Source organism: Pseudomonas sp. Irchel 3E20, assembly GCF_900187645.1.
Taxonomy (GTDB): Bacteria; Pseudomonadota; Gammaproteobacteria; order Pseudomonadales; family Pseudomonadaceae; genus Aquipseudomonas.
Genome location: NZ_FYEE01000002.1, coordinates 537,357 through 594,265 on the forward strand (window position 1 = coordinate 537,357; position 56,909 = coordinate 594,265).

A 56,909-nucleotide genomic window follows, 5' to 3' on the forward strand; every position below is an offset into this window, starting at 1 on the left:
TGGCCGGGTGCAATCGGTTGCGGTGAAGCTGGTGGTCGAGCGTGAGCGTGAGATCCGTGCGTTCATTCCCGAAGAATACTGGGAGGTCCACGCCGACCTCGGCACTGCCAAGGGCGCCAGCGTGCGCTTCGAAGTGGCCCGCGAGAACGGCGAAGCCTTCAAACCGCTGAACGAAGCCCAGGCCATGGCCGCGCTGGAGAAACTCAAGTCTTCGGCCTACACCATCGCCAAACGTGAAGACAAGCCGACCAGCAGCAAGCCGTCGGCACCGTTCATCACCTCCACGCTGCAGCAGGCCGCGAGTAATCGCCTGGGCTTTGGCGTGAAGAAGACCATGATGATGGCACAGCGCTTGTACGAGGCCGGCTACATCACTTATATGCGTACCGACTCGACCAACCTCTCGGCCGATGCCGTGGCGATGGCGCGTACTTACATCGAAGGAGAATTCGGCGGCAAATACCTGCCGGAAACCCCGAACGTCTACAGCAGCAAGGAAGGCGCCCAGGAGGCTCACGAAGCGATTCGCCCTTCGGACGTCAACACCGACCCGAGCAAGCTGTCGGGCATGGAACGTGACGCTGAACGCCTCTACGAGCTGATCTGGCGCCAGTTCGTCGCCTGCCAGATGCTGCCGGCCAAATATTTGTCCACCACTGTCAGCGTCGCCGCCAGCGGCTTCGAGCTGCGTGCCAAGGGCCGCATCCTCAAGTTTGACGGCTACACCCGCGTGATGCCGCAAATGGCCAAGCCAGGCGACGACGACGTGCTACCGGATATGGCTCAGGGCGATGTGCTCAAGCTCATCAAGCTCGACCCGAGCCAGCACTTCACCAAGCCACCGGCACGTTACTCGGAAGCGAGCCTGGTCAAGGAGATGGAAAAGCGCGGTATCGGCCGCCCGTCGACCTATGCGGCGATCATTTCCACCATCCAGGATCGCGGCTACGTGGCGCTGCACAATCGCCGTTTCTATTCGGAGAAGATGGGTGACATCGTTACCGAGCGCTTGTCCGAGAGTTTCTCCAACCTGATGGACTACGGCTTCACCGCCGGCATGGAAGAGAACCTCGACGACGTGGCTCAGGGCGAGCGGGACTGGAAAAGCGTGCTTGACGAGTTCTACGGCGACTTCAAGAAAAAACTCGAAGTCGCGGAAAGCCCGGAAAACGGCATGCGCGCCAACCAGCCGGTCATGACCGACATCCCATGCACCACTTGCGGGCGGCCGATGCAGATCCGCACCGCGTCCACCGGGGTGTTCCTGGGTTGCTCAGGCTACAGCCTGCCGCCGAAAGAGCGCTGCAAGGCCACGGTCAACCTGGTGCCGGGCGACGAAATCGCTGCCGACGACGAGGGCGAGTCTGAATCCCTGGTGCTGCGCGGCAAGCACCGCTGCCCGATCTGCAGCACCGCGATGGATGCGTACCTGCTGGATGAAAAGCGCAAGCTGCATATCTGCGGTAACAACCCCGATTGCAATGGCTATGAGATCGAAGAAGGCACCTATCGGATCAAGGGTTATGAAGGCCCCAGCCTGGAGTGCGACAAGTGCGGCAGCGAGATGCAGCTCAAGACTGGCCGTTTCGGCAAGTTCTTCGGTTGCACCAATGCCGCATGCAAGAACACCCGTAAACTGCTGAAAAGCGGCGAAGCGGCACCGCCGAAGATGGACCCGGTGAAAATGCCGGAGCTCAAGTGCGAGAAGGTTAACGACACCTACATCTTGCGTGACGGCGCGTCTGGCTTGTTCCTGGCGGCCAGCCAGTTCCCGAAAAACCGCGAAACCCGTGCACCGCTGGTGATGGAAATCGTGCCGCACAAGGACGAGATCGATCCGAAGTACCACTTCCTCTGCGCGGCCCCACAGAAGGACCCGGACGGTCGTCCGGCCGTCATTCGCTACAGCCGCAAGACTAAGGAGCAGTACGTGCAGACCGAAGTGGATGGCAAGCCGACAGGCTGGCGCGCGTTCTACGAAGGTGGAAAATGGAAGGTTGAAGACAAGCGCCAGGGCGCGTGACGAAGGCGGGCGGCTGACCTCTCTGTCGGTGCGCCTCTGCCTGATTCGTCCTGGTAGCAGAAAGCCGCATGCGAACCCTCGGGTTGGCCTGCGGTTTTTTTTGGCTTGCGGCGGCTGTGACTGATCCGTGACACTGTTAAGCCAGTACTACGCCCTATTTCGCTGTGGAGAGTGCCGTCATGGCCTTTGAGCTCTATACCCGTACCAATCAGAAAATATACTTCGCCGGGCTGTCGCTAGAGGCGCTGGCCCGGGCTGAAGAGGGGCGGGCGATGAACTCCCTGGCGCTGATCCAGGCAGGTCGCGAGTCCGCGTTGTTTCACCTATACGGGGCCTTACTGGGGTTGTGCCATGAAATTGCCGGTTTCTACCGTTTGCCTCAAGCCAATTCCCCGCGGGCGGAGTTGTTGCTGACCCGAGAGGTGCTAGAGGCGGTGGCTATTCCGGAAATGGCAGAAATGGTGGAGTTGGCCAACAACCCCGAAACCTGGCTGGCGAAGTTGTTGGCGGCTCATGCCGCGTTGTTCCAGCCGCCCCGGGCGCCGCATAAGCCCAAGGGCGACGTCACTCAGCCGTTGATCGTCGCGGTTAATCTCGATGAAGAGCTAGGGCCTGAAGAATTGAGCCGTGAAGAACTGGAGAGCTGGCGGCAACACCTTAAAAGCCTGGCTATTCGCTTTCGCGACGGGCTTAACGAGTGCTAAGCGAGTTAGAGCCAAGCCAGGGTTTTGCCTGACTGGGGAAACAGACCAGTCGCTCATGCATTAGTCGCAACACCAAGCGCATCCGGGCCTATGGCTGATACAATGCCGGCCTTTCGTGGAGAGCAAATTTTTATGCCAACGTCCTTTCTGGAAATTGTTGAGTTGCCTGACGGCCGTATAGAGCTGCGCCGGGCTGAGGACGAGGGTTCTCTGGTGACTTTGGATTTTTCTGAAGATGCCAAGGTGTTTCTGCAAGGCCAACATGTCGAAGTAGCCAAGGCGATGTTGAGTGTTGGCGTGCAGATGGCAGGCCGTCTCGCTGAAGGTGAGCTGGAGAAGGAAAGCGGGCCGCGGGTGCTGCACTGAGTCCGTTGGTCGGTTTCGCTTCTGTTGCGTCACCCCGGCTTCTCCATTCGTGAGAGGCCTCGTTATCAACCCAGGCGAATGTTCAGGCTTTGTGCATCCCCGGTGCGGGCGGCACTGATAAGTTGCTGGCGCATGCTCGATGGCAGCGGGTTGAGCCAACTGACGACGGTGTGGCTACGGCCCAGGCGCAGGGCCTCGCACGTCAATTGCTGGGCGCTTTGCATACCGCGCGGTTGCAGTAGCAGGATGCGTTCGCGGTTAAGGCCAGCATCGCGCAGCCAGGCCTGGGTCAGGCTGGCGGGTGGGGCGATCAGGGTCAGCCAGCGAGCGTCCTGATCCTGGCTCAGTTGCCTGAGGATCGGCGCCAGTAGGTTCAGGCAGTTCCCGGCTGCTCCACGCAGCGACAGCTCGCTAAAGACTTCGGGCTCGGCGCTCCAGGGCGATTCGACCACGTCTTTGAGGATGGGCGCTTGCGCCATGAAGGCTTCGAACAACGGCAGTTGAGCTTGCTGTGAGGTATAGGGGAACTGCATAAAGCCTCCTTTAGCGGCGAATGACGCCGACACTCAGACCTTCGATCACCAGTTCCTGATCTTTCAGGTTGACTTCGATAGGGGCGAACTCGGGGTTCTCAGCAATTAGCCAGACTTTGCTGCCTTCACGCTTGAACCGCTTGACCGTCACTTCGTCGCCCAGGCGGGCGACGACAATCTGGCCATTACGAGCTTCACGGGTGGTGTGTACCGCCAGCAGGTCGCCATCGAGGATGCCGACGTCCTTCATGCTCATGCCGTGTACCCGCAGCAGGTAGTCGGCGCGAGGGTGGAAGAAGGTTGGGTTGATGTTGCAGGACTCTTCGATGTGCTGCTGAGCCAGGATCGGCGCGCCAGCGGCAACACGACCGATGATCGGCAGGCTCGACTCGTCGGTTTCGGCTTCGAAACCAGGGATACGGATACCCCGTGAAGCGCCCGGGGTCATTTCGATAGCGCCCTTGCGTGCCAGGGCCTTGAGGTGTTCTTCGGCGGCATTGGGGGACTTGAATTCCAGTTTCTGCGCGATTTCCGCCCGGGTAGGGGGGAAACCGTTTTCTTTGAGGCAGTCTTTGATAAAGGCCAGGATCTCGGCTTGGCGTGGCGTCAGTTTTATCATGTCGATCGCTCTGTCTTTTTATACAGTGACTGGGATTATATACAGTGAAGGCGTCTTGGCAATCCTCCTTTTTCCGGCGCCCGCCGAACGGTTGAATAAGGGCGCACGCTAGGGTTGTCGTAGCGAGGTCCTACAGGGTTTTCCTTGTGTGATTAAATAGGTGACTGGTCGGCCGGAAAACGGACAGGCAGGCTTGACAAGACATAAGCTGAAACGTATGTTTCAAACAAGTGTTTGTCAGGTAGAGTAACCATGGCCCAGTCGGAAACCGTTGAACGCATTCTTGATGCTGCCGAGCAGTTGTTCGCGGAAAAAGGGTTCGCTGAAACTTCATTGCGCCTTATCACCAGCAAGGCCGGGGTCAACCTGGCGGCGGTGAATTATCATTTCGGCTCGAAAAAGGCGCTGATCCAGGCAGTGTTCTCGCGCTTCCTGGGGCCTTTTTGCATCAGCCTGGACCGGGAACTGGAACGCCGCCAGGCCAAGCCTGACAGCAAGCCAAGCCTGGAAGAACTGCTGGAAATCCTTGTCGAACAGGCTCTCGTGGTGCAACCGCGCAGCGGCAATGACCTGTCTATCTTCATGCGTTTGCTTGGCTTGGCCTTCAGCCAGAGCCAGGGCCACCTGCGGCGTTACCTGGAGGACATGTACGGCAAGGTGTTCCGCCGCTACATGATGCTCGTCAATGAGGCCGCGCCGCGGATCCCGCCGATCGAGTTATTCTGGCGCGTGCACTTCATGCTCGGTGCTGCGGCGTTCAGTATGTCCGGCATCAAGGCCTTGCGCGCCATTGCCGAGACCGATTTTGGCGTCAATACCTCGATTGAGCAGGTAATGCGCCTGATGGTGCCATTCCTCGCGGCTGGCATGCGCGCCGAAACCGGGGTCACTGACGACACCATGGCCAGCGCCCAGTTGCGGCCGCGGGTCAAGTCCACGCCGGCGCCTGCCAAGGTTTAGTGGCCGGTGGGTGGGCGCGGCGGCTGACATCCGCTAAGCTTGCCGCCCATGTCGACTCCCGTTCCAGACTCTCTCCTTACCCTGCACCGACCCGCGCCCGCCGAGCTTCGCTCCTGGCGGCGCAGTCGTGTGCCCGTAATAAAGGAATCGCTATGACCGGTGCCCTGCAAGGCTCCCTGATGGTGGATGTGGCCGGTACCTGGCTGACCTCCGAAGACCGTCACCTGTTGCGCCAGCCCGAGGTGGGCGGCCTGATTATTTTTGCGCGCAACATTGAGCACCCACGCCAGGTGCGCGAACTCAGTGCCTCGATTCGCGCCGTACGCCCGGACCTGCTGCTGGCAGTGGACCAGGAAGGCGGCCGCGTCCAGCGCCTGCGTCAGGGTTTTGTGCGCCTGCCGGCGATGCGGGCAATTGCCGACAATCCCAACGCCGAGGTGTTAGCCGAGCACTGTGGTTGGATCATGGCCACTGAAGTGCTGGCTGTTGGCCTGGATTTGAGCTTCGCCCCGGTGCTCGACCTCGATTACCAACGCAGCGCAGTGGTGGGGAGCCGTTCGTTCGAGGGCGACCCGCAGCGTACCGCGCTGCTGGCCGGGGCCTTCATTCGCGGCATGAACAGCGCCGGCATGGCGGCCACGGGCAAGCATTTTCCCGGCCACGGCTGGGCGGAGGCTGATTCCCACGTGGCGATTCCCGTCGATGAGCGCAGCCTCGAGGAGATCCGCGCCAATGACCTGGTGCCGTTCGCCCGTTTGAGCCAGCAACTGGCCGCCGTGATGCCGGCCCACGTGATCTACCCCCAGGTAGACAGCCAGCCTGCCGGGTTCTCGCGCCGCTGGTTGCAGGACATCCTGCGGGGCGAGTTGCAATTTGATGGGGTGATTTTCAGCGATGACCTGTCGATGGCCGGTGCCCATGTGGTGGGCGATGCGGCCAGTCGGATCGAGGCCGCCCTATCTGCCGGTTGCGACATGGGCCTGGTATGCAATGACCGGGCGGCGGCCGAGTTGGCCTTGTGCGCGGCCCAGCGCCTGAAGATCACGCCCAGCCCGCGTATCGCGCGGATGCGCGGCCAGGGTTTCGCCGGCACCGAGTACCGCCAGGACCCGCGCTGGCTCGCAGCCATTGGCGCCCTCAAAGACGCTCAATTGATTGATTAAAGGAAACTTGCAATGACGGTTTACGCGATTATCGGCGGCACCGGGCTGACTCAGCTCGAAGGTTTGAACATCCGCCAGTCGTTGCCGCTGGATACGCCCTACGGCGCGCCGTCGGCCGAGATCCAGGTGGGCGAATACGCTGGGCGCGAGGTGCTGTTCCTCGCACGTCACGGCCATCCGCATCGTGTTGCGCCCCATCAGGTCAACTACCGCGCCAACCTGTGGGCGTTGAAGCAAGCCGGGGCCGAGGCGATCCTGGCGGTCAATGCGGTCGGTGGGATTCACGCGGCCATGGGCACCGGGCATTTCTGTGTGCCGCACCAAGTGATCGACTACACCAGCGGCCGCGAGCACACCTACTTTGCCGATGACCTGGAATACGTGACCCACATCGATTTCAGCTACCCCTACAGCGAGCCGCTGCGCGAGCGTCTGATCGCGGCGCTGGCCGCTCAAGGTTGCGCCTACAGCAGCCATGGCGTGTATGCCTGCACCCAAGGGCCGCGCCTGGAAACCGTGGCCGAGATTGCGCGCCTGGAGCGTGACGGTTGCGACATCGTGGGCATGACTGGCATGCCGGAAGCGGCCCTGGCCCGTGAGCTGGGCCTGGACTATGCGTGCCTGGCCCTGGTGGTCAACCCGGCGGCGGGCAAGTCCACGGCGGTGATTACCATGGCGCAAATCGAGCAGGCGCTGCATGACGGCATGGGCCTGGCGAAGGCGACCCTGGCTCGGGTGTTGATGGCATAAGTGCAGTTCGGGAGTGTGGCGCGCCTATCGCGGGCAAGGCCCGCTCCCACAGGCTACAGTGCTCGATCTGTGGCGCGATAGACGCGCCACAAACTAATGCTTGGCTTTATCCGGCAGCGGCGCGAACAGCGCTTCAATGTCGTTGTTTTGCAGCTTCCAGTCCCCGGCCTGGCGCCCGTCGAGCACGCCTGCGGCGAGGTCGGACTTTTCTTTTTGCAGGTGCTGGATTTTTTCCTCCACCGTGCCCCGGGCAATCATCTTGTAGACGAACACCGGTTTTTCCTGGCCAATGCGGTAGGCGCGGTCGGTGGCCTGGTTTTCCGTGGCAGGGTTCCACCACGGGTCGTAGTGGATCACCGTATCGGCTTCGGTCAGGTTCAAGCCTACGCCGCCCGCCTTGAGGCTAATCAGGAAGATCTGCAACTGGCCGCTCTGGAAGGCCTTGACCGGCGTGCGGCGGTCGCGGGTCTGCCCGGTCAGCAGGGCATAGGCGACGCCGCGTTTTTTCAGTTCGGTTTCAATCAGGGTCAGCATTGAAGTGAACTGGGAGAACAGCAGAATCCGCCGCCCCTCCTCGAACAACTCTTCAAGCATTTGCATCAGGCTATCGAGCTTGCCCGAGGTGCTGCCCCGGGTGGGTGGGGCTTCGTTAACCAGGCGCAGGTCGCAGCAGACCTGGCGCAGCTTGAGCAGCGCTTCGAGGATGATGATTTGGCTGCGGGCCACGCCTTTGCGGGTGATCTCGTCGCGTACTTTTTTGTCCATGGCCAGGCGCATGGTTTCGTAGACGTCCCGCTGGGCTTCGTTGAGGTCGACCCAATGGATGATCTCGGTCTTGGGTGGCAGTTCAGTGGCCACCTGCTCTTTGGTGCGGCGCAGCAGGAACGGCTTGATGCGCCCGTTGAGGTGCTGCAAGCGCACTTCGCTGCCGCGTTTTTCGATGGGCACGCGGTAGTCGCGGTTGAAGGTCTTCACGTCCCCCAGCCAACCCGGCAGCAAGAAGTGGAACAGTGACCAGAGTTCGCCCAGGTGGTTTTCCAGGGGCGTACCGGACAGGCACAGGCGTTGCCGGGCGTCGAGGCTGCGGGCAGCTTCGGCGGCCTTGCTGGTGGGGTTCTTGATGTACTGCGCTTCGTCCAACACCAGCACATGCAGCGGCTGGGCGGCCAGCACTTCGATGTCCTTGGGCAGCAGGGCGTAGGTGGTGAGGATCAGGTCGTACTCGGCCAGTTGGGCGAAGTGCTTCTTGCGCCCGGCGCCATACAACGCCAGGACCTTGAGCTGGGGCGTGAAGTGCGCCGCTTCGTCGAGCCAATTGGGGATCAGGCTGGTGGGCATCACTACCATGCACGGCCGGTCGAGGCGCCCGGCGTGCTTTTCGCTGAGCACGTGGGCCAGGGTTTGCAGGGTTTTGCCCAGGCCCATGTCGTCGGCGAGGATGCCGCCCACCTCCAGTTGGCGCAGTGACTGCATCCAGCTCAGGCCTTCGAGTTGGTAGGGGCGCAAGGTGGCGTTGAGGCCATCGGGCGCGCGGCAACTGTAGTCTCTGATGTCGCGCAGGCGTTGGGCGAAGGTGCGGATGTGTTCGCCGCCTTCCCACAGCAGGGGCAACTCTTGCAGCGGGTTGAGCCGCAAGGCATCGGCTTTGCTCAGGCGCAGGCGGGTTTCGCCTGGTTCTTGCAGGTAGAACTCGCCGAGGGTGGCCAGCACCGGTTTCAGGCGCCCGAAGGGCAGGGCCACTTGCAGCGGGCCGCTGTCGGTAGGGGGCCGGTTGGGGATGTTCACCAGGATCAACTCGTCGTCGCGGCGTTTGGCCAGGCGTTCGGGGTTGAGCAACTCGGTGTGGGAGCGCATCAGGTTGAGCAGGATCGGCAGCAGGCTCAGGCGCTCGCCGTTGACGATGATGCCCAGTTCCAGGTCGAACCAATCACGCTGCGGCGCCTCCTCGACGCTGGCGTACCAGTCATCGACGGCGGTCAGGTCGAAGCCGAAGTCGTCCTCTATCTGCAGCTCCCAGCCTTGTTCGCGCAGGCTGGGCAGTTGGTTGAGGGTGAAGGTCAGCCAGGCGCTGTCGTTGACCATCTCGAACAATTCGCCAGCGCTTTCGGGCAGGGCTTTACTTTGCCGGGTGGCGATGCGAAACCCCAGCAGCCTGAGCTGTTCGCGGTAGTGCTTCTCGGCGTCGAGTTGGCGCTTGATGCGCAGGGTCTGCTGTTCCTGGCGGATCAGGATATCGGCGTTTTTCTGCCCGCTGACGTATTCGCCCTGATAGTTGAAGGACAGCGCGGCGCGGTGCTGGATATAGCGCTGCATTTTGCCGTTACGCGGTTCAAAGGCGCTGAATTCGACGCTGGCCAGCCACAGGCGCGGCACCGGTTGCACGTCGTCGAGCAGCACTTGCGGCGGGGCGGCGGGGCGGCGGTTTTCCAGGACCGTCTGGAGTTTTTCCAACAGTTGGGCGTCTTTGGCGGCGGCGGGGAAGGCCAGGGTTTCTTCGACTTGCAGCAGTACCGCGGCGCAGTGCTTGCAGTTGACCCGCACGGGGCAACTGCACGTAGCGTCCACCATCAGCAGGGTGTTTTTCGCGGATTCGCGCAGGTTGATGGTCTGGCGGTAGACGTTGCCGCCCGAGCCTTCGCAACTGGCAGTGATGGTGCTGTCGCCGACCTGGACGAAGCGCACGCGGTTTTCCAGCGCGTAGCGGCGCCCGCGCTCAAGGCTCTGTTCTTTGAAGCGACTGACCCAGGACGGTGCCAGGGGTTTGGTCAGGGTCGCGGGCATGGGCACTCAGTCAGTCCGGGATTTCAACGGGGGCTTGGCTGCGGGCGGGGGCGGATAGCGAGGTGATTTTTATCAGCAGGCCCAGGTGGCCGTTGTCGAGAAAATTCAGTTGGCCGTTCTTGGTGTGGCTTTGCTGGCTCAGGCTTTCGCTGGCGGTAATCAGGCCATTGCGGTCGATCTGGTTGACCCAGAACTTGGCGTTGACGTCGGTAAAGCGCCCTAGTTTCAACTCCAGGGTGCCCTGGATCGGGAACTGGCCGAACTGCCCGGCACCGTCGCTGATCGCCACTGTGCTCGGCGCCTCGCCCAGAGGCTGTTGCCAGGCCTTGTGCAGCAGCACGCTGTAGTCGGTGCTGGCCTTGAGGTTTTCGACTTCTTTGTTGAGGCTCGGCGTGCGCAGGCTGGCCGGGTCAACTGGGCGGGCGCCGGCGGCCCAATCCTCTGGCGCGGGGCGGCTGAGGATGGTGGGTTCGGCGTTCTGCCGCACCAGGATCATCTCGATCTGGTACAGCTCATCGGCCAACGCCAAGGGGGCGACCAGGGTCAGCAGCAAGGTCAGTGAGGCAAACAGGCGCATGGCACGTCCTTCAAGCAGTTTTCGGGGCTAGGCGCTCGAACAGCGCCTCCAATGTGTTGAAGCGCTCTTCGGGACGTTCCATTGGCACCATGAATTTGAACAGCGTAGCGCCTTCAAATTTGTAGCGGTTGGGCTGGCCCTGGATGAGTTTTATCAGCACCAGCGGATCGACCGGCGTCTGCGGTTCGAACTCGATACGCCCGCCCTGTGGCCCGGCGTCGACCTTCTTGATGCCCAGTTGTTCGGCTTGCAGCTTGAGCAGGGTCAGGCGCACCAGGTTCTTGGTCGGCTCAGGCAGCAGGCCGAAGCGGTCGATCATTTCCACTTGCAGGTCCTTGAGGCCCTCTTCGTCGGTGGCCGAGGCGATGCGCTTGTACAGGATCAGCCGCGCATGCACATCTGGCAGGTAGTCCTCGGGAATCAACGCGGGCAGGCGCAGGTTGATTTCCGGGCCGCCGCCCAAGGGTTGGTCGAGGTTCGGTTGCTCGCCCTTGCGGATGGCCTTGACCGCCCGTTCGAGCATTTCCATGTAGAGGGTGAAGCCCACGGCCTGGATCTGCCCGCTCTGACCGTCGCCCAATAGCTCGCCGGCGCCGCGGATTTCCAGGTCGTTGGTGGCCAGCACGAAACCGGCGCCCAGGTCCTGGGTATTGGCAATGGCCTCCAGGCGTTTTTGCGCATCCGCAGTGACTTGCTGGCGCGGTGGCGTGAGCAGGTAGGCGTAGGCCTGGTGGTGGCTGCGCCCCACGCGGCCGCGCAATTGGTGCAGTTGCGCCAGGCCGAACTTGTCGGCGCGCTCGATGATGATGGTGTTGGCGCTGGGCACGTCGATGCCGGTCTCGATGATGGTCGAGGCGATCAGCACGTTGAAGCGCTTGTGGTAGAAGTCGCTCATCACCTGTTCGAGCTCGCGTTCGCGCATCTGCCCGTGGCCGATGCCGATGCGTGCTTCGGGCACTAGTTCGGCGAGGTCTGCGGCGCATTTCTCGATGGTTTTTACATCGTTGTGCAGGTAATAGACCTGGCCGCCACGCAGCAGCTCACGTAGCAGGGCTTCTTTGACGGTGCTGTTGTTCTGCTCCATGACGAAGGTGCGCACCGACAGGCGCCGTGCCGGCGGGGTGGCGATGATCGATAGGTCGCGCATGCCCGAGACGGCCATGTTCAGCGTGCGTGGGATGGGCGTGGCGGTCAGGGTGAGGATGTCCACCTCGCTACGCAGGGCCTTGAGCTGTTCCTTCTGGCGCACGCCGAAGCGGTGTTCTTCGTCGATGATGACCAGGCCCAGGTTTTTGATCTTGACGTCGTCCTGCAGCAACTTGTGGGTGCCGATAACGATGTCGATCTTGCCTTCGGCCAGGTCGGCGACGGCGGCGTTGACTTCCTTGGTCGATTTGAAGCGGCTCATCACTTCGACGGTCACCGGCCAGTCGGCGAAGCGATCGCGAAAGCTGTTGTAGTGCTGCTGGGCGAGCAGGGTAGTGGGCACCAGGATCGCCACCTGGCGGCCGCCGTGCACGGCGATGAACGCGGCGCGCATGGCCACTTCGGTCTTGCCGAAGCCCACGTCGCCGCACACCAGGCGATCCATGGGCTTGGGCGCGAGCATGTCGGCGCGCACGGCTTCGATGGTGGTTTGCTGGTCCGGGGTTTCCTCGAAGGGAAAACCGGCGCTGAACGTTGCGTAGTCGGCCTTGGGGTCGGCGAATGCGTAGCCTTCGCGGGCGGCGCGGCGGGCGTAGATGTCCAGCAGTTCGGCGGCCACGTCGCGCACCTGCTCGGCGGCTTTGCGCTTGGCTTTCTGCCAGGTCTCCGACCCCAGGCGATGCAGGGGTGCGAGGGCGTCGTCGCTGCCGGTGTAGCGGGCGATCAGGTGCAGGCTGGCCACCGGCACGTAGAGCTTGGCGCCCTCGGCGTATTCCATGGTGAGGAATTCGGCGGCCTGGTTGTCGATTTCCAACGTGGCCAGGCCCAGGTAGCGGCCCACGCCGTGGTCGATGTGCACCACCGGCGCGCCTTCGCGCAGCTCGGTGAGGTTCTTGATGACCGCGTCGTTGTTGGCGTCGGCGCGTTTTTCCCGGCGCCGGCGCTGCATCACCCGTTGGCCGAACAGCGGGCTCTCGGCGATCAACGCCAGCGCCGGGTCGTCCAGCAGCAGGCCATCGTCCAGGGGGGCGATGGTGATCGCCAAACGGTGTTTGCTGGCGACGAAATCCGGCCAGTTATCAACGGTTTTTGGCCGCAGCTTAAGGCGCTCAAGCAGCTCCAGCAGAACTTCGCGGCGCCCGGCCGACTCGGCGGTAAACAGCACGCGCCCGTCAAAGGCTTCAAGGAACCCGGAAAGCGCCGCCAAGGGCTCGTTGGCCTTGGCTTCGATGGCCAGGTTGGGCAGGGCCCGGGCGGCGAACCGCTCACGCCCGGCGCCGGTGTCCACGTCCTGCTGGCTGGCGACCACCCGGGGCCAGTTCTTCAGGCGCGCGAAGCAGTCTTCGACCGGCAGGAACAATTCGGCCGGCGGCAGCAGCGGGCGCGATGGATCGACGCGGCGCTCTTCGTAGCGGTTGCGCACATCGTTCCAGAAGTTTTCCGCCGCTTGCTCGATGCCCGGCAGGGAGAACACCTGGGTGTCCTGCGGCAAGTAGTCGAACAGGGTGGAGGTTTCGTCGAAAAACAGCGGCAGGTAGTACTCGATGCCGGCGGGAGTGATGCCGCTGCTCAGGTCCTGGAAGATCGGGCAGCGGCGAAAGTCCACGTCAAAGCGCTCGCGAAACCGTGCCTTGAACCGCGTCACCGCGTCTTTTTGCAGGGGGAACTCGCGGGCCGGGAGCAAGCGCACGGAGTCGACCTTGTCGATGGAGCGCTGGTTTTCCGGGTCGAAGGTACGCAGGGTCTCGATTTCGTCATCGAACAGGTCAATGCGGTAGGGCAGTTTGCTGCCCATCGGGAACAGGTCGATCAGCGCCCCGCGTACCGCGAACTCGCCGTGCTCGTACACCGTGTCGACGCAACGGTAGCCGCTGGCCTCCAGGCGCGTGCGCATCTGTTCGACGTCGAGTTTCTGGCCGATGTCCAGCACGAGGCTGCTGCCCAGCAGGAACTTGGTCGGCGCCAGGCGATGTAGGGCCGTGGTGATAGGCACTACCAAAACCCCGTGGCTCAGCTCCGGCAGCCGATACAGGCTGGCGATGCGCTGGGAAATGATGTCCTGGTGGGGCGAAAACAGGTCGTAGGGCAGGGTTTCCCAGTCCGGGAAGTGCAGCACCGGCAAATCGGGGGCGAAGAAACCCAGTTCCTGCTCCAGCCGTTCGGCGCTTTGGCTGTCGGCGGTCAGTAGCAGGGTGAAGCGCTTGGCAGCGCTGGCAGCCTCGGCGATGGCCAGGCTCAGGGCGGCACCGGGCAGGTTGCCCCAGTGCTGTTTACCTGCGGCAGCAGGGAGATGCGGTAGACGCAGAACAGGCACGGAAGGTTGAGCTCCAAGCGTTGCGACAAAGCCTGTGATTGTAGCGGGCGAAGGTGCCGGCTGTCAGTTGCAGACTGGCGCCAATCGAGCAAAACCATGGTGCGACAGGCGCGCATTGATCCGCGCCCGACTCGGCGGCATAATGTAGCCCCTTTTTTCTGCCCCTACATGTGGAAGGTTCCCGTGACTCAGAAGCCCGACCAGTGTCTTGGTGAATGGATCGACCGTGAAGCACTCGCAGAAGCGATGATTCCGCTTATCGGCCAGCTCTACCGCAACAACAATGTGGTGAGCTCGATCTATGGCCGCAGCCTGATCAACCGGTCAGTCATCGCGATTCTCAAAGCCCACCGCTTTGCTCGCCATCGCCAGTCCGACGACAGTGAATTGTCTGTCCACGAGACTTTCCCCCTGCTTAAAGCCATGAGCGAGCTCAAGCTCGGCGCTGCTTCGGTAGACCTGGGCAAACTGGCGGTCAAGTTCAAGACCCAGGGCAACGGCCGTACCGCCGAGCAGTTCGTGCGTGAAGAGCTGGCCGATGTGGTTGGCCAGCAAAACGCGTCGGCGCGCAAAGGCACTGACGTGGTGTTGTACGGCTTCGGTCGTATCGGCCGCCTGCTGGCGCGCATTCTGATCGAGAAAACCGGTGGCGGCGATGGCCTGCGCCTGCGTGCCATCGTGGTCCGTAAGGGCGCCGAGAATGACCTGGTCAAACGCGCCAGCCTGCTGCGTCGCGACTCGGTCCATGGCCCGTTCGACGGCACCATCACGGTCGATGAAGCCAACAACACCATCACCGCCAATGGCAACCTGATCCAGGTGATTTACGCGAAGAACCCGACCGAGGTGGACTACACCCAGTACGGCATCAAGAACGCGTTGCTGGTGGACAACACCGGTGTATGGCGTGACGCCGACGGCCTTGGCCAGCACCTGACGTGCCCGGGCGTTGACCGCGTTGTGCTGACCGCGCCTGGCAAGGGCAAGCTCAAGAACATCGTGCACGGCATCAACCACGGCGAAATCACTGCTGACGACAAGATCATCTCGGCCGCTTCCTGCACCACCAACGCCATCGTGCCGGTGCTCAAGGCAGTGAACGACAAGTTCGGCATCGTCAACGGCCACGTGGAAACGGTTCACTCGTACACCAACGACCAGAACCTGATCGACAACTTCCACAAGGGCGATCGCCGTGGCCGTAGCGCCGCGCTGAACATGGTCATCACCGAAACCGGTGCGGCCACCGCAGCGGCCAAGGCCCTGCCAGAGCTGGCCGGCAAGTTGACCGGCAACGCGATCCGCGTGCCAACGCCGAACGTGTCGATGGCCATTCTCAACCTCAACCTTGAGAAAGCCGCCACCCGCGAAGAGATGAACGAGTACCTGCGCTACATGGCGCTGCACTCCGATCTGCATAAGCAAATCGACTACGTCAATTCGCAGGAAGTGGTATCCACCGACTTCGTTGGCTCGCGCCACGCCGGTGTGGTGGACGCTGAAGCGACCATCACCCAGGACAACCGCGTTGTCCTGTACGTGTGGTACGACAACGAGTTCGGCTACAGCTGCCAGGTCGTACGCGTGATGGAAGACATGGCCGGGGTTAACCCGCCTGCCTTCCCACGCTAAGCCCAGGGTTTAGCCGCTGTTGAAAACGCCCCGACTGGTTCGGGGCGTTTTTGTTTGTGCCGTTCGTGGCGGGCCCATAAGGGCTGGTCTGTTTTGCAAGGGGAGGGGGGAAGTCGTGGGGCGAATCACGATGGCAGGGGTTTTTCTGGCGTTGGCCGTTGTTGCGGGCTGCGGCCCGGACGAGTCGTTGCAGCGCTTCGGCGGCCCGACCATGGGCAGCACCTACAGCATTCAGTATGTGCAGCGCGGTGGTGTGCCTTCAGTGGGTGAGGTGCAGCGGCAGGTGGGGCGAATCCTCGCTGAGATCGACGAGCAGATGTCCACCTACCGCAGCGATTCGGACATCGAGCGCTTCAATGACTTGCCCGCCAACAGCTGCCGCGCGATGCCGGCGCCGGTATTGGAATTGGTGCGGGTCGGCGAGCAGTTGTCGGCTCAAAGCAATGGTGCTTTCGACTTGACCATCGAGCCCTTGCTCAACCTGTGGGGCTTCGGGCCGCAGTCGCGGGGCGAGCAGGTGCCGGATGCCCAGGCCCTGGCGCAGGTCCGCCAGCGTGTCGGTCACGTTCATTTGCGCATCGAGGGCGAGCAGTTGTGCAAGGACGCGCCGGTGCAGGTGGACTTCAACAGCATCGCCGCCGGCTACGCAGTGGACCGCATTGCCACGACGCTCCAAGGGCTGGGCGTCGGCAGCTACCTGGTGGAAGTCACCGGTGAACTTAAGGCTGCCGGCCACAAGCCTGATGGCTCGCCTTGGCGGGTGGCCCTGGAGGCGCCGCGGGATGACCAGCAAGTGCTGGAACGTATCATCGCGGTCGATGGCTTCGGGGTGTCCACCTCGGGGGATTACCGTAAATACTTCGAGCGCGACGGGCGCCGCTACTCTCACACCCTGGATGCCCAGACCGCCGCGCCAATCCAGCATGCCCTGGCCTCGGTGACGGTGCTTCACCCGCAAGCATTGATGGCGGATGGCTTATCGACATTGCTTTTGATTCTCGGGCCGCAACGGGGCTGGGAATATGCAGAGAAAAACGCCATCGCCGCATTTTTTGTGATTCGTGCCGATAACGGTTTTGTCACCCGCAGCAGCGCGGCGTTTGAGCGCATGAGCACAAACCTGGCCCCTTGACCTTGATGTAGTGCAGGCAAAAGTAGCCTACGACACGACCAAGGGTTAATGTGCGCGGCGTTGAGGCTTCTATAGACTGTGTCCGGGTTCTAGCTTGACCCCCAATTTGTTCCTTCATGCCGCTGGCCGCGGCATGATTTAGCCGCAGGCGCCGCAGTGGTGCCTCGGCCTGTTCTGAGGAGTACGCATGGCTGTCTACAACTACGACGTGGTGGTGCTGGGTTCCGGCCCTGCTGGAGAAGGTGCGGCAATGAACGCCGCCAAGGCCGGCCGCAAGGTGGCGATGGTTGACAGTCGCCGTCAGGTCGGCGGCAACTGCACCCACCTGGGGACCATCCCGTCCAAGGCCTTGCGTCACTCGGTACGGCAAATCATGCAGTTCAACACCAACCCGATGTTCCGGGCCATTGGTGAGCCGCGCTGGTTCTCGTTCCCCGACGTACTCAAGAGTGCCGAAAAAGTCATCTCCAAGCAGGTGGCGTCCCGTACCGGTTATTACGCCCGCAACCGCGTTGACCTGTTTTTCGGCACCGGCAGCTTTGCCGACGAGCAAACGGTGGAAGTGGTCTGCGCCAATGGCGTGGTGGAAAAACTGGTGGCCAAGCAGGTCATCGTTGCCACCGGGTCGCGCCCGTATCGCCCGGCCGATATCGATTTCCACCACCCGCGTATCTACGATAGCGACACCATCCTGAGCCTGGGCCACACGCCGCGTAAGCTGATCGTGTACGGCGCCGGCGTGATCGGTTGCGAATACGCCTCGATCTTCAGCGGCCTCGGCGTGCTGGTGGAACTGGTGGACAACCGTGGCCAGTTGCTCAGCTTCCTGGACTCGGAAATCTCCCAAGCCCTGAGCTACCACTTCAGCAACAACAACATCACCGTGCGCCACAACGAAGACTACGACCGGGTCGAAGGCGTGGACAACGGCGTGATCCTGCACCTCAAGTCCGGCAAGAAGATCAAGGCCGACGCCTTGCTCTGGTGCAACGGCCGTACCGGCAACACCGACCAGTTGGGCCTGGAAAATATCGGCATCAAGGTCAACAGCCGTGGCCAGATCGAAGTGGACGAAAACTACCGTACCGCGGTGCCGAACATCTACGCCGCGGGCGACGTGATCGGCTGGCCGAGCCTGGCCAGTGCCGCTCACGACCAGGGCCGCTCGGCCGCTGGCAGCATTGTCGATAACGGCAGCTGGCGCTTCGTCAACGACGTGCCGACCGGGATCTACACCATTCCGGAGATCAGCTCGATCGGTAAAAACGAGCAGGAGCTGACACAGGCCAAGGTGCCGTATGAAGTCGGCAAGGCGTTTTTCAAGGGCATGGCTCGGGCGCAGATCGCCGGTGAACCGCAAGGCATGCTCAAGATTTTGTTCCACCGCGAAACCCTGGAGGTGCTGGGGGTTCACTGCTTCGGCTACCAGGCTTCGGAGATCGTGCACATCGGCCAGGCGATCATGAACCAGCCGGGCGAACTCAACACGCTGAAGTACTTCGTCAATACCACGTTCAACTACCCGACCATGGCCGAAGCCTATCGGGTAGCGGCGTACGACGGTCTCAACCGGCTTTTTTGAGCGGCTCCGGCCGGTGGCCTGAGCCGGCCGGGGAGACCGATTTCAGCTATTCCCAAGGGTGGCAGTGGCCAAACCGGGAAAGTCTGTAATCAGGCTATCTACGCCGAAGTCGGCGAGCCTGCGCATCAGCGCGGGTTCGTTGACGGTCCACACCGACACATGCAACCCCTGGCGCTGGGCCTTTTCCAGGCGTTCAGGGGTGCAGAGTGTCCAGTTCAACGCCAGAATCTCGCAGCCATAGCCCTGGGCGACCTTCAGCGGGTCGAGCCAGGCGTACTCGGCTACCAGCCCCCGGGACACGTCCGGTGTGAGGTCCAGGGCGGCCTTGAGCACTTCCCGCGAGCCGGAGGTGATGGTGACCCTGTCCAGCAGGCCGAAACGCTGGGCCAGTTCCCGAATCGCTAGCACGGTGGTGGCCGCGCGGGTGCGTGATGCGCTCTTGACCTCCAGTTGCCAGTGCTCGAAATCGCATTGCTCGAACAGCTCCTCCAGGCGCGGGATCGGACAGGGCGTGATCCAGCCCGGGCCACCCTTGCGCGCGTCGTAGCTGGTCAGGTCGGCAGCCGAATGCTCGGCCACTTTGCCGCGCCGGTCGGTGGTGCGCTTGAGGGTCGGGTCGTGGATCACCATCAGTTCGCCGTCGCGCGACAGGTGCAAGTCCAGCTCGCAGCGGCGCACGCCGTGCTTGAGGCACTGCTGGAAACTGGTCAGGGTGTTTTCCGGTGCTTCGCCCTTGGCGCCGCGATGGCCGTAGATGAGGGTCACGTTTATTCCTTCTGGGTGACGGACGATTCGTTCTGTTCTCGGGCCAGGCGTCGTTCCTGGGCCTGTTTTTGCAGGATGTAGCGTGCCAGCAACTGGCGTTGGGCGTCGCTGATGAGTTCGAACTCGGTGCCGACCTCGAACTGCGCCCCTTTAGCGGCACAGTGGGTGACCCGGGCGCGTAGCAAAAGGCCCAGGGCCTGGGGCATCAACACGAGCTTCACCGACAGCGCGGTGCCGAGGGCAAACGCATTAGGGGCGCTGAATTCGATGCCGCCCTCGGAAATCACCACCGGTTGCGGTTCGCCGATCTGCCCGAGCACGGTCAGGGCCACGACCTGGCTGAGCAGGTCGATGCGTTTGTTAAGCACTTTGAGGTAGCTGGCGGTGTTGCGGTCGCGTTCGCTGATTTGCCGGAGTAGGTGTTGCGACTCGAACTCGCTCAGGTGCAGTTCGCTGAGTAGGTTGAACAGGGGGGACGCATCCTGCAACACATCCTGGCCCGCGGCTTCGGGGGCGGACAGGGGCCGAATTTCCAGTGCGATCGTGTCCTCGATACGGTAGTATTCGCGGCGATCTTCTTCATCTAATGTCGACATGGCGAACCCATGGTAGCGGCGGTGGTCTGAGTGTAAAGCTGGTTATCGACCCCCGCCACAAGGACGTTCCTTTTCCCTCCGAACAAGCCCCGACATGTTCAGACCTCTCTTCGTATTTATTGGCACGCGTTATACCCGCGCCAAGCGTCGCAATCATTTTGTATCGTTCATTTCCCTGACTTCGATGATCGGGCTCGCCTTGGGCGTGGTCGTGATGATCGTCGTGCTGTCGGTGATGAACGGTTTCGACCATGAGATGCGCACCCGCGTGCTGGGCATGGTGCCCCACGCCACCATCGAGTCCGGCGAGCCCATCGGCGACTGGCAAAGCGTGGCCGCCAAGGTCAAGCAGAACCCGCAGGTGCTGGCGGTGGCGCCCTTTACACAGATGCAGGGCCTGCTGACCAACAACGGCAAGGTGCAGAAAGTTCTGCTCAATGCCATCGACCCGGCCCAGGAGCGGCAGGTGTCGATCATCGATCAGTTCATGCAGCAGGGCCAGCTCGATGCGCTGGCCCCCGGCAGCTTCGGCATCGTCATCGGCGACAAGGCCGCCGCCAAGCTCGGCGCCGTTATTGGCGACAAGCTGACCTTCGTCGCCCCGGAAGTCACCGTGACGCCGGCGGGCATGTTCCCGCGCATGAAGCGCTTCACCGTGGTCGGCATCTTTCATGTCGGCGCCGGTGAGATCGACGGCTACCTGGGCCTGACCAACCTCACCGACCTGGCGCGTCTGCACCGCTGGCAGCCGGATCAGGTGCAGGGCCTGCGGCTGAAGTTCGACGACCTGTTCCAGGCCCCGCGCACGGCGTGGAACATCGCCCAGCAGTTGGGCGAAGACCGCTACTACGCCCGCGACTGGACCCGCTCCCACGGCAACCTCTACCAGGCCATCCGCATGGAAAAAGCCATGATCGGCCTGCTGTTGCTGCTGATTGTCGCGGTGGCGGCGTTCAACATCATTTCCACCCTGGTGATGGTGGTCAACGACAAGAAGGGTGACATCGCGATCCTGCGCACCCTCGGCGCCACGCCGGGGCAGATCATGGCGATCTTCATGGTCCAGGGCACGGTGATCGGTGTCGTGGGCACCTTGATCGGCGCCGTGGTGGGCATGTTCGCGGCGTTGAACGTCAGCGCGGCCATCGCCGGTGTCGAAAGCCTGATGGGGCACAAATTCCTGAACGCCGACGTGTACTTCATCGACTACCTGCCTTCGCAACTGATGGCTCAGGACGTGTTGATGGTCTGTGGCGCGGCGTTGGTTCTGAGTTTTCTCGCCACCCTGTATCCGGCCTGGCGTGCGGCACGCACCCAGCCTGCGGAGGCGCTACGTTATGAGTGAGTCGGGCATGAGTGAAAAAGCAATCCTGAGCTGCCGCAACCTGGGCAAGTCGTATGAAGAAGGGCCGGAATCGGTGGTGGTGCTGTCCGGCCTGCAACTGGAGCTGCACCCCGGTGAGCGGGTGGCGATTGTCGGTACGTCTGGTTCGGGCAAGAGCACCTTGCTCAACCTGCTGGGCGGCCTCGATACGCCCACCGAGGGCAGCGTCTGGCTGGCCGGTGAGGAGTTGTCGGCCCTGGGCGAAAAGGCCCGTGGCCAGTTGCGCAACCGCTCTTTGGGCTTTGTCTATCAGTTCCACCACTTGCTGCCCGAGTTCACGGCGCTGGAAAACGTCTGCATGCCGTTGCTGATCGGCCGCACCGCGATCCCCGAGGCGCGCCAGCGTGCCACGGCGTTGCTTGAGCGCGTCGGCCTCGGCCATCGCCTGGAGCACAAGCCCTCGGAGCTGTCCGGCGGCGAGCGCCAGCGTGTGGCGATTGCCCGGGCGTTGGTGAACAAGCCGGGGCTGGTGATGCTCGACGAGCCTACCGGCAACCTCGACTCGCACACCGCCCAGGGCATCCAGGACCTGATGCTGGAACTCAGCACCTCGATGCGCACCGCGTTTCTGGTGGTGACCCACGACATGAACCTGGCCCGGCAGATGGACCGTGTGTTGCACCTGCAGGAAGGCCGCCTGAGCGCGATCTGATTCAGCACCCGGCGCGTTGCCGGGTCGTTCACTTTTTTACGGTGCCTCGCCCATGTTCAGACCGTTATCGATCTTTATCGGCACGCGCTACACCCGCGCCAAGCGGCGCAACCGGTTTGTCTCGTTCATCTCGATGACCTCCATGATCGGCCTCGCCCTGGGCGTACTGGCGATGATCGTGGTGCTGTCGGTGATGAACGGTTTCCAGCGGGAAATGAGCTCGCGCATCCTCGGTATGGTGCCCCATGCCACCATCGTCGGCGTCAACCCGATCGACGACTGGCAACCGGTGGCCGCTGCCGCCCTGAAAAACCCCGAAGTCACCGCTGCGGTGCCGTTCACCGAGATGGAAGGCATGCTCTCCTACAAGGGCGCGATGCAGCCGATCCAGATCAGCGGCGTTGACCCGGCGCTTGAAGGCCAGGTGTCCATTGTGGCCAAGCACATCGTCCAGGGGCGCCTGGATGCGCTGCAACCGGGTGAGTTCGGCGTGGTGGTCGGGGAAATCACTGCGCGGCGTTTTCGCCTCAATGTCGGCGACAAATTGACCCTGATCGTGCCCGAAGTCAGCAGCGCGCCGGGCGGCATTACACCGCGCATGCAGCGCTTGAATGTGGTCGGGGTGTTCAAGGTCGGCGCCGAGCTGGACGGTTCCATGGCGTTGATCCACGTAGCCGACGCCGCGCAGATGCAACATTGGCAGCCCAACCAGGTGCAAAGCGTGCGCCTGGCGGTGAAGGACCTGTACGCCGCGCCCAAGGTATCGAGTGACGTGGCCGCGAGCCTCGGCGCCGCCTACCGGGCCGATGACTGGACCCACACCCAGGGCAGCCTGTTCAGCGCGATGAAAATGGAAAAGACCATGATCGGCCTGCTGTTGCTGATGATCGTTGCCGTCGCCGCGTTCAACATCATTGCCACGCTGATTATGGTGGTGAACGACAAGGGCGCCGACATCGCGATCCTGCGCACCATCGGCGCAACACCGCGGCAGATCATGGCGATCTTCATGGTCCAGGGCACTGTGATCGGGGTCGTCGGCACCTTGATCGGCGGCATCCTCGGGGTGATCGCGGCGCTCAACGTAAGTGAGTTGGTGGGTTGGCTGGAGCGGGTTTCCGGGCAGCACATCTTCAGTTCCGACGTGTACTTCGTTAGCAACCTGCCCTCGGAACTGCAAGGCGCGGACGTGGCGCTGATCTGCGGCGCGGGTTTCGTCCTGAGCTTTCTGGCGACGGTGTACCCGGCCTGGCGCGCGGCGAAAATCGAGCCGGCCCATGCGTTGCGTTATTCCTAAGCCCTGACGCGCTGGAGGAGCCTGTGCTATCGCAAGCAGGTTCTCCAGCGCAACATCGCCTCCCACCGTCAGGCATCCGTTCTAACTTACACCTGCTTAGGCAACTCAATCACAAAGCGCGTCCAGCCCTGCTGCGACTCGCAACGAATCTGCCCGCCATGGGCGCGGATGATCGATTGGGTAATCGCCAGCCCCAGCCCCGCATGTTCACTGCTGCCTTCGCGGCGGGCAGGGTCGGCGCGATAGAAGCGGTCGAACAGGCGCGGCAGCAGCTCGGGCGGGATGCCGGTGCCGCTGTTTTCTACGCTCAGGCACAGCTCTTTGCCCGTATCCGCGATCAGCACCCGCACCTCGCCGCTGGCGGGGGTGAAGCGTAGGGCGTTGTCCAGCAAGTTGGAAAAGGCCCGGCGCAGCATGTTGCGATCCCCGGCGAACGGTGCGCTGCCTTCGCGGCTCAGGGCGACCTGGGCGTCTTCGGCCAGGGGCGCGAAAAACTCCAGCAGTGCATCGATTTCCGCACCCAGGTCCAGGGCCTGATGCTTAGGGGTGAGCAAGCCGTGGTCGGCTTTGGCCAGGTACAGCATGTCGTTCACCAGTTGCGCCATCCACTGCAACTCTTCGAGGTTGCTGTGCAGCGCCTCGCGATAATCCTCCAGGCTGCGCGGTCGGGTCAGGGTGACCTGCGTGTGGGTCAGCAGGTTGGACAGCGGCGTGCGCAGTTCGTGGGCGATGTCGGCGGAGAACGCGGACAGGCGTTGGAAGGCGTCGTCGAGGCGCCCGAGCATGGCATTGAAACTGTGGGCCAGGTCCGCTAGCTCCGCCGGCATTTGCGCGTCTGGCAGGCGTTGGGCCAGGGAGTTGGCAGAGACGCTGGTCGCCACCTCGCTCATGCGCCGCAGCGGGCGCAAACCGCTGCGAGCGGCCCAGGCCCCGAGCAGCGCCGTGGCCAGCGCCGACAGGCCGACCGTCAGCCAGATCAGGTGCTGCATGCGTTGCAGGAAGTGCTGGTGGTGGGTGATATCCAGCACCAGGCTCAGGCGCGGCGAATTTGCCTGGTGGGTTTGCAGCGCCGTGTTGTAGACCCGGTACGCGGTGCCAGCGCTGTCTAGGCTGTGCAGCCCGGGCGCGGTCGGCAGGTCTGGGGGCAGGGCGGCGCTGTCGAACCACCGCTCGCCTTGGGCGCTGCGGATGTGCAGCGCCAAGTCCGGTTGATGATTGAGTTCATCTCGCAGCCGGCCGAGGCGTTCGTTCAACTGAGCGGGGCTTTCGGCGCCCTCGAGGATGCTGCGCAGCGCCACCAACTTGCTGTCCAGCAGTTGCTGGTCGAGTTCGATGAAATGGCCCTCGCTGGCGCGGCTGAACAACACCCCGGCCAGCAGCGATACCACCGCAGTGCACGCGGCGAACAGCAAGGCCAAACGGCCGCTGAGGGATAAGCGCCCCATCACGGTGCGCGCTCTTCGAGGACGTAGCCCATGCCGCGCACGGTGTGGATCAGCTTGTTCGGGAACTCATCGTCGATCTTCAGCCGCAAGCGGCGGATGGCGACTTCGATCACATTGGTGTCGCTGTCAAAATTCATGTCCCAGACCTGGGAGGCGATCAGGGATTTGGGCAGCACCTCGCCCTGGCGGCGCAGGAACAATTCCAGCAGGGCGAACTCCTTGGCGGTCAGGTCGATGCGCTGGCCGTTACGCTCCACGCGGCGGCGGATCAGGTCCAGGCGCAGGTCGGCCAGTTGCAGGCAGGTGTCCTGCGGCGCGGCGCTGCCACGGCGCAACAGGCTACGCACCCGGGCCAGCAGTTCGGAGAAGGCGAAGGGCTTGACCAGGTAGTCGTCGGCGCCCAGTTCCAGGCCATGCACGCGGTCTTGCACCGCGTCCCGGGCGGTGAGGAACAGCACCGGGGTATCGAGCCCGGCGCTACGCACAGCCTGGAGAATTTCCCAGCCGTCGCGCCCGGGCAACATCACATCGAGAATCAGCAGGGCGTAGTCGCCGGTCAGGGCCAGGTGCTGGCCGGTGGTGCCGTCGGCCACCAGTTCGGCGTTGAAACCGGCCTCGCTCAGGCCTTGGCGCAGGTAGTGCCCGGTTTTTGGTTGGTCTTCGACAATCAGCAGTTTCATGGGCAACCCGTGGTCAGTGGCGTCAAGCGTTATACCGCGTCTGGCGGCGCGGGCAGGCAAGCTGACAAAGTTGTCATCTGAGCGTCAGTTTGCTGGCAGCGGCGCGGCGCTAGAGTTTCCCACAAGCTGAACCTCATCTTGTTGGAGTGTGACCATGTTTTTGCGAAATCCCCTGTGGCTGGCCGGTTGTCTGTTGCTCGTGAGCTTTCCAGTCTGGGCCTCGCCCGCCCATACCTACGACTTCGGCCAGCCCGCGCCGGCGGCCAGCGCCACGCGCAGTATCGAGGTGGTGATGGGCGACATGACGTTCAACCCAGCCTCCCTGAGCATCAAGGCCGGCGAAACCGTGCGCTTCGTGCTGGTCAACAATGGCCGCTTGCTCCATGAGTTCAACCTCGGCGATGGCGCCATGCACGCCCGCCACCAGCAGGAAATGCTGCAAATGCAACAAAGTGGCCAATTGACCCCCACCGCCATGAAGGCCATGGACCACGCCAGCATGGGCCACGGCCAAATGAAGCACGACGACCCCAATAGCGTGCTGGTGGAGCCGGGCAAGACCGGCGAACTGACCTGGACCTTCAACAAGGCCACGGACCTTGAATTCGCCTGCAATATCCCAGGGCATTACCAGGCCGGGATGGTGGGCAAGCTCAAAGTCGGCCAGTAAGCACGGCGTGGATAAACCCGATAGAATCGTCGGGTTTTTTCAGTCAGGTTTCCGCCATGCATCCCGCAGCCGAACATTCGCCGCTGGGCAAGTCCAGTGAATACATCAGCACCTACACACCTTCCTTGCTGTTCCCGATCCCTCGTGCGGCGAAATGGGCCGAGCTGGGCCTGAGCGCCGAGACCCTGCCGTATCAAGGTGTGGATTTCTGGAATTGCTTCGAGTTGTCCTGGCTGCTGCCGTCGGGCAAGCCGGTGGTGGCCATTGGCGAGTTCAGCATCCCCGCCGATTCGCCGAACATCATCGAATCCAAGTCGTTCAAGCTGTACCTCAACTCCTTGAACCAAACGCCGTTTGTCGATCAGCAGGTGTTGCAAACGACCTTGCAGGCTGACCTCTCGGCCGCCGCCGGCAAACCGGTGGGCGTACGTATCCGCAGCCTGGCCGAGGTCGAGGCCGAAGGCGTCGTCGCCTTGCCCGGCGTGTGCATCGACGATCTGGATATCAGCGTCAGTAACTACGAGCAACCGCGCCCGGAGCTGCTGCGCTGCGACGCTGCGCGGGTGATCGAGGAAAGCGTGCACAGCCATCTGCTCAAATCCAACTGCCCGGTCACCCGCCAGCCGGATTGGGGTAGCGTCGCGGTCGAGTACCGCGGTGCGGCCCTGGACCACGCCAGCCTGTTGGCGTACCTGGTGAGTTTTCGCCAGCACTCCGACTTCCACGAGCAGTGCGTGGAGCGGATCTTCCTCGACCTGCAACGCCTGCTCAAACCGGAAAAACTCACGGTGTACGCCCGCTACGTGCGCCGCGGTGGCCTGGACATCAATCCCTACCGCAGTACCGAGGCGGTAACGCTGCCCAACGCGCGCCTGGTGCGCCAGTAAACAAAAGCCCCGCACAGAGCGGGGCTTTTTTGTGGCCAGTGTCAATCAGAGCTTGGCGGTGAGCAGGGCTTCGAGCTTTTCCTGGTCGCGGGCGAACTGGCGGATGCCCTCGGCGAGTTTCTCGGTGGCCATCGCGTCCTCATTGGAGGCCCAGCGGAACTGGCTTTCGCTCAGGCTCTGGCGGGCTTCGCCGGTATTGCCGGGGGCCAGTTTGCGTTCCAGTTTGCCGGTGTCGGCGGCGAGTTTTTCCAGCAGGTCGGGGCTAATGGTTAGGCGATCGCACCCGGCCAGTTGCTCGATCTGATTGAGGTTGCGAAAGCTCGCACCCATGACCACGGTCTGGTAGCCATTGGCCTTGTAGTAGTTGTAGATGCGCGTCACCGACTGTACGCCCGGGTCATCGGCGCCGGTGTAGTCACTGCCGTTGGCTTTTTTGTACCAGTCGTAGATCCGGCCCACGAACGGCGAAATCAGGAATACCCCAGCGTCGGCGCAGGCCACGGCTTGGGCAAAGGAAAACAGCAGGGTGAGGTTGGTCTGGATGCCTTCGCGCTCCAGTTGTTCGGCAGCGCGGATACCTTCCCAGGTAGAAGCGATCTTGATGAGCACACGATCGCGGCCAATGCCGGCTTTTTCATAGAGTTCGATCAAACGATGGGCTCGCTTGAGCATGGCGTCCGTGTCGAAGGACAGGCGCGCATCCACCTCGGTAGAAATACGCCCCGGGATCACCTTGAGGATTTCCTGCCCTACGGCCACCGCAAAACGGTCGCTGGCCAGGCCGACGTCACCTTTGCAGTCGCTGACGCAGGCATCGAGCAATGGGGCATAACCGGCAATCGCCGCCGCTTTGAGCAGCAACGAAGGGTTGGTGGTGGCGTCTACCGGTTTGACGCGCGCGATAGCCTCGAAATCGCCCGTGTCGGCGACAACGGTGGTGAACTGCTTGAGTTGATCCAGCTTGGAAGTCATGTGCGTGCTCTATCCGGTGGGTTCGACGACATTACCCGAGGGCCGGCAGCCACTCAAGGGTACTGATTCATAACGCCATCACGGTCGCCAGGGCCGTGGCGCCATGAAGCCATCCTGACGGATTCGATGCTCAATCGCGCCGCAGGTTCAATACCGGTGCAGCCTAGCGGCCTTCGAGCAACTGCGCCGCCTGGTCCAGCAAAACCAGAGGCTCCTTCGCCTTATGGATGTCCACCGACAGCAACTGGCGGAACCGCCGCGCCCCGGGGAACCCAGTGCCCAGGCCCAGCACATGGCGAGTGATATGGTGCATGGCCCCGCCAGCCTCCAGATGCGCCGCTATATAAGGACGCAACTGCGCCAACGCCTGTGCCCGGGAAACCACCGGTGCCGTGCTGCCGAACAATTGCTGGTCCACCTCGGCCAGCAAATAGGGGTTGTGATACGCCTCGCGGCCGAGCATCACACCGTCGAAGCGCTGCAGGTGCTCATGGCAGGCCTCCAGCGTCTTGATCCCGCCATTGAGAATGATCTCCAGCTCAGGGAAATCAGCCTTCAACTGCGCCGCCACCTCATAACGCAGAGGCGGGATATCACGGTTTTCCTTGGGCGACAGCCCTTCCAGAATCGCAATCCGCGCATGCACAGTAAAACTGGTACAGCCGGCATCCCGCACCTGGCCGACGAAATCATGCAACTGTTCATAGCTGTCGCGGCCGTTGATACCAATGCGATGCTTGACCGTCACCGGAATCGACACCGCGTCGCGCATCGCCTTCACACAATCAGCCACCAACGCCGGGTGCGCCATCAGGCACGCGCCGATCATATTGTTCTGCACCCGATCACTGGGGCAGCCCACATTCAAGTTCACCTCGTCATAACCCGCCGCCTGCGCCATCCGCGCACACGCCGCCAAATCCCCCGGCACACTGCCGCCTAACTGCAGGGCTAACGGATGCTCAGCCTCGTCATGGCGCAAAAACCGCTCATGATCGCCATTAAGCAACGCGCCCGTGGTGACCATTTCGGTGTAGAGCAGGGCGTTTTTGGATAAAAGGCGCAGGAAAAATCTGCAATGACGATCGGTCCAATCCATCATCGGGGCAACGCTAAAGCGTCTGGACAGCTCGGGCCTTGTGTTTGCTGCTCTGGAACGGGGTTCTTGTGCCATTTTGCTCTACGTCTTTACAGCATGTTTTGGGGCGTTTTCAGGCGGTGTCAGCCATATCGCCCGGGTTCGGACTAAACGCGACGGGTTGCAAGTCTACCAAGAGAGCTAGGGCTTCGCCCGCGCAAGACCGAAGTCAGTGGTGAGTTGGTGATAATGAACTGGGAGCCGGCGGCGTTGGGGGGGGGCTGATGATCCTGGATACGGGTCTGATCTGCTTGCTATGTGATTTTGGTAGAGCGTTACTGTGGTCACGCAAACGAAGGACAAAACCGATGGAAACGGCTGACCAATACATGAGTGTTTTCCCCTCTGAAGTACTTGCCGCAGTGGCTCGCGGGGAAGTGGATCTGAACGAATTGGCCAGGGTTGTATTGGCTGGCCGGGGCCTGGATCAGCAGGCGAGGTGGGTGGGTTTTAAAGAGGCTACTCGGCTTCAGGAACACGGATACTAACCTGAAGATTGTAATGGTATGTGCAAGAGCAGAGGATCTGCTCTTGGCAGTGAGTTAAGGGGGCGGGAAGTTCTGAGAGGGCGTTAAAACCAGTCACTGTAGGTGACTGGTTTTGTACTCTTCAATTTGTCCAGTTCATATATTGTCCTATGCCCCAAGTCACAAACATAAAAGCCACGCTGAACGCCAAAAAACCGTACTGGCGGGTGATTGTTTTCTTTAGTTTTTTGGGGAAGTTTTCAATGTCGCTGAGATCGGCTCCGCCATCTCTCAAGTAGAGTTTTGGAGCCGTCAAAATGCCAGAGACAGCTCCCATCATAAACAGTCGTCCGAATGGATCATTTCCCATTAGTGGTCTTCTGATTTGAATGGCGCGGCAGTTTGAAAGGTGTTTTAGGATTTCATCCATCTTTGTGTAGCTGGTGTGCAGCCAAAAACCCAAAGATAAAAATACGGATATGAACATAAGTGTCAGGCTATAGAAGTATAAGTTAGGCAAGGTCACTGGCTCATTAAGTAAAGTTGTTCGCCATAAGTTTCGCCGACAGCTTCTCCAATCTTTCCCCCTGCTAGCGAAGCGCCGCCTACGACGACAAGCCCACAGATAATACCGCCGACAACAAATGTTCCTGCGCCAATTGCTGCACATAGGGTGGTAGATGCTGCACCGGAAACCAATGCACCGGCTATTGCTCCGCCTGCCAATCCTCCTGTGAATTTTCCGCTTTCTGTGAATTTCACCTTTTGACAGTCCTTCTCCCGACCCACCTCACAAGCCTCCTGAACTTTCAGCACCGACGCGGATGCCCCCAGCCCAATGCCAATCCAGCCGCCTGCATTTATGTATTTACTGGCCTTGGCGACGCCATCAATGTGGGTGGAATACCCCGGAATACTTCCCGGTGCCCCTGCTTTGCTCCAATGGTGCACCAGGCTACGGCTAGAGATGCCCAAGGCGTTTTTCAGCTTGGGGTGATCGGGTATCCCTACACCCTTGCGCACAAGCGGGCCAAGGCTATTGTCCAGTTGAGACATTAAAAGTTCTCGGTGCGCAAAGAACTCGGACGTTTGCAATTTTCCATGTTGTTGGAAAGTTCTCTGATGCAGTGCCTCTAATTCCGTCAAGGTCAATTTCAAGTTGTCCAAGTGCTTTGAAAACATGACCTCTCCAATGCCGATGGCCGTTGCTCCCTCGGATAGAAAGTGTTCAATCTCGTCGTGATGGCGCGCCATAAAAGTCGACTCATCATCACTTAGCGGCTCCAGGGCATTGTTAACTCTCTGCGCAGCCTCCATCAGTAGCGATTCTTCTCGGGTGCACTGGAAGTTCTGTGGGTCACTCAATACAACCATTTGGCCGGGCTTGGCGAAGTTCGACAGATGGGGGTTCAGCGTGCGGAACTTAGCCAATACTGCGGCATTGGGGTGTGGGAACAGAAGCGCCTCTAACTCTGCTCGAGGCATTGGGTTTTGCACGATGTGGAAGCCTGGTTCCGCAGCTTCAGTCGGTGTTGCAGTGGGTGTTTTGGACGCTGATGTAGCGCCCGCAAACCTTTGGGGCGGCAGCTCTCGAATCAAGTCGCCCTGGTAATCGCCGGCGTTCATGGCCTGTGTCCAACTGCGCGACGCCTCCTGGGCCTGGGCGGCATGTTGCGGGGCGATAGCCGTGAGGCTTTCCTCCACGCTCATCCTGCTTTGCGTCGCCAGCAGTCGGTTGCTACCCAGAGGGCAGCCGCATTGCACGACATGCCCTTCGCTCGCCACCGCCAGCCCGCCAACCGTAAAGGAGTCATGCCCCTCAGCGATGTAACCCACGGTCTTACATCGTGGGCACGTCACCAGATCGCCAACCCTGGCGACCGGGGGACCGTACAGGGTCGTGGATGCCGCTGAAAAAACCACTTTCCCGCCAGTGGTGGTCGGGTCTCCCTCTCTGACAACGTAGTACTCCATGGCAAATCCTTGTTATTGGAATGAGCCAAAAAGGCTAACAAACAGGGTGCTTTCAGTAATGTCGGACGCTTCCCGATTGCGCTGCTTAAAAGACCTACAGTTTTTGGAGGTGAGCGCAGATGTTCTCCTACGCAGCTGAGAACTTAAGGGCACAGCCAGTCGGCGCAGCGATAAGGTGCGGTGGTAGGAATACGTTGGTGGTGCGGGGGGCTTGCTTGAAGCCATGCCACATGGATGATCAGCCTGCTGACGATGGCGGCAGTGGGTGCGCTTGATCGCATCTTTTAGGCCAGGCTTCAACTACAGCAAGGCGGAGGTGATGCTCATGGATCTCCGGCAGCCAGGTGAGTACACCGACGATCTGTTTGCGAGATCGCAGCCGGGAGAGTCGACGCGGGTCATGGCTGTGCTGGATCAGATCAATGAGCGTTGGGGCACGGGAACGCTTCGATCCGCGAGTGTGCCAGGCAACCCTGAGGGGGGTATGCAGCGGGAGATGATGAGTCAGAGTTATGCCACGAAGCTTGACCCGCTTTGGGCTGTGACCTGTAAGTAACTCCTGTCAGCTGTTGCGAGTAGCTGTTTTCGGCCAAAAGCGGTCTTGAGCCGAGCCGCCGGGGCGTCTCGGCCCTTCGGGCATTCATCCTTCACACCTACGGGCTTCGGCACGCGCGCACCGCTTGCTAGGGAGCGCACCACTCCTCGTTAATCTGTAACCTGCGGGCAAGGGTTAAAAACCTCGGTTACGTCGAGTGTTGTATGCCACGGGATGGCAGTGCCTGGCACCATTCCGCCTACGGTTTGCTGTCGGCCCGACTTGCGCACATATCCGCCATCCGTCCCAGTGAAGACGTGCTGCCCTGGCTTCGTCAGATAATCAAAGAAACTGAGTTTCACAGGCACATTCATTTGCCCGCCCGGTGTAATGACGGCGAGCATGATCGCGCGGTCTTTGGTGAATACAAAGAACGGTTCGACTCCAGTGCGACCACCAACTGTCTTCACGCACTGCACTTGTTCTGGGAGGATGCGTGCGGTTTCAGTGTAGGTGTGGTTGTTGTAGAGGCTAAGGATCAGGCCTTTGCTGGTCAACACTCCCAGGCCTTGAGTAACTCTGCAGATGCCTTCGCTTCCATATGGGGACAAGCACCAGTTCGTTTCCGACACGGCTTGAATATCCGATGGTGCAATTTTCAGATCGCGCTGGATTTGGGCTTTTGATTCCGGCGTGTCGTAAGGGATCATCACGCATCCACCGACTGTCACTGCTGCGATGAGGCCTATGGCCGCAGCTACGTTTTGAACTGATGATTTGAAGGTGTTCATTGTTCGCTCTCCTTGCTGTATTGCCACCACTGGAAGGCTGCGGCGATTTTGGTAGCGAACCTTACGGCATGGGCGGCAAGCGGTCATCCTCGTGCTGATAGCTGGATCGGTAGATGACTTGACTGGACGCTTACAGTCAGCATGCAGGTAGCCTGGAAAACTGATTTTTTCAACACAATCGGCCGCTTTCAGCCGGTCGTGGATGGAAGAAACCGACCCAATGCGGCCGTTTCCTAACACCCAGGCACTCATTCCCAGTCAGCGGAGCAAATGGTCGGATGATCATTAATCGCGGTGGCCATGCGTCATTATCGGGGCACAACAATAGGAACGAATATCGGTGTCGGCGGAGCCGGTGGCATCATCATTCCATCGCTTTTCACCACATTCATTCTGGCCAATAGCAGCCATTCATGGACGACTTTTATCGACCGAGGCTGTGTAAAAACACTTTCGTGCAGATACAGCAATCAAAATCGGCGCGAAAACCACGTTCCTACGCAAAATCCAGGTCTGCTGACCAACCGAACGTCTGCAGATTTAACCTAGAAGCGAGGCCTTCAAAACGGCGCCTGCGTTTTTACACAGCCTCGACCTTTAGCTGCCGGTCAGCACAGGCATAGTCCGGCAGTAGCGTCGTTAAGGAAAGTTCGTTTCTGAGGATAGGCAGGTGTTGCAATCGTCTCAGGTTGGCGGCGTTTTGCTGCCAAAGTTAAATGGCGTTAAAGCGCTTTCTGCCGACAGTGCAGCAGGGCCTCGCTTATCATGGCATGGACCAATGAGGGAGAAACGCCGAGGATCTTTGCGATTTCATTCTGTTTCATGCCGTGGATGCGGCACATTTCGAACGCATACCGGGTGCGTTCCGGCAAATCGGACAATGCGTCGGAAACCCTTTCCAGTACTTGTTGATCCGACACCAATGCTTCCGGTGTATCCGCCTGCGGGCCGGACATTTCGCTGCTGTCATCTTCGTGGACGATCCAGCGCTCCTCGAACTGACGGCGACGGTAATGGTCGATGGACAGGTTGCGCACGATGCGCGTGAGGTATGAGGCTTGCGACTTGATCAGCCCACTGGTGTCAGCCCCACCCATTTTCAGAAACGCTTCATGGACAATGTCTTCGGCCTGGCTGCGACATCCGGTAATTCGTGCCGCGAGTCCAATCAAGCGCTGACGTCGCTCAAAGAACACCTCAAGCAATTGGGTATCGCTCCCCGCCGTATTAGGCTTTTGCATGATGCACCTGAATTGTTTTAGGAATCTGCCAGCGAGGGTCGTGAATTTATTCTTATTAAGAATTATTTGCAATCACTGCCCGAAGTCGTTCAGCCTGAGTGCCATCAATTAACGCCGAGGTTAATTTCAACGGCGTGCTGGAACTGAGCCAAAACCGCAGGACATGGAGTAAGCTTGCCGAAATTTTCCTTCTGCCAGTCAAGATGACCAATTTTCCCTGCCCGCAGAAAACCACTAGCGAAATAGCTGCCGACTGGTGTGTGCGACTGCATTTCAGTGAGTGCACGGACGCTGATCGCGCCGAGTTCCGGTGCTGGTATGATGCGGACCCTGCCCATGCGCTCGAGTACACGAAAATGTGCCGAGTATGGGAGGTGAGCGAACAATTGCCGACCAGCCTCGATGTCGACAGATCGGGGCGCTCGCGTTGGAGCCAGCCATTATTCTGGATGGCGCGTGCGGCGGTGGTGTTGGCGGCGGTGGGGGGCGTCTGGGGTACAGGCTGGTCAGCGGGTCTGCTGCCTGGCAGTGTTCGCTATTTCACCGCGCAGGAAGTCCGTCGACAAGTTGAGTTGCCTGATCACAGTCAAGTGCAACTCAATCAGCGTACTGGGCTTGTCTACCTCGGTTTTCGCGATCAACGCCAGGTACTGCTACGTGATGGCGAGGCTTTTTTTGATGTGGAGCACGATCTTGAAAAGCCGTTCGTGATTCGTGCTGAAAACGCCACTATCAGAGTCACCGGTACTCATTTCAATGTCTGGACCGGACAAGAGCTGACCACGGTTACCGTCACCCAGGGCTCGGTGCTGGCTTCGAGCGACAAAGGCAGCCCGGATAACAATCAGGGCACGGTGCTCACCGCCGGCATGCAGGCAGCATTCAGCCCTGGTCATCTGGCGCAATTGGCTCGCATCGATCCCGCCAGGGCCGCTGCCTGGCGCGATGGCAAGCTGATGCTCGATGGGGTCAGCCTGCGCGAAGCGCTGCCCCAGATCAACCGCTACCTTGACGTACCGTTGAAGCTGGCGAGCAGCGAGGTCGGTGACCTGCGCATCGGCGGCACCTACAACATCAGCGAGCTTGACCAACTGGTCGTCGGGCTGCCGAAGATACTCCCGGTAAAGTTGCGCCACAGCGATGAGGCGACCCTGTTGTTCAGTCGCTGAAACCTGCCCACTGGATTTCTTTTTCGTGATTTCCTGAACAAATCACACGCTCATTCGTCGATCCGGCATGCCCTTAACATCAAGCTACCGGAACCATTATGAGCGCCTATCCACTGAATCGACCCGCCCTGCAACTGCGCTGCTGCATTGCCGCCGCCATTCTGGGCCTCACATTGGTGACAGCGGTACCGGCAATGGCCGAGCCGGCCCGAGTTAACATCCCTTCGCAGGCGCTGTCGTCGGCGCTTTCCGATCTGGCCAGGCAGACCAACCTGCAGATCATCTACAGTGAGGACACGGTGTCCGGGATTCGAAGTCGTGACGTCGCCGGAGAGATGGAGCCGGAGGCTGCACTTCGCCAGTTGCTGGGCGGGTCAACAATTGTCTACCAGATCGAAGGTAATCATGTGACCTTGCAGGGTCGCAGTGACGACTCGACGATGGCATTACCTGTCACCAGCATCGTCGGTCAGGCCTACAGTTCTGTAAGTCCTGACGACGGCTATATCGCCAAGCGCGCCTCTGCTGGCACCAAGACCGACACGCCTCTGGTTGAAACGCCATACTCGGTTTCTGTGGTTACCCGTGAGCAAATTAAAGCCCAGCAGCCCAAGACCATCGCCCAAGCCCTGCGTTATACGCCGGGCGTCAATGCCGAAATCTCCGGTCCTCAGTTCGTTACCGACCAGTTGACCATTCGCGGTTTTCAGCAGGGCACCGGACGCATGTTGCGTGATGGAACGCGCACCTTCTTGCCCGAGTTTCTCGGCTGGGACGCCCCCGAACCTTATGGCCTGGAACGAATTGAAGTGCTGCGCGGTGCCAGTTCGGTACTTTACGGAGCTTCCGATCCAGGTGGACAGATCAATCTGGTGACAAAGCGCCCGACGATCGAGCCACTGCATGAAGTGCAGTTGCAAATGGGCAACCACAACTATCAGCAGGGCGCCTTTGATCTGGGGGATGCACTGGACGAGGAGGGCATCTGGAGTTACAGGCTGACTGGCCTGTTCCGGGAAGCCGATGCCCAGACCGACCACATTACTAACCGTCGTCAGTACATCGCCCCAGCCATCAGCTACCGTCCCAGCGACAACACCGAGCTGACGTTCCTGGGCGAGTACCAGAAGCAGACCGGCAACTTCGCCAACCTGCTGCCGGCCGATGGCACTGTGTTTCGCGACCCTCGTGGACGCCTGGACCGCGACACCTACGTGGGCGACACCGCGTCTGACTTCATGACCAACGAAAAGACTTCTCTGGGCTACGTGTTCGAACATCAATTCAACGAAGTCTGGACGGCGCGACAGAACGTGCGTTACAGCGACTATCGCCAAGCCAGTTCCGAGATCGCCATTTTCGGGCCAGCGGGCGACCAGTACTCGCGCTACAACGATCAGCGCAAGGGCGACGGTCATCTGTTCACTATGGACAACCAGATACAGGCCAACTTCGCCACGGGCCCGCTCGAACACACGCTGTTGACCGGCGTCGACTACAACAACGGCAAGTTTGATCAGGAGCAATCGCTGAACTTCATCTTGGAAAGCTTCGACGTGTTCAATCCGGTCAACGGGCAGCCATTGACCTTCGTTCCGTTCAGCGCCGCCAGCTACGAACAGAAAATGTCGCAAACCGGTGTCTACCTGCAGGATCAGTTTAAAGTTGACAAGTGGGTGTTCCTCCTGGGCGGTCGCTACGATTGGGCCAGCAACCAGAAGGACGACCGCGCTCCGCAAACCCAGAAGGATGAGAAGTTCAGCGGTCGCGCCGGTATTGTCTACCTCTTCGACAATGGCCTGGCTCCCTATGCCAGCTACAGCGAATCGTTCCTGCCGGTCATGGGCTTTACCGCTAACAATTCGCAACTTAATCCGGAAATCGGCAAACAATACGAAGTGGGCCTCAAGTACGAACCGCCAGGGACCAACAGCCTCTACACCATTGCCTGGTTCGACCTCACCAAACAGAACGCCACCGAGAACGTTGGCGGCTTCTCCCGCCAGGAAGGTGAGGTTCGTTCCAAAGGTGTGGAGTTCGAGGCCAAGACCGAAATCACCCAGGGTTTCAATCTGATCGGCAGTTACACCTGGAATGATGTTGAAGTCACTCAATCGGAAACCGGCAACAAGGGTAATACGCCGTTTCGGGTGCCAGAGCACATGGCGTCGCTGTGGGGTGATTACATCGTCCAAAGTGGCTCGCTGGCTGGCTTGCGTCTGGGTGCTGGCGCCCGTTACGTGGGCAGCACATTCGGCGATTCGGCCAACAGTTTCAAAGTGGACAGCTATTCCGTGGTCGACGCACTGGTCAGCTATCAACTCGGCAAGGTCGATGCTTCGCTGGAGGGCGTAGAAGTGTCGTTGAACGCCACGAACCTGTTCGACGAAGAGTACGTGGCCGGTTGCTTCAGCACCGTGGGCTGCCAGTACGGACAGCAACGTACTGTCTACGGCACGGTGAGTTACAACTGGTAAGTCCGGGCTGGCCAGATACAGTTTTTTGTACCTGGTCGCCGGCCGTGTCCGGCAACTCTCGGCAAGCGTGGATCTACAGGAAAAGTACCGAACATGACCGCCCGATTCTTGCGCAACTGGTATCTGGTGCATAAATGGACCAGTCTGATCGCCACCCTCTTTTTGTTGTTGCTGTGCCTGACGGGGTTGCCGCTGATCTTTCATGAAGAGATCGAGCACTACTTCGAACCGCACCCGGAACTGCGTCCGCTGACTGCCGAAGCGCCACGAATCGACTACGACAAGGTGACTGCCAGTGCCTTGGCAGCACGGCCAGGCGAAGTCGTGCGCTTCGTCGGTTTCGACCCGCAAGATCCGCTAGGCATGGTGATCACTGCAACAAGCCTGGTGCCTCCTCCGCTTGACGGTCACTCTCAGCCGTTCGATACGCGCACCGGGGAGCTGTTCCCGCCGGAGCCGCCGGATAATGGTTTCATGAACCTGATGCTGCGCCTGCATACCGATTTGTTCGTCGGGCTGCCCGGTTATCTGTTCCTCGGATTCATGGGGCTACTGCTTGTAGCGTCGCTGGTTTCCGGTGTGGTGGTGTACACGCCGTTCATGCGCAAGCTGGACTTCGCCACCGTGCGCAGCGGGCGTAGTGAACGACTGAAATGGCTGGACCTGCATAATGTGCTCGGTATCGTCACGCTGGCTTGGGTGGTGGTGGTTGGCATTACCGGCGTGATCAATACCCTGGCGCTGCCCATACAAGGCATGTGGCAGACGGGCCAGCTGGCGGATATGACTGCGCCCTATAAAGACGCACCACCACTGGAAAGCCTCGGTTCCTTGCACAAGGCGCTGGAATCCGCTCGAAACGCGGCGCCTGACATGGAACCGAGTTTCGTGGCGTTTCCGGGTACTCAATTCAGCAGCAAGCATCATTACGCGGTGTTCATGCGCGGTACCACGCCACTCACCGCGCGCCTGCTCAAGCCGGCCCTGGTGGACGCGCGAACGAGCGAGCTGACTGACATGCGCGAGATGCCCTTGTATGTGAAAACCTTGCTGGTCTCGCAACCCCTGCACTTTGGCGATTATGGCGGCTTGCCACTGAAGATCATCTGGGCACTGCTCGACGTGATTACCATCGTCGTCCTGGGCAGCGGTCTGTACCTCTGGTTGGGCCGACGCAAAGTAACATTGGAAAAGCGCCTTGCTGACCTGAATGCCAATGGCGTGGGAATGGAGGGCAGGGCATGAGGCGCGGCCTATGGATGATATTTCGTTGGCCGCTGTTGCTGGCTCTGCTGAGCTTTCTCGGGCTGTTTTCGGCACTCATCGGCGATGAGTTCTACGATCTGCTGTCGTGGCTCAGCCTCGGCGTGCCATTGCTGCTGGTCGGGGTGGTGTGGATACGCATGCGTCATGTAAATCGGCCACGTTCGTGATCGTACTCGGCGCTCTGCTGGGAGAGCGGGGGCGGAACAGCCATTACTTTTTTGTTTTCCCACTGAGGACGGTGCGCCTCTGTTCAGGGCCCGATGGATTCAGGCTTGGCCTGACTGTCGGGTTCTGGCCGGTTAGCGACGGTCTGACTTCGACCGTCGCTATACATGGTCAAACCTCAGTCTGTTCCGCCATTTCCAGGGCGTCATCGACCTCAATTCCCAGGTATCGCACAGTGCTCTCCAGCTTCGTATGGCCGAGCAGCAACTGAACCGCAGGCAGGTTCTTCGTCCTGCGATAGATCAGTGATGCTTTCGTACGTCTCATTGTGTGTGTGCCATACATCGCTGGATCAAGGCCTACGGCTTTCACCCAGCCTTTGACGATACGAGCGTATTGACGAGTAGATAGATGGTCTTAAGTATGCAGCCGGCTAGGAAAAAGGCAGTCCTCGCTGTGTAGCTGGGCCCGCTGTATCCAGGCCGCGAGGGCAGACCGTGTTTGCTCAGTGATCTCAAACTGCACAGGCCGCTGCGTTTTCTGCTGCATCACCATGGCTCGTGATGATACGTGCTCGCCATGAGCGACATCGCGCACGCGGAGCTTGGTTAAGTCGCAGGCTCGAAGCTTGCTGTCGATGGCCAGATCGAAGAGAGCCAGATCTCGGGTTCTTTCCGCCATTTGAAGCCTTACTCGGATGGCCCAGATATCGCTCAGTCGGAGTGGGGGTTTCTGCCCGACCAATTTTCCTTTGTTCCAGGGCTGACGGCTGCAGGTAGCGATGATGTTCACGACAAGTCCTCCACGTGGTGAAGGACAAGGATGACTAATCAGAGCAACGGTCGCTAACCGGCCAATTGCGGACATCAGCGGTTAGCCTCACAGAGCTATATTCAACAGCCCGCCCAGGACGCCGCTGCCGAGTACAACCAGCCACGGCGGCAACTTCCAGAACATCAACGCAACTAGTGCCACGAGGGCCAGACCAAAGTCCTGTGGGGCGTGAATCGCACTCGTCCATACCGGCTGATACAGAGCGGCAAGCAACAGACCCACCACAGCCGCATTGATGCCCAGCAGTGCCGCTTGGGTGCCGCTGTTCCGGCGCAGACGCTCCCAGAACGGCAAGGCGCCCACCACTAGCAGGAAAGCAGGCGCGAAAATCGCCAGCAGGCAAATCAGGCCTCCAAGCCAACCGCTGGGCGCCTGGTTCATCGAGGCGCCGAGAAATGCTGCGAAGGTGAATAGCGGCCCCGGGACGGTCTGAGCTGCGCCATAGCCTGCCAAGAATGCATCGTTGTCGACCCATCCAGAAGGCACGACTTCAGCCTGCAATAGCGGCAGCACCACATGTCCGCCACCGAAGACCAGCGAGCCGGTACGGTAGAAAACGTCCACCATCGACAGCACCTGACTTGGGAACAACTTTGCCAGGAGCGGCAGCCCGAGCAGAAAGGCAAAGAACAGGGCCAGCCAGAATAGGCCAGCGCGACGCCGGATGCTAATGGGCAGTGGATCATGGGATTCGTCCGGCTGGGGCTTGAACAGCAACAGGCCAATGATCGCGGCAATAAAAATGACTCCCACTTGCCCTAAGGCGGACGGCATGAGCAGCACGAAGCAGGTCGCTGCCACCATGATGGATATACGCGGCGCGTCGGGGCACAAATTTCGCGCCATACCCCATACCGCCTGTGCGACCACCGCCACCGCTACCACCTTCAAACCGTGCAGCACACCAGTGGGCACGGCATCGCCATAGCTGGCGATGCCCAGAGCGAAGAGGATCAGGGCAGTCGCGGAAGGTAAGGTGAATCCCAGCCACGCAGCCAGTGCGCCGCCATAGCCTGAGCGAGACAGCCCAAGCGCGATGCCAACCTGACTGCTAGCAGGCCCCGGTAGAAACTGGCAAAGGGCGACCAAATCCGCATAACTGCGCTCGCTTAGCCACTGGCGACGCACAACGAATTCATCCCGGAAGTACCCCAAGTGAGCGACTGGGCCACCGAAAGAAGTCAGGCCCAATCGCAGAAAGATTAAGAAAACAGTCCAGTGGCTACGGTCAGCCTGGAGCGTATCGGTCATGTTCGTTTGATCCATCATTGGCAAATTCACCAAACGATAATCGAAAATCGTAACGGAATATGATGAGTCTAGCTGCGCAACCTGATGATGCAGAGGCCTACTGAACCTTGCCGCCTAGCGGGTTGAGCCCAACCGCATCAACCGCGGAGAGAAAGCTCCAATAGCTCATCAGCGTTGACAAGTGACCGCTTCTGGCCGGGAGACGCCTGTCACGACAGGCAGGAACCGGCCAGAAGCGGACGTAGGCAAGCGACAGCTACCTGCCAAAAAAGCGGACGGTATCACTTTTGCCAGGGACGGATCACCAAACCAAGGGACATCAATCTAAGTTGCCCTGCTCTACTGAGCATGGGAGGGCGTCATCCCTGCTAACAGGCGCTGGCTGCCGGATTACATGCCATGACGATCCACGCCGCGCCGTCGATCATCACCGACCGCTCGCCGGGGAGGCCGGCGAAAGCGGCGCGAACCGCCGCTGAAGCTTGGGCGCGGATGTCATCGCTTTGATGCGCGAGCACAAGCGACAGCGGGCCGCCCTCGAACGCCATCCTCACCGCGTCGTCGATAGCCGCATCCCGAGTCTCGCCTTCACCGAACGGGATGGAAACATCGAACGGCGCAAAATTGATATCGGTAAAGCCAGCGGCCGTCAGGATACGCGTCACGCGTCCTCGGTCACCGAACGAGAATGGTCCAGGTGCTTCAGGATCAGGCGGTGCGGCCAGCGGGACGATGCCCCTGATCGCGCCCATTGGCAGCTGTACCCAATCGTTCTCGGCCACGCCGCGCCAGCAGATGAAAGCGACCCGCCCGCCCGGTCGGAGCGCGTGTCGCATATGGGCAAATGCCCCTGTCGGATCGTCGAAGAACATCACCCCGAAACGCGAGAAAAGGATGTCAAACGCGCCCTCGGGCAGCTCGGCGTTACTGGCGTCGGCCACCTGGAACAGGACCGGCGTATCCTGCGGCGCAAGCTCGCGGGCTCTTCCAATTAGCGGTTCGGATATGTCTACGCCCAGCACATGTCCGCCCGCACCGACGCGTGCGGCCAGAGCCAGACTCGACGCGCCCGCGCCGCAACCGACGTCAAGCACGCGTTCGCCGGCGGCGGGCGCCGCGGCTTCTATCGCGGCCTGGCCAAATACCGCAAACATGGCGTCGAGCCGGGCCTGATTGGCGGCCCAGTACTCTCCACTTTCGCCATTCCAATCGGCGACCTGATAGGCTTTTTGCTCTGTCATGACATCTCCTCGTTTTGTTTCGTTTTAAACAGCTAGCCGTTGATCGGGGCAAAGAGGATAGGACGCTACTTGGCCCATGCCGCGATCCGTTCCGCGATCGCTTCAGGGGCCTCGATGTGCAGGAAGTGACCGACGCCGGGGACGACTTCCATCGCGTGCGGGGCGGCGAACCGATGTCTGTCTTCGACATGCGCGGGGAGGATGCAGCCGTCGTTGGCACCGTGAAGCTGCAACAGGGGCACCGTGATCGGCTGAGACATGCGGCGCGTCGCACCAATCATGCCGGGGCGCAGCATCGCCCGGTAATACTTTAGGGGCGCGGGCATGCTCTTGTGCAGATGCTCGTGTAGCTCTGCCTTGAGAGCGGGATCGAGCGAGAAGCCGGGCGACCATTGACGCCAGAGGCGGTCGATGAAGGCAAGATCGCGGGCGGTGGCGATCCAGCCGCTTCCAGGCAGTTGAAAGAGCCCCATGTACGAGCTCCGGCGCAGCTGAGCGAGGTGCGTCAGCCGGCTCATGAACGTGAGTGGATGAGGGATTGCGAGCGCAACCGCGCGTTCGATCCGCTGCGGTGCGGTGACGCAGGCATCATAGGTGATCAGGGCGCCCCAATCATGGCCAATCAAATCCACTCGGCGCCCCGGAGACCAGCGGTCGATCAGCGCGAGCACGTCGCTGGTGAGGGCTGCGAAGTCGAACGGCCCCGCAGTCGGGGACGGCGCGTAACCGCGAAGCCAAGGTGCGACGACGTGGCGGCCACGGCGGCCGAGCTCGGCAAGGAAAGGCTTCGCGGTCGGCGGATGATCTGGGAAGCCGTGCAAGACGATCGTCGGTTGACCATCGGGATCCCCCCCCTTCAGCGCATGAAAGGTGCCGTGTGGCAGGTCGAAAGTAGCGTGTTCGAACTCCATGTGTGTCAGCCTTTTTCAAAATTGGTCGGGCGAGACATCCTGATGCTGGCTTCGGTGTTACTGATCTTGGACATGTGCGCCTCCATGCTCATCTCCAATCTGTGCTCTCAAGCCGGCATCAACTGCTGGGCGAAAATACCGGCAATCGCGCCTTGCCATATTTCCGGAGTCAGGCTGTGCAAAAACCGGGGACGGCGACCTTCTGGAACAGGTGCGGGGTGGCTACGACGGATGACGGATAGGCCGAAACCTTCGCGACGAATTCGGGACGGGCGAAGGCCTCGCGGAGCGTCTCGGTGGACTCCCACACCACATAGTTCAGGAAGGTCGGGCTATCACCGATCGCTCGGTGCAGTTGGGTAGAGATGAAGCCCGGCTGCTTCTTCAGGGTTTCGCCTGCCGCCTTGAAGGCGTCCAGGAAGCCCACTTCGTCGGCGGAACCGACCGTGAATATGTTGATAAGTACGATTGGCGAGGCCGAGATGCTGAGTTGGCGCTCAAGCGGGAATTTATCGTCTAGAGGCTTGAATTTCTTTAGGACTTCCATGGTGGTGCTCGCGTCTATTGTGAAATTGAAATTGCCGTGATCGATGCTGCTTGCTCTCAAACCAGCATCGACTGCTGGGCGAAGATGCCCGCCATCGCGCCTTGCCATGAAGCCGTGCTGACAGAAGCCATGAGAGGGTTGGCGAGATCTCCGGCAGCGTAGACGCCGGGCACACTGGTTTCGCGGCGCTCGTCGACCTTGAGGGCGATGCCCAGGGGCGTATCGACCGTGGCGAGGCCCAGTGATTCATGCAGACGTGCGGACGGCTTGTTGCGCGGATGCGCGAACAGGATCTCGACCGCAACAGAGGGGCCGGCGTCGAGCCTGACAGTGGTGTTGTGGCTCTCGTCATGGTCGATTTCGGTGATCCGGCCATCGACGACAGGGATGCCGCGGCGTGCCAGATCGGCCAGGATGTCGGGTGGAATGTCTTGACCATTGGCGAAGACTGTCAGTGTGTCGGTCCAGTCGTGGTATAGCCTGACGTAGTTGTGCGAGGGCGGGCCGGACCAGACGAGGCCCCAATGCCGGCCCGCAACTTCAAAGCCGTCGCAATAGGGGCAGGGCACGATGGAGGTTCCCCAGCCTTCGGCAAAGCCGGGAAGTTCAGGCATCTGGTCGACGACGCCATAACTCAGGATCAGGCGGCGCGCCGTGAGGCTTTCGCCATCGCCAGTGAGAATGGAGAAATCGTCAATGCTGCCGGAGATACTTTCGGCCCGGGCAGTGACAAGGCTGATCGTAGGGTAGCGCGCCAACTGTTGCCGCGCTTCGGCCAGAATCTCCAGCGGTGGCTTGTGATCGTGGCCAAGCAAACCATGCGAGTGGTCGGCAAAGCGATTACGTGGAAGGCCGGTATCGAGAACGGTGACTTTTCGGCGGGCACGACCAAGCTGGAGAGCTGCGGCAAGACCCGCAAAACTGCCGCCGATAATGATGACGTCGTTCATGGTGATAGGCTCCGCGTTGTGGCTGAAGGGACTTGGGTTTTACTGTTTGGATACTTTCGAGTACCATAATCCCTAAATTACGATACCGTCAAGTACTGGAATTTTTATGACCGAAATCAGCCAGACCAGGCGCGGCCGGCCAGCCAACGAGGCACTCAGCCAATCGATCGTCGACGCCGCCGGCGAACTTTTTGTGGAGTTGGGATTTCAAGCGACAACAATGGACAAGGTCGCCCAGCGGGCAAAAATATCCAAGCTAAGCATTTACCGACACTTCGAGAACAAGGAGGCGCTGTTCAGCGCGGCCATTGCGGCCCATTGCCATCAGTTTGCACCACGGTCCATTGTTGAAGGCATCGACGGTTCGGCTGCAGATCAGCTGATGGCGGTGGGGACATTCCTGCTGCGCACGTTGTTGAGTCCGGAAGTGCGCAGTGTTGAAGCCATGATCATGGTCGACAAGGCGAAGCAAAAGTCGTTGAGCAAGCTCCATTACGAAGCAGGCCCCGCCTATGTCACTGCCCAGATCGAGGCCCTGTTGCGTCAGTTGCACGCGGAGGCGATGCTAAATGTGCCAGACCCTTTGGAGTCTGCCCGGTTGTTCGCCGCGCTTATCAAAGGGTCCGATCTTCTGATGATCGCCCGCTTCGATGAGGCGAAGGCAAAGGACAACAATGAAGTCGAATCCTATTGCCGGTCGGCCGTCGCAATGTTCATCGCAGCGCACGGTGCTTAGTGTTTGATTTGAACGCCTGATGTCGGTCGTCGGCTGGACATCACAAATGGCAGATTTCGGCCAAAAGCAGCCGTTGGTGGGCGGCTGCTGTCGACCCAATGCGGCCGTTTCCTAACACCCAGGCACTCATTCCCAGTCAGCGGAGCCAATGGTCGGATGATCATTAATCGCGGTGGCCATGCGTCATTATCGGGGCACAACAATAGGAACGAATATCGGTGTCGGCGGAGCCGGTGGCATCATCATTCCATCGCTTTTCACCACATTCACTCCACCCGTCTTGATGGTTTCGTACACTCGCTCCGTCGCCGCCGTGTCGTGATAGCCACCGTCATCGATCATCACGCTCAATGCGCTTTGGCGGCGCCCTTCTATAAGTTGCACTTGGTTAGTCCGGAAGTACGAATCCAAGGCGACCTTACTCAGGGTCGACAGATTGATCCGTAGGAGTTCTGTGTACTTCAGCGCCGAAGCGTCCCAGCCCTGCACATAGATTTCTTCTTGGGTCAGAGCGAAGGTGCAGAAGTGGTAGGCACCAGTGGTAGAACCTGGGGTAGAGATTAGTAACGAACAGCGACCGTGTTGCAGGATCGGACCCTTGATATCCGGAAAGTCTTTGCTGACTTGAGTCGTAAACTGCGCTCGGTCGTAGTAGATGGTTGCCCTGTCCAGGGGGGTAGTGTTGCAACCGGACGCCAGAACAGTCACGCACTATCAGTGCTCGGCTGGCTTGATGCGAGAGTTCTGTAAATCGTGCGCTTACATGTGCTGCGCATGGGTGGGAAACGCCTGAGGTAGTCAACCATGATTAACCGCGGCATCCCAAAGCGGCGGGCGGCGCGGCGCACCTTGGAGCGCAGTTCGCAAGGGGTGAGGCTGGCCGTCTCATCAATGACCAGGCGATCACCGTAATTATTGATGCGGGCCACCGCCGCCATGATCCGTGGCCAATCATCGTCTTCCAATTGGCCACGCATCAGGTTGGCGAGATTGAGCTTGCCCAGGATTGCGATCAGCCGGAAAACCAGGGCATGAGCCGGCATCTCCTGGCTGTATATCTGCACGCTATTGCCGGGTTTTTGCTGGAGGACGGCATCCACCACGCTCAGGGCCAGGCTGGTTTTACCCATGGAAGGCCTGGCCGCGATGACGATCAGGTCGGCGTCCTGAAAGCCCCCGGTCACTTGGTCCATCGCATTCAGGCCGCTGGGTACACCGGTGATGCTGTCGCCTTCGTTGAAGTGGAAATCAATCCGCTCGACCACTTCCATCAGCTTGTGCTTGAGGTTGACGAAGTCGTTGTGTGGGTTGCTCTGCCCCAAGGCGAATAGCCTTTGCTCCATGCGGTCCTGAACTTCAGCGCTTTTGGCCTGGTTGGAAGAGGCCTCGCGGCTGCACTCATAACCCAGGGTGACCAAGCGCCTTAAATGGGCGCGTTCGCGGACGATCTCTGCGTACGTCGTAATGTTGGCGACGGATGGGGTGTTCTTGGCCAGCTCCCCGAGGTAAGCCAGCCCTCCGACTTCCTCTGGAGTGTTCAGCGACTCCAGCACGGTTACGACATCTATGGGGCAGTTGCGGCAAGCCAACTGCTCCATGGCCTGAAATATCAGGCGATGTTCACGGCGGAAAAAGTCTTCGGCCGCGAGATTTTCTGAAACAAGATCCCAGGCGGCGTTATCGAGCATTAACCCGCCGATGACCCCTTGTTCGGCCTCGATCGAATGAGGTGCAAGCCAATCAGCTACGGTCATTTGCTGGCTCCTTCCATGGTTGAGGGCCTGATCGAGGCGGGGTGGCGAAGGCTCAGTTGTTCTTCGGTGAGGGCCTCGAATTTCACGCGCCACTCAGGAAAAAGTTCCAGGCAGAGCGCCTTGATGACCTTGAACGCAGTAGGCGCCTGGCGGTTGGAAGGGACCCTGTATTCCAGGCGATGGGCGGGGATGCCCTCTGTGGCGGCACGGCGGAAACTCACCGCAGCAGGCAGAGTGGTGTGGCGCATGCGCGCTTGGGGGTGGTCGGCGAAGGTTTCGGCCAGGGACTGGTGAATCAGGCGCGCGTCGCGGGTGGCGTCGAGTTTGTTGATGACGACGTTCAAGGGCGGGGTGCGGGCGCCCAGGGCCGCGAGGGGCTGGAGGTCGCGATAGAGCTGGAGCATGCCGCGATGAAATTCCCGGGCGGTGAGCATGTCCGGCGTGATGGGGGAAATGGCCATGTCGGCGCTCAGGAGGGCCATTTCCAGCAGGATCGAGCGGGCGCCCTGGGTGTCGATCAGCACCAGGTCGAAGTCCGCGGCGAAGGCGGGCATCAGGTTTTTCAGGCGCAGGCGCCCGTCTGCGGCGTGCAGGAGCAGGGTGCCGAGTTGGTTGAAGGGGTCGTTGGAGTGAATCAGGGAGAGGTTGGGGATACAGGTCTGGGAGAGGATCTGTTCGTACCGCGTCTCGTTGTGGGCAATCAGCTCGAAGACGCCGCCCGGGGCTTCGTGGGCCAGGGCATAAAACGACGACAGCGAGGGTTGGTTGTCCAGGTCGATGAGCAAGGTGCGAAGACCTGAGTCGGCGCAGAACGCGCCAAGGCTGGCAGTGACCGTGGTTTTACCGGGTCCGCCTTTGGTGGAGAGTACAGCTGCGATGTTCATGGCACGGGTCTCTGGGGGTAAAGATTGAGAGACGGCCTTTGATGTCACGATGCGCGGATGACTGGGTTCGGTCACCTGGCAGAAAGATGGCTCCACGACCTGGACTCGAACCAGGGACCCAGTGATTAACAGTCACTTGCTCTACCAACTGAGCTATCGCGGAATGCGCCGTATGTTACTGATTGAAAAGGACAAGTCAAGCGTGAAGTGAGTTTTTTGTGAATTCCGTTCGGTGTTCTGATGGGCGGCTGGAAGGCTTTATCCGCGGTTGCCGGTTACCAGAACCGCGCCACAGGTCTACCATGGCGCCCCGGCGGTGGTTTCACGCGCGGTCGGCCTCCAGTCGCAAAGGTAAACGTGCCATGACCTTATTTATCTCTTCCATCGCCTGTGTGTCGCGGGTGACGCCATGAGTATCGAGCAGATCAGCCTGCCCAAGGGCGTTGGTCCCCATGCTGGCAAGTTATTCGACGCTATTACCCAGGCCAGCAATGCCGAGGATTTGAACCGCGCCGGCGGCAAGGCCGAAGGTTTTGTGTTGGGGCTGGAAAGCACCAAGGCGATCAAGAGCCAGGTTGCCGAGGCGCTGTACGTTGCCTTCGATGACGCGGCGAGTGCGCGGGCTGCGCAGTTGGCGGGCTGAAACCCACAAAAACGGGGGAAGCCGATTGGCTTCTCCCTTTTTTGTGGTGCTTGCGGTTTAGATCACTTGGACGATGGCGTCGGTGACGACTTCGATGTTGTTCTGGTTCAGCGCGGCGACGCAGATGCGGCCGGTGTCCAGAGCGTAGATGCCGAAGTCGGTGCGCAGGCGCACGGCTTGCTCAACGGTCAGGCCGGAGTAGGAGAACATGCCGCGCTGGCGGCCGACGAAGCTGAAGTCGCGGCCTGGGGCCTTTTTCGCCAGCAGCTCGACCATTTGCTGGCGCATGCCACGGATGCGCAGGCGCATTTCGGCCAGTTCCTGCTCCCACTGCGCGCGCAGCTCTGGGCTGTTGAGCACGGCGGCGACGATGGTCGCGCCATGGGTTGGCGGGTTGGAGTAGTTGGTGCGGATCACGCGTTTGACCTGGGACAGCACGCGCGCGCTTTCTTCCTTCGATTCGCTGATGATCGACAGCGCGCCCACGCGCTCGCCGTACAGCGAGAAGGATTTGGAGAAGGAGCTGGAGACGAAGAAGGTCAGCCCCGACTCGGCGAACAGGCGCACGGCGGCGGCGTCTTCTTCGATGCCATCGCCAAAACCCTGGTAGGCCATGTCCAGGAACGGGATCAGTTTGTTCGCCTTGACCACGTCCAGCACGTTGTTCCAGTCCGCCGGGCTCAGGTCGACGCCGGTCGGGTTGTGGCAGCAGGCGTGCAGCACGACGATGGAACCGGCGGGCAGGGCGCTGAGGTCTTCGATCAGGCCGGCGCGGTTGACGTCATGGGTAGCGGCGTCGTAGTAGCGATAGTTCTGCACCGGGAAACCGGCAGTCTCGAACAGCGCGCGGTGGTTTTCCCAGCTCGGGTCGCTGATGGCGACGACGGCGTCGGGGCGCAGTTGCTTGAGGAAGTCGGCACCGATTTTCAGTGCGCCGGTGCCGCCGATGGCCTGGGTGGTGATGACCCGGCCTGCGCTGATGAGCGGCGAGTCAGCGCCGAACAGCAGCTTTTGCACAGCCTGGTCATAGGCGGCGATGCCATCGATGGGCAGGTAGCCGCGGGCGGCATGTTGAGCGACGCGGATCGTCTCGGCTTCGGCAACGGCACGCAAGAGTGGAATTTTCCCCTCCTCGTTGCAGTACACACCGACCCCCAGGTTCACCTTGTGGGTACGGGTATCGGCGTTGAATGCTTCGTTGAGGCCCAGGATTGGATCGCGTGGTGCCATTTCGACAGCGGAGAACAGGCTCATTTTTGCGGCGGCTCTGAATGGAAGAGGAGGGACGTGTAGCGCTCCAGCCGAATGCACTAGAGCGGTGCACAAACGGGGAGCAAGTATAGAGGCCATCTGGCGCCGCTGCGACAGGCGATTGGCCTTTTGCCGGAAGAATTTCGCTTTATTTTTCGACCTTTAGTCGGGTTGCCAGATCAAAGCCTTTGCGCTGTGTAGGACGTTTGCCTTGAAAACCGCAGTATTTGGCGCAACATCTAGTCTTTCCCGACCGCTTCAGGTCGCACTCATGGTTGCCCGGCCGCGCCTCGCAACCATGAATACGAGGTTCATGCATGTCTGATTTCCAGCTCGTCACCCGTTTCCAGCCCGCTGGCGATCAGCCAGAAGCCATTCGCCTGATGGTTGAGGGTATCGAGGCCGGGTTGGCGCACCAGACCCTGCTCGGCGTGACTGGCTCGGGCAAGACCTTCAGCATCGCCAACGTCATCGCCCAGGTGAACCGCCCGACGTTGGTGCTGGCGCCGAACAAAACCCTGGCGGCCCAGCTCTACGGCGAGTTCAAGGCGTTTTTCCCGAACAACGCGGTGGAGTACTTCGTTTCCTACTACGACTACTACCAACCCGAAGCCTATGTGCCTTCGTCCGACACCTTTATCGAGAAGGACGCTTCGGTTAACGACCACATCGAGCAGATGCGCCTGTCCGCGACCAAGGCGTTGTTGGAGCGCAAGGACACCATCATCGTTACCACGGTGTCGTGCATCTATGGCCTGGGCAGCCCGGAAACCTACCTGAAAATGGTCCTGCATGTGGACCGTGGCGACAAACTCGACCAGCGCGCCTTGCTGCGCCGCCTCGCCGACTTGCAATACACCCGCAATGACATGGACTTTGCCCGCGCTACCTTCCGGGTGCGCGGTGATGTGATCGATATCTACCCGGCGGAATCGGACTTGGAGGCGATTCGCATCGAACTGTTCGATGACGAGGTGGAAAGTATCAGCGCTTTCGATCCGTTGACCGGCGAAGTCATCCGCCGCTTGCCGCGCTTCACCTTCTACCCCAAGAGCCACTACGTTACCCCGCGGGAAACCTTGCTCGGGGCCGTTGAGGGAATCAAGGTCGAGCTCCAGGAGCGCCTCGACTACCTGCGCTCGAACAACAAACTGGTGGAGGCCCAGCGCCTGGAGCAGCGCACTCGTTTCGACCTGGAGATGATCCTGGAACTGGGCTATTGCAACGGCATCGAGAACTACTCGCGCTACCTCTCGGGCCGTGACTGCGGGGCTGCGCCGCCCACGCTCTTCGACTATCTACCTGCCGATGCCCTGTTGGTGATCGACGAATCCCACGTCAGCGTGCCCCAGGTCGGCGCCATGTATAAAGGCGACCGTTCGCGTAAGGAAACCCTGGTGGAATACGGCTTCCGCTTGCCTTCGGCGCTGGACAACCGGCCCATGCGCTTCGACGAATGGGAGAACATCAGCCCGCAGACGATTTTCGTCTCCGCCACACCGGGCAACTACGAGGCTGAGCACGCCGGCCGGGTGATCGAACAACTGGTGCGGCCCACTGGCCTGGTGGACCCGCAGATCGAAATCCGCCCGGCGCTGACCCAGGTCGACGACCTGCTCTCGGAAATTTCCAAGCGCGTAGCCCTCGAAGAGCGCGTGCTGGTGACGACCCTGACCAAGCGCATGTCCGAAGACCTCACCGATTACCTCGCCGACCACGGTGTGCGTGTGCGCTACCTGCACTCGGACATCGACACGGTGGAGCGGGTGGAGATCATCCGCGACCTGCGCCTGGGCGCTTTCGATGTGCTGGTGGGGATCAACCTGCTGCGCGAAGGCCTGGACATGCCGGAAGTGTCTCTGGTGGCGATTCTCGATGCCGACAAGGAAGGTTTCCTACGCTCCGAGCGTTCGCTGATCCAGACCATCGGCCGCGCGGCACGTAACCTCAACGGCCGGGCGATTCTCTACGCAGACCGCATCACCGGCTCCATGGAGCGGGCGATCGGCGAAACCGAGCGCCGTCGCGAGAAGCAGATTGCCTTCAACCTGGCCAACGGCATTACCCCAAAAGGCGTGTTCAAGGACGTGGCCGACATCATGGAAGGCGCCACTGTGCCGGGCTCGCGCAGCAAGAAGCGCAAAGGCATGGCCAAGGCCGCCGAGGAAAGTGCGCGCTACGAGGCTGAACTGCGTTCGCCGAGCGAAATCACCAAGCGCATCCGCCAACTGGAGGAAAAGATGTACCAGTTGGCCCGCGACCTGGAGTTCGAGGCCGCTGCGCAAATGCGCGACGAAATCGGCAAATTGCGCGAGCGGCTGTTGGCGGTTTGATCTTCTATTTACGGGGCCTATCGCGAGCAGGCTCGCTCCCACAAGGGCATGGCACCAGCCAACCTGTGGGGCCAGGCTCGCGATAAGGGCGCCGCCGGCACGCCGCCCCCTCGGGTTAATGCGCCTCCCCAGCCTTGATCCCCTGCGGCAATGCCCGGGTTAGCAGAATCGCCAGCATGCTGACCCCCAACGCAACCCCCACAAAGTGAAACGCATCGTTGTAGGCCATGATCTGCGCCTGTTGGTGGGCGATCTCGCTGAGTTTGCCCAAAGCAGCTGTTTCGTTGCCCAGGGTCGTGGTCAGGCTGGCCATGCGCTCGGCCACTTGCGGGTTGCCGGGCACGATGGCTTCGCGCAGGTAATCGAAGTAGGTCTTGGTCCGCGCATCCAGCAACGTGGCGAGCAGGGCGATGCCGATGGCACCGCCGAGGTTGCGCAGGATGTTGAACAGGCTCGACGCCGACCCCGCATCCTCGGGCAGGATGTAGGCGGTGGCGATCAGCGAGATGGTCACCATAATCAGCGGCTGGCCGAGGGCGCGGATGATCTGGATCTGGTTGAACTGCGGCCCGGCGAAGTCCGGGTTGAGCACACCAGAAGAAAAACTCGCCAGCCCGAACAGGCCGAACCCCAGGGTGCACAGCCATTTGGGCGAGACGAACTTCATCAGCTTGGGCACCAGCGGGATCAGGAACAGCTGCGGCACGCCCATCCACATGATGACTTCGCCGATCTGCAGGGCGTTGTAGTTCTGGATCTGCGCCAGGTACAGCGGTAGCAGGTAGATCGAGCCATAGAGCCCCACCCCCATGCCCAGGCTGGAAATGCTTGCCAGGCCAAAGTTGCGGTTGCGCAGGATGCCCAGGTTTATCAGCGGTTGGGGTTTGGACACCTGGATGATGACAAAAGCGATCAGGCAGAGCAGGGCAATGCTGCCCAGGCTGACGATCAGGCTCGACTCCAGCCAGTCCTTGCGGTGGCCCTCTTCGAGGAACACCTGCAAGCAGCCCAGGCCCACGCCCAGGGTGAGGATGCCACTGTAGTCGGTGCGCTTGAGCAACTCCCAGTGCGCCGCTTTCTTTTCCAGGCCATAGAGCAACCCGGCGATCATCAGTAGGCCGGGTGGCACGTTGATATAGAAGATGTATTCCCAGCCCCAGTTTTCCGTGAGCCAGCCGCCGATGGTCGGGCCTATGGACGGCGCAAACGTGGCCGTCATGGCGAACATCGCCATGCCTTTGGCGCGGTGGTGCTCGGGCAGCTTGATGAGGGTCAGGGTGAACGCCAGGGGGATCAGCGCGCCGCCGGTGAAGCCTTGCAGGGCGCGGAATACGATCATGCTCTCCAGGCTCCAGGCCATGGAGCACAGCAGGGACGCGAAGAGAAACCCCACCGACACCCACACCGCCAGGCGCCGCGCTGACAGTAACTGCACCAGCCACGCGGTGAGGGGGATCATGATGATTTCCGCCACCAGGTAGGAGGTGGAAATCCACGAGCCTTCTTCCAGGGTCGCCGACAGCGCGCCTTGGATGTCCTTGAGCGAAGAGTTGGTGATCTGGATGTCCAGCACCGCCATAAAGGCGCCGAGCATCACGCTCATCACTGCGATCCAGTCGCGCCGGGTCGGTTCGCCGACCGGGCGGATCAGGGCATCACCGGCCATCTGCTGGGGCGTCGTGGATGTTCACCTTGACGGTCACGGACATGCCCGGGCGTATCTTGCCCTTGAGCGGGTTGTTGGCGTCGAAAGTCAGTTTTACCGGAATCCGTTGTACGACCTTGGTGAAGTTGCCGGTGGCATTGTCTGGGGGCAGCAGGCTGAACTGCGCGCCCGAGGCGGCGAACAGGCTGTCAACCCGGGCCTGGATTGGTGTGTCGCCGTAGGCATCGAATATCAGCTCGGCCTGTTGCCCGGGCTGCATGTGGCCGATTTGGGTTTCTTTGAAATTGGCCTGAATCCAGATGTCCTGGTCGGGCACGATCGACAGCAAATAGGCGCCGGCCTGCACGTACTGGCCATTGCGCGCCGCGCGCTGGCCAATCAGCCCGCTGATGGGCGAGTGGATCTCGCTACGGGTCAGGTTCAGTTCGGCCTGGGCCAGGTCGGCGCGGGCGTTGGCGATTTGCGCCTCGAGGCGCTTGATCTCGGCGTTCAGCGCGTTGACCTGCTGGCGCTGGCCCTGGGCATCTGCTTGGGCTTTGGCCACTTGCGAGCGGGCGATGTGGTTGTCGGCGGACAGGGTGGTCACCCGTTCCTCGGAGACATAACCGGGTTTGCGCAAGGTCTGTGCCCGGGACAGGTCGATCTGCGAGCGGCCCAAGCTGGCCTGGCTGGAGGCCACTTGCGCTTCGCTCGCGGCGATCAGGCTGGCCTGCTGGGTCAGTTTGCTTTGTGCTTGCAAGCGTTCGGCCTCGCGGGTGGCGAGGGCGGCTTGGGCGCGTTCGATGGCCAGTTGAAAGTCATCGCCTTCAAGGCGCACCAATAACTGGCCTTTTTCCACATGTTGGTTGTCGCGCACCAGCACTTGTTCAACACGCGCGCCCAATTGGCTGGACACGCGGGTGATTTCGCCTTGGACGTAGGCGTTATCGGTGCTCTCGAAAAACCGCCCCTTGAAGAACCAGTGGGCGAACAGGCCCCCGGCCACCAGCAGGACGAGCAACAGGAAAATGGACAGACGACGCTTGAGTTGGGCAGGCATGGGCAGGCTGTAATCGAAAAGTGTAAGTAAATTTAACAGGCGGCGAATCTGGCAGATAGCCGACCAGTGGTAAATGCCCTGCGCTGATATTCAGTCATTCAGGGCTCTGGCGGTGAATTGCAGGCGCAACCTTGGCTTAAATGCCCTGTTCACTGGAGCGCGGTTACGTTGGCCTGTTACCATTCGGCCCTTGTTTCATCTCCGCTTTTTATATTCTTTTCGAGACATGCCATGACCACCGTCCGCACTCGCATCGCGCCATCGCCCACCGGCGATCCCCACGTCGGCACCGCCTACATCGCTTTGTTCAACTACTGCTTCGCCAAGCAGCACGGCGGCGAGTTCATCCTGCGTATCGAAGATACCGATCAGTTGCGTTCGACCCGTGAGTCCGAGCAGCAGATTTTCGATGCCTTGCGCTGGCTGGGCATCAACTGGAGCGAAGGCCCGGACGTGGGCGGCCCGCACGGCCCTTACCGGCAGAGCGAGCGCGGCGACATCTACAAGCAGTACACCCAGCAACTGGTGGAGATGGGCCACGCGTTCCCGTGCTTTTGCACCGCCGAAGAGCTTGACCAGATGCGTGCCGAGCAGATGGCGCGCGGTGAAACACCACGCTATGACGGCCGTGCCTTGCTGCTGCCGGCCGAAGAAGTGGCCCGGCGCCTGGCGGCCGGCGAGCCCCACGTGATCCGCATGAAAGTACCGAGCGAGGGCGTCTGCGTGGTGCCGGACATGCTGCGCGGCGATGTCGAGATCCCGTGGGATCGCATGGACATGCAGGTGTTGATGAAGACCGACGGCTTGCCGACCTACTTCCTGGCCAACGTGGTGGATGACCACTTAATGGGCATCACCCACGTGCTGCGCGGCGAAGAGTGGCTGCCGTCGGCGCCCAAGCTGATCCTCTTGTACGAGTACTTCGGCTGGGACCAACCGGAACTGTGCTACATGCCGCTGCTGCGTAACCCGGATAAGAGCAAGCTGTCCAAGCGCAAGAACCCGACCTCGGTGACCTTCTACGAGCGCATGGGTTTCATGCCTGAGGCGATGCTCAACTACCTGGGCCGCATGGGCTGGTCGATGCCGGACGAGCGCGAGAAGTTCTCGTTACAGGAGATGGTCGATCATTTCGACCTTAAGCGTGTGTCCCTGGGCGGGCCGATCTTCGACGTCGAGAAACTGTCGTGGCTCAACGGCCAGTGGCTGCGCGACCTGCCGGTGCAAGAGTTCGCCAGCCGCGTACAGAACTGGGCGCTGAACCCTGAATACATGATGAAAATCGCCCCTCACGTACAGGGCCGGGTCGAAACCTTCAGCCAGATCGCGCCGTTGGCGGGGTTCTTCTTCGCTGGCGGGGTCAACCCGGATGCGAAGCTGTTCGAGTCCAAGAAGCTGTCCGGCGACCAAGTGCGCCAGTTGATGCAGTTGATTCTGTGGAAACTGGAAAGCCTGCGTCAGTGGGAGAAGGACAGCATCACCGCGACCATTCAGGCTGTGGTCGAATCCCTGGAGTTGAAACTGCGCGACGCCATGCCGCTGATGTTCGCCGCCATTACCGGGCAGGCCAGTTCGGTGTCGGTGCTCGATGCCATGGAAATCCTCGGCCCGGATTTGACCCGTTTCCGTCTGCGCCAGGCCATTGATTTACTCGGTGGCGTGTCGAAGAAAGAAAACAAAGAGTGGGAAAAACTGTTGGGCGCGATTGCCTGAAGCGGTATGCGGCCGCCGACGCTGACATGGGCGGCGGTCGCAGGAGTGGGTTAAACCCCGGATTTTCGAGGGGAGGGCGGTAAGTGATTGTTATGTCGGCAAAAATTTTTGATTATTTTTAAAAATAAGTTTGACAGCCTTTCGATACGCCCTTAAGATTCGCCCCGTCCTCACCGATGAGGGGCTATAGCTCAGCTGGGAGAGCGCTTGCATGGCATGCAAGAGGTCGACGGTTCGATCCCGTCTAGCTCCACCAATTACAGGTTCAAGGCCTGGCCACACCGACCTTGAATCGATCAGTTC

Annotated in this window: 48 protein-coding genes, 2 tRNA genes and 2 pseudogenes (1 of these 52 only partly in view); 24 read left to right on the forward strand and 28 right to left on the reverse strand. The window is 60.7% G+C overall.

Going from position 1 to position 56,909, the window contains the following annotated elements:
* The 3 genes from topA to CKW13_RS05805 form a co-directional block, all read left to right on the forward strand.
* Positions 1–2,023 carry the 3' portion of a type I DNA topoisomerase gene (topA, locus tag CKW13_RS05795; RefSeq protein ID WP_095107635.1) on the forward strand. The gene continues 599 nt to the left of window position 1, outside the view, so the window shows 2,023 of its 2,622 coding nt (coding positions 600–2,622); its start codon lies beyond the left edge, outside the window; the stop codon is at positions 2,021–2,023.
* A 179-nt stretch (positions 2,024–2,202) separates the two neighbouring features.
* The gene (locus CKW13_RS05800) at positions 2,203–2,727 is read left to right on the forward strand and encodes a DUF6586 family protein (protein WP_095107636.1); all 525 of its coding nucleotides are present in this window, start codon (positions 2,203–2,205) and stop codon (positions 2,725–2,727) included.
* A gap of 132 nt (positions 2,728–2,859) precedes the next feature.
* On the forward strand, positions 2,860–3,093 hold the full coding sequence (locus tag CKW13_RS05805; RefSeq protein ID WP_176465056.1) for a hypothetical protein: 234 nt from the start codon (positions 2,860–2,862) through the stop codon (positions 3,091–3,093).
* Between the two features lie 65 nt (positions 3,094–3,158).
* Here CKW13_RS05805 and sulA read toward each other — a convergent pair whose 3' ends face one another.
* Together sulA and lexA are read right to left on the reverse strand one after the other, a co-directional pair.
* The gene (sulA, locus tag CKW13_RS05810) at positions 3,159–3,626 is read right to left on the reverse strand and encodes an SOS-induced cell division inhibitor SulA (protein WP_095107638.1); all 468 of its coding nucleotides are present in this window, start codon (positions 3,624–3,626) and stop codon (positions 3,159–3,161) included.
* Positions 3,627–3,636: 10 nt separating this feature from the next.
* The gene (gene lexA, locus CKW13_RS05815) at positions 3,637–4,245 is read right to left on the reverse strand and encodes a transcriptional repressor LexA (protein ID WP_095107639.1); all 609 of its coding nucleotides are present in this window, start codon (positions 4,243–4,245) and stop codon (positions 3,637–3,639) included.
* Positions 4,246–4,497: 252 nt separating this feature from the next.
* Between lexA and CKW13_RS05820 the strand changes: the two genes are divergently transcribed.
* From CKW13_RS05820 to CKW13_RS05830, 3 genes are all read left to right on the forward strand, one after another.
* Entirely contained in the window at positions 4,498–5,205 is a 708-nt protein-coding gene (locus CKW13_RS05820; protein WP_095107640.1) for a TetR/AcrR family transcriptional regulator, read from the forward strand.
* Between the two features lie 164 nt (positions 5,206–5,369).
* The gene (gene nagZ / locus CKW13_RS05825; protein ID WP_176465068.1) at positions 5,370–6,368 is read left to right on the forward strand and encodes a beta-N-acetylhexosaminidase; all 999 of its coding nucleotides are present in this window, start codon (positions 5,370–5,372) and stop codon (positions 6,366–6,368) included.
* 12 nt (positions 6,369–6,380) lie between these two features.
* Positions 6,381–7,118 (forward strand): S-methyl-5'-thioinosine phosphorylase, encoded by a 738-nt coding sequence (locus tag CKW13_RS05830; RefSeq protein WP_095107642.1) that lies wholly within the window; start codon positions 6,381–6,383, stop codon positions 7,116–7,118.
* A gap of 93 nt (positions 7,119–7,211) precedes the next feature.
* On the opposite strand, the gene CKW13_RS05835 is transcribed toward CKW13_RS05830, so the two are convergent.
* Genes CKW13_RS05835 through mfd form a run of 3 tightly spaced genes read right to left on the reverse strand, consistent with a single transcriptional unit; the run spans position 7,212 to position 13,936 of the window.
* Positions 7,212–9,899 (reverse strand): DEAD/DEAH box helicase, encoded by a 2,688-nt coding sequence (locus CKW13_RS05835; protein WP_095107643.1) that lies wholly within the window; start codon positions 9,897–9,899, stop codon positions 7,212–7,214.
* A 10-nt stretch (positions 9,900–9,909) separates the two neighbouring features.
* Complete coding sequence (locus CKW13_RS05840; RefSeq protein WP_095107644.1) at positions 9,910–10,476, reverse strand: CsiV family protein; 567 nt, start codon at positions 10,474–10,476, stop codon at positions 9,910–9,912.
* Between the two features lie 10 nt (positions 10,477–10,486).
* Positions 10,487–13,936 (reverse strand): transcription-repair coupling factor, encoded by a 3,450-nt coding sequence (gene mfd, locus CKW13_RS05845; RefSeq protein WP_095107645.1) that lies wholly within the window; start codon positions 13,934–13,936, stop codon positions 10,487–10,489.
* A gap of 168 nt (positions 13,937–14,104) precedes the next feature.
* Here mfd and CKW13_RS05850 point away from each other — a divergent pair, with 168 nt between their 5' ends.
* The 3 genes from CKW13_RS05850 (at position 14,105) to sthA (ending at position 18,282) form a co-directional block, all read left to right on the forward strand.
* Complete coding sequence (locus CKW13_RS05850) at positions 14,105–15,568, forward strand: glyceraldehyde-3-phosphate dehydrogenase (protein WP_095107646.1); 1,464 nt, start codon at positions 14,105–14,107, stop codon at positions 15,566–15,568.
* Positions 15,569–15,698: 130 nt separating this feature from the next.
* Positions 15,699–16,700 carry an FAD:protein FMN transferase gene (locus tag CKW13_RS05855; RefSeq protein WP_095107647.1) on the forward strand — a complete coding sequence of 334 codons (1,002 nt, stop codon included), beginning with the start codon at positions 15,699–15,701 and terminating at the stop codon, positions 16,698–16,700.
* 187 nt (positions 16,701–16,887) lie between these two features.
* The gene (gene sthA, locus CKW13_RS05860; protein WP_095107648.1) at positions 16,888–18,282 is read left to right on the forward strand and encodes a Si-specific NAD(P)(+) transhydrogenase; all 1,395 of its coding nucleotides are present in this window, start codon (positions 16,888–16,890) and stop codon (positions 18,280–18,282) included.
* Positions 18,283–18,324: 42 nt separating this feature from the next.
* Here sthA and CKW13_RS05865 read toward each other — a convergent pair whose 3' ends face one another.
* Both CKW13_RS05865 and CKW13_RS05870 read right to left on the reverse strand, forming a co-directional pair.
* A complete protein-coding gene (locus tag CKW13_RS05865; protein ID WP_095107649.1) occupies positions 18,325–19,047 on the reverse strand; it encodes a glycerophosphodiester phosphodiesterase in 723 nt (240 codons plus the stop codon).
* Between the two features lie 2 nt (positions 19,048–19,049).
* Entirely contained in the window at positions 19,050–19,643 is a 594-nt protein-coding gene (locus CKW13_RS05870) for a PilZ domain-containing protein (RefSeq protein WP_095107650.1), read from the reverse strand.
* 94 nt (positions 19,644–19,737) lie between these two features.
* Between CKW13_RS05870 and CKW13_RS05875 the strand changes: the two genes are divergently transcribed.
* Genes CKW13_RS05875 through CKW13_RS05885 form a run of 3 tightly spaced genes read left to right on the forward strand, consistent with a single transcriptional unit; the run spans position 19,738 to position 22,976 of the window.
* Positions 19,738–20,988 carry a lipoprotein-releasing ABC transporter permease subunit gene (locus CKW13_RS05875; RefSeq protein WP_095107651.1) on the forward strand — a complete coding sequence of 417 codons (1,251 nt, stop codon included), beginning with the start codon at positions 19,738–19,740 and terminating at the stop codon, positions 20,986–20,988.
* Between the two features lie 7 nt (positions 20,989–20,995).
* Positions 20,996–21,679: a lipoprotein-releasing ABC transporter ATP-binding protein LolD gene (gene lolD, locus CKW13_RS05880; protein WP_176465057.1), complete on the forward strand. Its 684-nt coding sequence runs from the start codon at positions 20,996–20,998 to the stop codon at positions 21,677–21,679.
* A 52-nt stretch (positions 21,680–21,731) separates the two neighbouring features.
* Positions 21,732–22,976, forward strand: coding sequence for a lipoprotein-releasing ABC transporter permease subunit (locus CKW13_RS05885; RefSeq protein ID WP_095107653.1), 1,245 nt, complete (start codon positions 21,732–21,734; stop codon positions 22,974–22,976).
* An 86-nt stretch (positions 22,977–23,062) separates the two neighbouring features.
* Here the strand turns inward: CKW13_RS05885 and CKW13_RS05890 are convergent, their stop codons facing one another.
* Both CKW13_RS05890 and CKW13_RS05895 read right to left on the reverse strand, forming a co-directional pair.
* Positions 23,063–24,421 carry a heavy metal sensor histidine kinase gene (locus tag CKW13_RS05890; RefSeq protein ID WP_095107654.1) on the reverse strand — a complete coding sequence of 453 codons (1,359 nt, stop codon included), beginning with the start codon at positions 24,419–24,421 and terminating at the stop codon, positions 23,063–23,065.
* On the reverse strand, positions 24,421–25,101 hold the full coding sequence (locus tag CKW13_RS05895; RefSeq protein ID WP_095107655.1) for a heavy metal response regulator transcription factor: 681 nt from the start codon (positions 25,099–25,101) through the stop codon (positions 24,421–24,423). The genes CKW13_RS05890 and CKW13_RS05895 overlap by 1 nt, the downstream gene beginning before the upstream one ends.
* Before the next feature lie 154 nt (positions 25,102–25,255).
* Here CKW13_RS05895 and CKW13_RS05900 point away from each other — a divergent pair, with 154 nt between their 5' ends.
* Positions 25,256–25,771: a plastocyanin/azurin family copper-binding protein gene (locus tag CKW13_RS05900; protein ID WP_095107656.1), complete on the forward strand. Its 516-nt coding sequence runs from the start codon at positions 25,256–25,258 to the stop codon at positions 25,769–25,771.
* A gap of 56 nt (positions 25,772–25,827) precedes the next feature.
* Positions 25,828–26,658, forward strand: coding sequence for an NADPH-dependent 7-cyano-7-deazaguanine reductase QueF (queF, locus tag CKW13_RS05905; protein WP_095107657.1), 831 nt, complete (start codon positions 25,828–25,830; stop codon positions 26,656–26,658).
* Positions 26,659–26,703: 45 nt separating this feature from the next.
* Here the strand turns inward: queF and tal are convergent, their stop codons facing one another.
* From tal to CKW13_RS05930, 4 genes are all read right to left on the reverse strand, one after another.
* Complete coding sequence (tal, locus tag CKW13_RS05910; RefSeq protein ID WP_095107658.1) at positions 26,704–27,630, reverse strand: transaldolase; 927 nt, start codon at positions 27,628–27,630, stop codon at positions 26,704–26,706.
* A 163-nt stretch (positions 27,631–27,793) separates the two neighbouring features.
* Positions 27,794–28,804 carry a tRNA dihydrouridine(20/20a) synthase DusA gene (gene dusA / locus CKW13_RS05915; RefSeq protein WP_095107659.1) on the reverse strand — a complete coding sequence of 337 codons (1,011 nt, stop codon included), beginning with the start codon at positions 28,802–28,804 and terminating at the stop codon, positions 27,794–27,796.
* A gap of 573 nt (positions 28,805–29,377) precedes the next feature.
* Entirely contained in the window at positions 29,378–29,755 is a 378-nt protein-coding gene (locus CKW13_RS05925) for a hypothetical protein (RefSeq protein ID WP_095107661.1), read from the reverse strand.
* A gap of 2 nt (positions 29,756–29,757) precedes the next feature.
* Positions 29,758–31,209, reverse strand: a complete 1,452-nt coding sequence (locus CKW13_RS05930) for a PAAR domain-containing protein (RefSeq protein WP_095107662.1) — start codon at positions 31,207–31,209, stop codon at positions 29,758–29,760.
* Between the two features lie 237 nt (positions 31,210–31,446).
* Here CKW13_RS05930 and CKW13_RS05935 point away from each other — a divergent pair.
* A pseudogene (locus CKW13_RS05935) lies at positions 31,447–31,765 on the forward strand (DUF4113 domain-containing protein); the annotation flags it as partial.
* A 149-nt stretch (positions 31,766–31,914) separates the two neighbouring features.
* Here the strand turns inward: CKW13_RS05935 and CKW13_RS05940 are convergent.
* Positions 31,915–32,535, reverse strand: coding sequence for a hypothetical protein (locus CKW13_RS05940; protein ID WP_095107663.1), 621 nt, complete (start codon positions 32,533–32,535; stop codon positions 31,915–31,917).
* Positions 32,536–33,257: 722 nt separating this feature from the next.
* Positions 33,258–33,776 carry an RNA polymerase factor sigma-70 gene (locus tag CKW13_RS05945; protein WP_095107729.1) on the reverse strand — a complete coding sequence of 173 codons (519 nt, stop codon included), beginning with the start codon at positions 33,774–33,776 and terminating at the stop codon, positions 33,258–33,260.
* A 98-nt stretch (positions 33,777–33,874) separates the two neighbouring features.
* On the opposite strand from CKW13_RS05945, the gene CKW13_RS05950 reads away from it, so the two are divergent.
* The 4 genes from CKW13_RS05950 to CKW13_RS05965 all read left to right on the forward strand — a co-directional run bounded on the left by CKW13_RS05950 (position 33,875) and on the right by CKW13_RS05965 (position 38,855).
* Entirely contained in the window at positions 33,875–34,945 is a 1,071-nt protein-coding gene (locus tag CKW13_RS05950; RefSeq protein ID WP_256576512.1) for a FecR family protein, read from the forward strand.
* Between the two features lie 98 nt (positions 34,946–35,043).
* A complete protein-coding gene (locus CKW13_RS05955) occupies positions 35,044–37,422 on the forward strand; it encodes a TonB-dependent siderophore receptor (RefSeq protein WP_095107665.1) in 2,379 nt (792 codons plus the stop codon).
* Positions 37,423–37,515: 93 nt separating this feature from the next.
* On the forward strand, positions 37,516–38,667 hold the full coding sequence (locus CKW13_RS05960) for a PepSY domain-containing protein (protein WP_095107666.1): 1,152 nt from the start codon (positions 37,516–37,518) through the stop codon (positions 38,665–38,667).
* Positions 38,664–38,855 (forward strand): hypothetical protein, encoded by a 192-nt coding sequence (locus CKW13_RS05965; protein WP_095107667.1) that lies wholly within the window; start codon positions 38,664–38,666, stop codon positions 38,853–38,855. Before CKW13_RS05960 ends, CKW13_RS05965 begins: the two co-directional genes overlap by 4 nt.
* A 169-nt stretch (positions 38,856–39,024) precedes the next feature.
* Here CKW13_RS05965 and CKW13_RS05970 read toward each other — a convergent pair.
* The 6 genes and pseudogenes from CKW13_RS05970 to CKW13_RS05995 form a co-directional block, all read right to left on the reverse strand.
* A pseudogene (locus CKW13_RS05970) lies at positions 39,025–39,645 on the reverse strand (tyrosine-type recombinase/integrase).
* Positions 39,646–39,732: 87 nt separating this feature from the next.
* Positions 39,733–40,938, reverse strand: coding sequence for a chromate efflux transporter (chrA, locus tag CKW13_RS05975; RefSeq protein ID WP_095107668.1), 1,206 nt, complete (start codon positions 40,936–40,938; stop codon positions 39,733–39,735).
* A gap of 368 nt (positions 40,939–41,306) precedes the next feature.
* Positions 41,307–42,179: a class I SAM-dependent methyltransferase gene (locus CKW13_RS05980; RefSeq protein WP_095107669.1), complete on the reverse strand. Its 873-nt coding sequence runs from the start codon at positions 42,177–42,179 to the stop codon at positions 41,307–41,309.
* Positions 42,180–42,244: 65 nt separating this feature from the next.
* Positions 42,245–43,090 (reverse strand): alpha/beta fold hydrolase, encoded by an 846-nt coding sequence (locus CKW13_RS05985; protein ID WP_095107670.1) that lies wholly within the window; start codon positions 43,088–43,090, stop codon positions 42,245–42,247.
* Positions 43,091–43,259: 169 nt separating this feature from the next.
* Positions 43,260–43,637 (reverse strand): antibiotic biosynthesis monooxygenase, encoded by a 378-nt coding sequence (locus CKW13_RS05990; RefSeq protein WP_095107730.1) that lies wholly within the window; start codon positions 43,635–43,637, stop codon positions 43,260–43,262.
* Between the two features lie 56 nt (positions 43,638–43,693).
* Positions 43,694–44,587 (reverse strand): NAD(P)/FAD-dependent oxidoreductase, encoded by an 894-nt coding sequence (locus CKW13_RS05995; protein WP_095107671.1) that lies wholly within the window; start codon positions 44,585–44,587, stop codon positions 43,694–43,696.
* Positions 44,588–44,693: 106 nt separating this feature from the next.
* Between CKW13_RS05995 and CKW13_RS06000 the strand changes: the two genes are divergently transcribed.
* The gene (locus tag CKW13_RS06000; protein WP_095107672.1) at positions 44,694–45,323 is read left to right on the forward strand and encodes a TetR/AcrR family transcriptional regulator; all 630 of its coding nucleotides are present in this window, start codon (positions 44,694–44,696) and stop codon (positions 45,321–45,323) included.
* Positions 45,324–45,509: 186 nt separating this feature from the next.
* On the opposite strand, the gene CKW13_RS06005 is transcribed toward CKW13_RS06000, so the two are convergent.
* The 4 genes from CKW13_RS06005 to CKW13_RS06020 all read right to left on the reverse strand — a co-directional run bounded on the left by CKW13_RS06005 (position 45,510) and on the right by CKW13_RS06020 (position 48,124).
* Positions 45,510–46,031 (reverse strand): hypothetical protein, encoded by a 522-nt coding sequence (locus tag CKW13_RS06005; RefSeq protein WP_095107673.1) that lies wholly within the window; start codon positions 46,029–46,031, stop codon positions 45,510–45,512.
* Complete coding sequence (locus tag CKW13_RS06010) at positions 46,028–47,077, reverse strand: DnaB-like helicase C-terminal domain-containing protein (protein WP_095107674.1); 1,050 nt, start codon at positions 47,075–47,077, stop codon at positions 46,028–46,030. Before CKW13_RS06010 ends, CKW13_RS06005 begins: the two co-directional genes overlap by 4 nt.
* Entirely contained in the window at positions 47,074–47,961 is an 888-nt protein-coding gene (locus tag CKW13_RS06015) for a ParA family protein (protein WP_095107675.1), read from the reverse strand. The genes CKW13_RS06010 and CKW13_RS06015 overlap by 4 nt, the downstream gene beginning before the upstream one ends.
* Before the next feature lie 87 nt (positions 47,962–48,048).
* Positions 48,049–48,124, reverse strand: a tRNA-Asn gene (locus CKW13_RS06020).
* 246 nt (positions 48,125–48,370) lie between these two features.
* Between CKW13_RS06020 and CKW13_RS06025 the strand changes: the two genes are divergently transcribed.
* Positions 48,371–48,604: a hypothetical protein gene (locus tag CKW13_RS06025; RefSeq protein ID WP_095107676.1), complete on the forward strand. Its 234-nt coding sequence runs from the start codon at positions 48,371–48,373 to the stop codon at positions 48,602–48,604.
* A gap of 57 nt (positions 48,605–48,661) precedes the next feature.
* On the opposite strand, the gene CKW13_RS06030 is transcribed toward CKW13_RS06025, so the two are convergent.
* Positions 48,662–49,858, reverse strand: a complete 1,197-nt coding sequence (locus CKW13_RS06030) for an amino acid aminotransferase (protein WP_095107677.1) — start codon at positions 49,856–49,858, stop codon at positions 48,662–48,664.
* 314 nt (positions 49,859–50,172) lie between these two features.
* On the opposite strand from CKW13_RS06030, the gene uvrB reads away from it, so the two are divergent.
* A complete protein-coding gene (uvrB, locus tag CKW13_RS06035) occupies positions 50,173–52,188 on the forward strand; it encodes an excinuclease ABC subunit UvrB (RefSeq protein ID WP_095107678.1) in 2,016 nt (671 codons plus the stop codon).
* Between the two features lie 115 nt (positions 52,189–52,303).
* Here the strand turns inward: uvrB and CKW13_RS06040 are convergent, their stop codons facing one another.
* Together CKW13_RS06040 and CKW13_RS06045 are read right to left on the reverse strand one after the other, a co-directional pair.
* On the reverse strand, positions 52,304–53,794 hold the full coding sequence (locus CKW13_RS06040; RefSeq protein ID WP_176465069.1) for an MDR family MFS transporter: 1,491 nt from the start codon (positions 53,792–53,794) through the stop codon (positions 52,304–52,306).
* A gap of 49 nt (positions 53,795–53,843) precedes the next feature.
* Entirely contained in the window at positions 53,844–54,893 is a 1,050-nt protein-coding gene (locus tag CKW13_RS06045; protein WP_095107680.1) for an HlyD family secretion protein, read from the reverse strand.
* Between the two features lie 231 nt (positions 54,894–55,124).
* Here CKW13_RS06045 and gltX point away from each other — a divergent pair, with 231 nt between their 5' ends.
* Positions 55,125–56,606: a glutamate--tRNA ligase gene (gene gltX, locus CKW13_RS06050; RefSeq protein ID WP_095107681.1), complete on the forward strand. Its 1,482-nt coding sequence runs from the start codon at positions 55,125–55,127 to the stop codon at positions 56,604–56,606.
* A 180-nt stretch (positions 56,607–56,786) separates the two neighbouring features.
* Positions 56,787–56,862 (forward strand) — tRNA-Ala (locus CKW13_RS06055).
* Positions 56,863–56,909 lie beyond the last annotated feature (47 nt).

Coding starts and splice junctions, on each gene's coding strand:
- CKW13_RS06015 (WP_095107675.1), bottom strand. CDS start 47,961: ATGAACATCGCAGCTGTACTCTCCACCAAAGGCGGACCCGGTAAAACC.
- CKW13_RS05840 (WP_095107644.1), bottom strand. CDS start 10,476: ATGCGCCTGTTTGCCTCACTGACCTTGCTGCTGACCCTGGTCGCCCCC.
- CKW13_RS05955 (WP_095107665.1), top strand. CDS start 35,044: ATGAGCGCCTATCCACTGAATCGACCCGCCCTGCAACTGCGCTGCTGC.
- CKW13_RS05870 (WP_095107650.1), bottom strand. CDS start 19,643: ATGTCGACATTAGATGAAGAAGATCGCCGCGAATACTACCGTATCGAG.
- uvrB (WP_095107678.1), top strand. CDS start 50,173: ATGTCTGATTTCCAGCTCGTCACCCGTTTCCAGCCCGCTGGCGATCAG.
- CKW13_RS05945 (WP_095107729.1), bottom strand. CDS start 33,776: ATGCAAAAGCCTAATACGGCGGGGAGCGATACCCAATTGCTTGAGGTG.
- CKW13_RS05805 (WP_176465056.1), top strand. CDS start 2,860: ATGCCAACGTCCTTTCTGGAAATTGTTGAGTTGCCTGACGGCCGTATA.
- CKW13_RS05930 (WP_095107662.1), bottom strand. CDS start 31,209: ATGGAGTACTACGTTGTCAGAGAGGGAGACCCGACCACCACTGGCGGG.
- CKW13_RS05890 (WP_095107654.1), bottom strand. CDS start 24,421: ATGGGGCGCTTATCCCTCAGCGGCCGTTTGGCCTTGCTGTTCGCCGCG.
- CKW13_RS05995 (WP_095107671.1), bottom strand. CDS start 44,587: ATGAACGACGTCATCATTATCGGCGGCAGTTTTGCGGGTCTTGCCGCA.
- CKW13_RS05940 (WP_095107663.1), bottom strand. CDS start 32,535: ATGAACACCTTCAAATCATCAGTTCAAAACGTAGCTGCGGCCATAGGC.
- CKW13_RS05965 (WP_095107667.1), top strand. CDS start 38,664: ATGAGGCGCGGCCTATGGATGATATTTCGTTGGCCGCTGTTGCTGGCT.
- CKW13_RS05990 (WP_095107730.1), bottom strand. CDS start 43,637: ATGGAAGTCCTAAAGAAATTCAAGCCTCTAGACGATAAATTCCCGCTT.
- CKW13_RS05980 (WP_095107669.1), bottom strand. CDS start 42,179: ATGACAGAGCAAAAAGCCTATCAGGTCGCCGATTGGAATGGCGAAAGT.
- dusA (WP_095107659.1), bottom strand. CDS start 28,804: ATGGCACAAGAACCCCGTTCCAGAGCAGCAAACACAAGGCCCGAGCTG.
- sthA (WP_095107648.1), top strand. CDS start 16,888: ATGGCTGTCTACAACTACGACGTGGTGGTGCTGGGTTCCGGCCCTGCT.
- CKW13_RS05985 (WP_095107670.1), bottom strand. CDS start 43,090: ATGGAGTTCGAACACGCTACTTTCGACCTGCCACACGGCACCTTTCAT.
- lexA (WP_095107639.1), bottom strand. CDS start 4,245: ATGATAAAACTGACGCCACGCCAAGCCGAGATCCTGGCCTTTATCAAA.
- CKW13_RS05855 (WP_095107647.1), top strand. CDS start 15,699: ATGGCAGGGGTTTTTCTGGCGTTGGCCGTTGTTGCGGGCTGCGGCCCG.
- CKW13_RS05885 (WP_095107653.1), top strand. CDS start 21,732: ATGTTCAGACCGTTATCGATCTTTATCGGCACGCGCTACACCCGCGCC.
- chrA (WP_095107668.1), bottom strand. CDS start 40,938: ATGACCGATACGCTCCAGGCTGACCGTAGCCACTGGACTGTTTTCTTA.
- CKW13_RS06025 (WP_095107676.1), top strand. CDS start 48,371: ATGAGTATCGAGCAGATCAGCCTGCCCAAGGGCGTTGGTCCCCATGCT.
- CKW13_RS05875 (WP_095107651.1), top strand. CDS start 19,738: ATGTTCAGACCTCTCTTCGTATTTATTGGCACGCGTTATACCCGCGCC.
- CKW13_RS06000 (WP_095107672.1), top strand. CDS start 44,694: ATGACCGAAATCAGCCAGACCAGGCGCGGCCGGCCAGCCAACGAGGCA.
- CKW13_RS05800 (WP_095107636.1), top strand. CDS start 2,203: ATGGCCTTTGAGCTCTATACCCGTACCAATCAGAAAATATACTTCGCC.
- gltX (WP_095107681.1), top strand. CDS start 55,125: ATGACCACCGTCCGCACTCGCATCGCGCCATCGCCCACCGGCGATCCC.
- sulA (WP_095107638.1), bottom strand. CDS start 3,626: ATGCAGTTCCCCTATACCTCACAGCAAGCTCAACTGCCGTTGTTCGAA.
- queF (WP_095107657.1), top strand. CDS start 25,828: ATGCATCCCGCAGCCGAACATTCGCCGCTGGGCAAGTCCAGTGAATAC.
- CKW13_RS05820 (WP_095107640.1), top strand. CDS start 4,498: ATGGCCCAGTCGGAAACCGTTGAACGCATTCTTGATGCTGCCGAGCAG.
- CKW13_RS06045 (WP_095107680.1), bottom strand. CDS start 54,893: ATGCCTGCCCAACTCAAGCGTCGTCTGTCCATTTTCCTGTTGCTCGTC.
- CKW13_RS06030 (WP_095107677.1), bottom strand. CDS start 49,858: ATGAGCCTGTTCTCCGCTGTCGAAATGGCACCACGCGATCCAATCCTG.
- CKW13_RS05895 (WP_095107655.1), bottom strand. CDS start 25,101: ATGAAACTGCTGATTGTCGAAGACCAACCAAAAACCGGGCACTACCTG.
- CKW13_RS05960 (WP_095107666.1), top strand. CDS start 37,516: ATGACCGCCCGATTCTTGCGCAACTGGTATCTGGTGCATAAATGGACC.
- CKW13_RS05900 (WP_095107656.1), top strand. CDS start 25,256: ATGTTTTTGCGAAATCCCCTGTGGCTGGCCGGTTGTCTGTTGCTCGTG.
- CKW13_RS05835 (WP_095107643.1), bottom strand. CDS start 9,899: ATGCCCGCGACCCTGACCAAACCCCTGGCACCGTCCTGGGTCAGTCGC.
- CKW13_RS06010 (WP_095107674.1), bottom strand. CDS start 47,077: ATGACCGTAGCTGATTGGCTTGCACCTCATTCGATCGAGGCCGAACAA.
- CKW13_RS05830 (WP_095107642.1), top strand. CDS start 6,381: ATGACGGTTTACGCGATTATCGGCGGCACCGGGCTGACTCAGCTCGAA.
- lolD (WP_176465057.1), top strand. CDS start 20,996: ATGAGTGAAAAAGCAATCCTGAGCTGCCGCAACCTGGGCAAGTCGTAT.
- CKW13_RS05850 (WP_095107646.1), top strand. CDS start 14,105: ATGTGGAAGGTTCCCGTGACTCAGAAGCCCGACCAGTGTCTTGGTGAA.
- tal (WP_095107658.1), bottom strand. CDS start 27,630: ATGACTTCCAAGCTGGATCAACTCAAGCAGTTCACCACCGTTGTCGCC.